We start from the raw sequence: 40531 nt of genomic DNA, 5'->3' as shown, positions 1-40531 counted from the left end.
CCTCCCCGCCCACCCGCGCGTACCCCCTGACGGCCCGAGCGCGGACCCGCGCGTCGCCGTCATCGAACGCCTCGCGGAGCCGGGGGGCGGCGCCCTCGTCGCCGACGGTCGACAGTCCGGTCGCCCCCAGCATCCGATACGCGGCCCGGTCGTGTCTCAGCCACCGCGAGAACGTCTCGGCAGCCCCGCTCGTCTTCCCGCTTCCGTCCTCGGCGCCGCCGCCTCGCCGGTCGGCGACCCGCCGCCCCAGTCGGTCGACGTGGTCGTCGCCGTGGAAGTACAGCGACTCGATCGCCGCCGCGCGGACGGTCTCGTCGGGGTCGTCGAGCGCCGCCTCGAACAACCCATCCACGATCCGGCTCGCGGCGGCGCTCATCGAACTGGACGGGCTGCCGAGCGCCTCCGCCGCCTCGCGTCGCGTCGACGCGTCGAACCGCCGATCGAGCCGCGCCAACGCCGGGGGATCGTCGTCGGTCGGCCGCCCGCCGCGCCCGGTGCCGCCGCTCTCCGCCGATCCATCGGCCCCGTCCGGTCGCGGCCTGTCGTCCATCTGTGAACACCTCACCGATCCGGTAGATTAAACGTATGGCCGCGGCTATCACCGATGAGAATCCGACGCGACCGGCGCGCGGTGCCGCGTTATTCGAGTCCGAACCCCCGGACGACACCGTACTCTGGCCCGGACGCGGTAAGCGCCGACTTCACCAGCCGAATCTCGTCGACCGAGAACGTCCCGACTTCCAGATCTCCCGCGTCGAGCGCGTCTCGGACCGCCTCTGCCCCGGCCGCGTTCTCCACGCGGGCCAGCGTCACGTGCGGCGTGAACGCGTCGGGTTTGGGGTCGACGCCGAGCGCGGTCGTCTCCGCTTCGAGCGCCTCGTAGAGCGCGGCGAGGTCGTCGCCGCCGCGGCCGACGCCCGCCCAGGCGACTGAGACGTACTCGCGGTTCGGAAAGACGCCGAGGCCGCGGATCTCGGCCTCGAAAGGGGAGACCGCGGCGCGGTCGACGGCGCGCTCGCCGGCGGCGGCCACGTCGTCGAGGGCGGGGTCGCCCTCGTCGTCCTCCGTGCTGATGTCGCCGAGGAACTTCAGCGTCACGTGCGCCTGTTCGGGGTCGACCGGGTTGACGCCCGACGCGTCCACGAATGGGGCCTGTGCCTCCGCGACGGCGGGCGCGAGCGAGTCCGGGAGGTCGACGGCGAAGAACGCTCGCATCTCGGTCGCCGGATCGGCCAAGCGACGGATACCGCTTGTGGTGGTCGAACCAGCGCCCTACATAAATACCACCGTATCAGTCCGGCACAATTTCCAGTAGTGACCCTCCCATACTCGCATGTGATGGCCACCACCGACTCCGCGCGACCGGACCCGCCCTCGGAGCGTCGGGCGCCGGCGCGCGAGATGTCGAGCGTCGCCCGCTCGGCCGACGGTCGCCGGATCGCCTACGCGACGTACGGGCCTCCCGACGGCGACCCGGTCGTCTTCTTCCACGGGACGCCCGGGTCCCGCCGGCTGGGCGCGCTCCTCGAACCGGCGGCGCGAGCGAACGACGTCCGCGTGATCGCGCCCGACAGACCCGGCTACGGACGCTCGCCCCCCCAGTCGGGTCGGACCGTCGGCGACGCCGCCGCGTCCGTGCGGCCCGTCCTGAACGACCTCGGAGTCGAGCGCGCGGCCCTCGTCGCGTTCTCCGGCGGCGCGCCCTACGCCCTCGCGACGGCCGCGTCGCTCGGCGACCGGGTCACCGGCGTCGACCTCGTCGCCGGCGCGACGCCGCCGTCGTTCGGCGACGACACGCCCGCGGTCCAGCGCCTCCTGTCCGGTCTCGCGGCCGCGACGCCGTCGGTCCTTGGGGCACTGCTCCGCGGTCAGGCGTGGGTCGCGTCGCGCGCGGACCCGTCGTTCGTGGTGGCCCAGTACGCCGAGGACGCCGACGCCGTCCCCGAGGACGCCGCGACCGTGGTGAAGGAGGACTTCCTCGCGGCGTTCGAGCGCCACCGGAACGGCGCGGTCACCGAGTTCCGCGACGCCGGCAGCGACTGGGGGATCGACCTCGACGCGGTCGACGCCCCGGTGCGCCTGTGGCACGGGACCGACGACGCGAACGTCCCCGTCGCCGGGGCGGAACGACTGGCCGAGGCGCTTCCGACCGCCGAACTCCGCGTCCTCGACGGCGCGGACCACCTCGGGACGCTCCTCCGGGCCGCCCCCGAGGCGCTGTCGCGTTCCCGCTGATCGCTGGCTCTCCCCCCGAGTTCGCCCCTGAAACGCCGCTGCGTCCCCGCTGATCAATCCGGCCCTGCCCGAGTCCGTCCCCGAGACGCCGTTGCGTCCCCGCTGACCGGTTCGGCCCTCCTCTCCGACCTCGTCCCGGGTCCCTCCCGCGGGCGGTCCCGAACCACGCGGATTGATGTACGGCACGCTCGAACGTCGAGCGACGGCGTCATGAAACGGATCAGGTTCTCGGCCGCCTACCCCGAGCGGCTCCGCCACCCCCTCCACGAGGCGATCGCCGGCGACTCGCCGATCCGTCGCGCGGAGCTGCTGATGTGGAGCCCGACGGCAGACGCGACGACGCTGCTCTGGTTCGACGGCGACCGCGACGCGACGGCGTCTGCCCTCGACGCGCTCGACTCGCTGGTCGCGAGCAGCCTCGTGAGCGACGCCGACGGGACCTACGCGTTCCTTCGGCAGGACGCCTACGAGTTCCCGGCGGCGCTCCTCGACACCGTCGCGGCGTCGCGGGTGATATTCCTCCCGCCGGTCGTCTTCCGCGAGTCGGGCGACGTCCGGTTCGAGGCAGTGGGCGCGACGGCGGCGCTCAGCGAGTTCCACGACGACCTCGCGACCCTCGCCGACCTCACTATCGAGTGGGTCCACGAGTTCGAGCGCCGACGGGAACCGTCGCGGCTGACCGACCGACAGCGCGCGGCGCTGGAGACGGCGGTCTCGACGGGGTACTACGAGGTTCCGCGCGAGGGGACCGTCGCGGACGTGGCGGCCGCGCTCGGCTGCGCGACGAGCACGGCCGGCGAACTGCTCCGGAAGGCCGAGGCGGCGGTCGTCGAGCGCGCCGTCGAATCGGCGTGACGGCCGCCGCCGTCCCGGACGCCGACCCGCCGTCGGTTCACAGCCGCTCGCGGAGCGTGTCGGCGGTCGCGTCGCCCACGCCGTCGACGTCGGTGAGGTCGTCCCGGGAGGCGTCGCGGACGTTCTCGACCGAGCCGAACCGCCGGAGGAGGCGGCGGCGCGTCTCGGGGCCGACCCCCGGCACGTCGTCGAGGACCGTCCTGACCTCGTCGCGGACGGTCTGGTGGTAGGAGACGGCGAACCGGTGCGCCTCGTCGCGCACGCGCTGGAGCAGGTGGAGCTCGGGGGCGTCGTCGTCCCAGCGCCGGGTCCCGGTCGGAGTGACGACCAGCTCCTCCGCCTTCGCGAGGGCGACGACGGGCACGTCCCACCCGGTCTCCGCGAGCGCGTCGCGGGCGGCCCCGAGCTGCCCCTCGCCGCCGTCGATGAGGAGGAGGTCGGGGTCCGGGCGGTCGTCCTCGCCGGCGAGCGCGCGCTCAGCGCGCCACCGGACCAGCTCGCGCATGTTCGCGTAGTCGTCGTTGCGTTCGGTGAGCTTCTTCCGGCGGTAATCGGCCGTCTCCGCGCTCCCGTCGACGAAGCACACGTCGGAGCCGACCACGGCGGTGCCCTGCGCGTGGCTCACGTCGAACCCCTCGACGCGCTCGGGGCGGGCGATCCCGAGCCGGTCGCCGAGCGCGCCCACGGGGTCGTCGCGGCCGCCGCGCTTCCGGGCGTTCTTCAGCGCGAGTTCGACGAGCTTCGCCTCGCGGCCGGCGCCCGGGACCCGGACCGCGACCCCCTCGCGCTCCAGCCAGTCGACAACGTCCCGGTCGGCGGGTCGTTCGGCGAGGAGGACCGCGTCCGGGAACTCCCGCTCGGCGTAGTACTGCGCGAGGAACGCGCTGAGCACGGCGGCGGGGGTGTTGGCGTCGGGGTCCGCCGGGGTCGCGTCGCCGCCGGAGGCCCCCGATTCGGCCGCGTCCGCCACCGCCGCCGCGTCCAGCTGGTGGCGGCTCCGGTCGACCAGTTGCCCGCGCTCGCTGTGGAGCCGGGCCACCCGAGCCGTGTCGCCCTCGACCGCGGCCGCCAGCACGTCGACGGTGCGGTCGTCGTTCCGGTCGCTGACGGCCTCGCCCCCCTCGCCGTGGAACGCCTCGACCGCTTCGAGGCGGTCGCGGAGATTCGCCGCGCGCTCGAACTCGTTCGCCTCGGCCGCGGCCTCCATGCGGCGTCGGAGGGGGTCGGCGAGGACGCCCGTCTCGCCCTCGAAGAAGCGCCGCGCGGCGGCCACGTCCTCGGTGTACGCCTCCGGCGATATCTCGCCGGTACACGGCGCCGAACAGATGCCCATCTCGTAGTCGAGGCAGGGGCGGTCGCGCCCCTCGTACTTGTGGTCCGAACAGCCGCGCAGCCGGTACTCGTCGCGGACCGCCTTCACCACGGTCTCGACGCGGCCCACGTCTGTGAACGGGCCGTACGCGACCGCGCCCGCCTCGGGGTCGCGGGTCACCTCGATCCGGGGCACCTCGTGGTCCGAGAAGGCGACCAACGGGTACGACTTGTCGTCCTTCAGCCGGACGTTGTACCGCGGGCGCAGCCGCTTGATGAGGTTCGCCTCGAGCAGCAGCGCCTGCGTCTCCGTGTCGGTGACCGCGAACGCGACCCGGTCGGCGCGCTCGACCATCCCTCGGATCCGGCCCGAGCGCGGGTCCGCGTACGACCGCACCCGGTCGCGGAGGTCGAGCGCCTTCCCGACGTACAGCGTCGTCTCCCCCGCCCGGAACTGGTAGACGCCCGGCTCCGTCGGGAGGTCTCGGGCCCGCTCGCGCACCGCGCCGGCGTCCATCGGTCTCGGATCGCCGTAGCCGCCCGACGCCATTGAACGCTGCGGGGACGAGCCGAAGCGAGGTCACGGTCCGTTCATGTCACTTCGCGAACTGGGTAGTTATCAAACCTGAGTCACGGGGAGAACCGTTTATGCCGATGCTTGGGGGAGAGGGAAACAGATATGACGGGAGTTCGAGGGCTGTTACGGCGCGTGCTCGGGCGAGGAGGTGACTCCCGGTCGGTCCCCGACGGGGGCGTCGTCGTCGGGGAGCCCGCGGGGACGGACGACGCGACGATCCCGGCCGGCGAGTCCGGTGGCCCGAGCGACGAGGAGTACAGCGTCACCGAGGCGGACGGCGTGGACCGGACCAAGACCTTAGGGGGTGCCGGCTTCGCCGAGGTGTTCAACGCCACGGGCGTCCCGACGTTCATCCTCGACACCGAGGGGAACGTCGCCGAGTGGAACGAGTCGCTCGCGGCGCTCACCGGCGTCGACCGCGCGGACGCCCTCGGCCACGACTACGCCTCGGAGCTATTCTACCCCGACGGTCGGCGCGCCGACACACTCGCGGACAAGGTGCTCGACGCGCCCGAGGACGCGGACGAGGTGTACGATGTCGAGCGGTCCGGCTCGGCACGGATCCGCTACCGCGACACGAGCACGATGGTCGACCGCCACGGCGAGGAGAAGCACATCGAGTTCACCGCGACCCCGATGTACGACGGCGACGAGTTGGTCGGCGTGACTGAGGTCGTCATCGACCGCACCGAGAACGTCAACGAGCGCGAGGCGACGGCGGAGCTGGTCGCCGAGATCCGCCAGACCGCCGAAGAGATCGGGGAGGGAAATCTAGAGGCCCGCGCCGTCTGCCGCGAGGAGTGCGAAATTCTCAACGAAGAGCTGTTGAGCGTCATCGGCGTCGTAAACCGGATGGCGGAGAACCTCCAGACCCTCTCCGAGAGCGTCCACGAGAAGGCGCGCGACCTCGACGGCACCGTCGAGGAGGCGAGCGCCGCGGCAGCCGACATCGCCGAGAACGTCGACGAGCAGAACGAGCTCTTAGAGGAGAGCGTCTCGGAGATGCAGTCGTTCTCCGCGGGGATGGAGGAGGTCGCGGCGACGGCTGACCAGGTCGACTCCGCCGCGGTCGCGGCCGCCGACGCCGCCGACGAGGGGTTAGACGCCAGCGAGGACGCCCGCGAGGCGACCGAGGACGTGGTGGAGATCGGCGACGAACTCGTCGAGAGCGTCGGCGCGCTCTCCGAGCGCATGGACGACATCGAGGAGGTCATCGAGGTCATCTCCGACGTGGCCGAGCAGACGAACCTGCTCGCCCTGAACGCCAACATCGAGGCCGCCCGCGCCGGCGAGGGCGGCGACGGCTTCGCGGTCGTCGCCGAGGAGGTGAAGAAGCTCGCCGACGAGACCCGCGGCTACACCGAGGAGATCACGGAGAGTCTCGACAAGCTCCAGGCGCAGTCCGCGGAGACCACGACCGCGGTCGAGCGCTCGCACGACCGGATCGAGGACGCGGGCACCGAGATCGAGACGGTCCTCGACTCGCTCGAAGAGATCGCTGACGCGGTCGACGAGGCGGCCGCGGGCGTCGCGGAGGTCGCGCGCACCACCGACGACCAGGCGGCGACCGTCGAGGAGCTCACCTCGTCGCTGGAGGCGGTCCGCGAGCGCTCCGACCGCACCGAGGAGGCGACCGAACGCATCGTCGACGCCACCGACGACCAAGAGGCGGCCGTCGACGAGCTGATCGCCCGCGTCGAACAGCTCGACGCCAGATAACTCCCCTACCGCCCCGAGTCCCGTCCGCTTTCGCCCCCCCGTTCTCTCGGCACCGCCGAACGTTTAACCCCGCTCAGCCCCCACAAAACGTATGTCCGTTACGCCGCCCGGGCCGCTCGGCGACCCCCTGTTCGGGAACGGTCGCCAGTTCGCTGACGACCCCTTCGGTTTCCTCCGCGCCTGCGCCGACAGCTACGGTGACGTGGTGCGGCTCGACCTCGGTCCCAGAGAGACGTACCTGCTCACGAACCCCGCCGACGTCGAGCGCGTGCTCGTCGCCGACGCCGAACGCTACCGGAAGCCCCAGTTCGGCGACGACGCGATGGACACGCTGCTCGGCGACGGTCTCCTCATGAGCGACGGCGACACGTGGCAGCGCCAGCGCACGCTCGCGAACCCCTCGTTCCACAACCGCCGGATCGGCGCGCTCGACGGGACGATGGTCGACCACACGGAGTCGCAGCTCGCGGACTGGGCCGACGGCGAGGTCGTCGACATCCAGCTCGAGGTCGCCCGCCTCACCGTGAAGATCATCGTCTCGGCGATGTTCGGCGCCGACATCACCGACGAGGAGGTGAAGACGGTCCAAGAGAACTTGGAGCCGCTCGGCGCGCGGTTCGAGCCCGACCCGCGGCGGTTCCTGATCCCGAACTGGGTGCCGACCCGCGAGAACCGCGAGTTCGACGCCGCGATCGACACCCTCGAATCCGTCATCGACGGGATCGTCGACCGCCGCCGGGGCACGGAGCGCGACCCGAGCGTCGACCCCGCCGGCGCGGAGGGCGTCGCGGTGCCCGGCCCGGCCGGGGACGGCGACGGCGACCTGCCGATGGACCTGCTCTCAGTCCTCCTGCGCGCCCGCGACCGCGGCGAGCAGACCGACGAGAACCTCCGCGACGAGCTGGTGACGATGCTGCTCGCCGGCCACGACACGACCGCGCTCGCGCTGACGTACACGTTCTACCTGCTCTCGAATCACCCTGAGGCCCGTCGCGAGGTCGAGCGCGAGGCCGAGACGGCGACCGCCGACGGCCCGCCGACCGCGGCCGACGTCCGCGACATGGCGTACACCGAGCGCGTGCTCAACGAGTCGATGCGCCTCTACCCGCCCGTCTACACCCTGTTTCGCGAGCCGAAGCTCGACGTGAAACTGGGGGGGTACCGGATCCCGGAGGGGTCCGCGCTGATGGTGTCGCAGTGGGTGACCCACCGGTCCGAGCGGTGGTACGACGCCCCCGAGACGTTCGACCCCGACCGCTGGACGCCCAAGCGCCGGAGCGAGCGCCCCCGGTTCGCCTTCTTCCCCTTCGGCGGGGGCCCGCGCCACTGTATCGGGAAGGCGTTCTCGCTGCTGGAGGCGAAGATCATCCTCGCGGAGATCTGCTCGCAGTTCGAACTCGGCTACGAGGGACCGGACCTCTCCTTGCGCGGCTCGCTCACCATGCACCCGAGCCATCCGGTGCCGATGCGGATCCGCGAGCGGTAGATGTCCGCCCCCGCCGACGCGTACTGCGCCCGGTGCGGCGATCCGCTCTCGAGCGGTCTCGTTGCGACCGACCGCCGCGCCTGCTGTCTCAACGCCACCCCGATCGCGGGCGTCTGCCCGACCCACGGGCCGGTGGGGCCGCACCACGCGGTCGAGGAACCGGACGCGGTCGACGACGCGTAACCTCCGGTTCGCCCTACAGATCGACCGTCGCCGCGACCTCCCGGTACTCCGGGTCCCACGCGTCGAGCGCATGGACGCGCCACCGGACCGGGTCGAACTCGGTCTCGACGAGGTCGGCGACCGCGCCCGGCTCCGGGTCGCCGCCCCGCGCCAGCGTCACGTGCGGGACGTACGCGTCGCCCTCGATTCCCTCCACCGTCCCGAACGCCGCACAGAGCCTGTGGTGAAGCCGAACGAGCCCGTCGCTCTCGACCGTCAGATACACGATCGGCCGCGACCCCGACCGCGGCGCGTCGAAGACGTCGATCCCGGTCACGGCGACCTCGAACGGGTCGGCGGGCGCGAGCGGTCGACGAAGGCGTTCGCGCAGCCGGTCGAGGGCCTCCTGACGAGGCGGGACGGGTTTGTCCCCTCCACGTTCCTCGCCCCCCTCGCCCTCTCCGCGTTCATCGCCTCCGTCGCGCTCTCCGCGTCGCACGTTCTCGACGCCGAAGCGCTTACAGACGAGGGTGTGACGCTCGCGGACGCGATCGAACCCCGTCAGTTTCGGGTGGAGATCGCCGGCGAGGCGGTCGATCGCGGACGGGAGCGGGACGTTGAGGCTGAACACGTCGGCGTCCGCCTCAGATCCGATCGGTGAGGTGTAAGGCGATCACAACGACGAGCGCGATCCCGATCAGCGTCGGGAGGGCGTCGAGCAGCCAGACGGCGACCTCGAGGACGGCCCCGACGATCTCCAGGAGAAGCCACACGACGACGAGCAGCAGCACGATCTTCAGGAGGTCGTCGGTGTCGATCTCGGCGCGGTTCATGGCCAGACGGGGGTGCGGCAGCGATAAAAAGACGGTGGTAAAAGCGGGCGCTCGCTACGCGATCTTCTCGTACTGCTCGGAGAGCTTCTCGGCGGCCTCGGCGAGCAGTTCGGCCTCGTACTCGTCGAGGTCCCACTCGACGACCTCCTCGACGCCGTTCGCGCCGAGCTTCGCGGGGACGCCGAGCGCGGTGTCGTCGTAGCCGTACTCGCCGTCGAGCACGACCGAGCAGGGGAGCACCTCGCCGGTGTCGTTGAGGATGGCCTCGACGGTGTGGGCGACGCCGGTGGCGGGTCCCCACTGCGTCGCGCCCTTCCGGCTGATCACGTCCATCGCGGACTCCTGGAGGTCCGCGAGGATCTGCTCTTTCTCGTCGGCGTCGAACGACGGGTCGCGGCCGTCGACGCGCACCTTCGAGAAGACGGGCGCCTGCGCGTCGCCGTGTTCGCCGAGGATCGTCGCCTCGACGTTCTGGACGGGCGCGTCGAAGCGCTCGGAGAGGACGTAGCGGAAGCGCGCGGAGTCGAGCCGGCCGCCGAAGCCGACCACCTTGTGGCGGTCGCGGTCGCCCGCCTCGTAGAGGTGGCGGTTGAGCAGATCGACCGGGTTCGAGGTGGTGACGGTGACGAAGTCGTCGTTGTGCTCGGCGATCGAGGACCCGATGTCCTCCATGATCGGCGCGTTGTCGCCGGCGAGGTCGATCCGGGTCTGCCCCTCCTTGCGCGGGATGCCCGCCGTGATGACGACCACGTCCGAGCCGGCGGTGTCCTCGTACTCGCCCTGCCGGACGGTCGTGTTCGAGTCGTACGCGACGCCGTGGTTCGCGTCGGCGGCCTGTCCGATCGTCGTCTCGCGCTGGTCCGGAATGTCCACGAAGACGAGCTCGTCGACCACGTCGCGTAACGCGAGGTTGTAGCCGGCCGCGGCTCCGACGGTCCCCGCCGCACCGATAACGCTGACCTTTGTCATACCGTGTAGATTCGCGACCGGCCGGTGAGTAAACGTTTCGGAACCCCGCTAACGTTCGTGACCGTCGTCGCGAAACCCCTAACTCCCGCGGCGTCGAAGCGTCGCCTCGTGCCGACGTTCCGCTACCCGTGCCCCGGCTGTCGGACGACGAACAGCCTTCACGACGCCGACTGTGAGTTCGAGGGCGTGAGCTGGCCGACCGTCGAGAAGGCGTACACCGACCTCCTGTCGGTGCTGTCCGCGGAGCCCGACGGCCTCCCGGAAGCGGCGCTGCGGGACGCGGTCCCGGCGGAGTGGGGCGGGCTCCACAAGGCCGCGCTCGGCGCGCTCCGCCGCGACCAGCGCGTCGTCGAGGACGGCGACCGGCTCCGCCTGCTCACCGCCGCGGAGTTCAAGGAACGCGTCTCGGAGCCGACTCGCGACCCGATGCGCACCGTCTACGAGCACGGCTCGGTCCCGGGCTGTCACGACAACGCGGTGTTCGCGATGGTGGCGTGGTACGAGATGGTCGGGCTCTCGTGGCCCGAGACCCGCGAGAACGTGATCGAGTGGCTCCGCGAGTCGGGCGCGTGGGACCGCGGCGGCTTCGAGGAGTCGACGCCCGGCGAGCTCGTCGACGCCAAGCGCCACGTGTACGACGAGGGGTACGGCTGGAAGGAGAAGGGACAGGCCGCGAAGCGCGTCATCGAGCGGCATCTGTAGCGCCGGTTCGTCCGGAGCGCGGACCGGACGGACCGCCGCCCCACGACAGCTTTACCCCCGCCGTCGCCGTCGTACCCGACGAATGGCCCTCGACCTCGCTCCCGCGTGGCCCGCCGTCGGCTCCCTCGCGGGCGGGGCGGGGGCGCTCGCGCTCGCGTGGGCGATCCGCGAACACCGCGGCCGCCCCGGCGTCGACTGGTTCCTCGGCGTGTTCGCCGCGCAGGCGACGTGGTGTCTCTCCTACGGCGTCGGCCTGCTGGTCTCCGAACCGGCGATCCGAGCCGCGCTGGAGGCGACGATGTGGCTGGGCGTGATCTGGACAGGGATCGCCTTCCTCGGGTTCGCACTGGAGTACACGGGCCGGAGCGACGTGGTCCGGAGCCGCCTGTTCGCGGCGGTCGTCGGGTTCGGCGCACTCTCGTCCGCGCTCGTCGTCACGAACTCGCTCCACGGTGTCTTCTGGACCGACTTCGCGCGCGACCCCGCCTTCGGCGTCGAGACCGTCTCGTACGCGTTCGGGCCGTGAGCGTACCTGACGGTCGCCGCGGAGACGGTCCTCGTCGCCAGCGCCGTGTTCCTCCTCGTCGACACGCTGCTCAGCTACGGGCCGCTGTACCGCCGCGAGAGCGCCGCGGTCGCGCTGAGCTCGCTGCCGCCCGGGTTCGCGCTGGTCGCGTGGGCGCTGGCGCCCGGCCCGGTGCCCCCACTCCAACTCGCGCCGGTGATGTTCGTCCCGCACCTGCTCCTCGACGCGTACGCGTTCGACCGCGCGGAGATGTTCGACCGGAACCCGACCACCAGCCGCGCCGCGGAGCGCACCGCGATCGACGACCTCCGCGACCCCATCGTGGCGCTGGCGCTCGACCGCCGCATCGTCCGGATCAACCCCGCGGCCGAAACGGTGCTCGGCGTCGACGCCCCGACCGCCCGCGACCGCCCGCCCGCCAATTTCCTCGATCCCCCGGTCCACATCGGCGACGCGGGCAAGGGCGAACCGGACGGCGGCGAGTCCGGCCCGGACGACGAAGCGGGCGGTTCCCGCGAGACGGTCGAGATCGACGCCGGCGACGGCGCCCGCAGCCGCACGTACGCGGTGTCGGTCTCCCGGCTCACCGACCCCAACGGCACCCACGTCGGGTACACTCTCGTCCTCTCGGACGTCACCGACCGCGAGCGCCGACGCCAGCAGCTGGAGGTGCTCAACCGCATCCTGCGTCACAACCTCCGCAACGACGCGGGCGTCGTCCGCGGGTACGGCGAGATCCTCCGCGATCGCGTCGACGACTCGGAACTCGTTCAGATGGCCGACGCGGTCGAGCGTCGCGCGGGCGCGCTGGCCGCGCTCGGCGAGAAGGCCGGGACCGTCGAGCGGCTGCTCGAAGATCGGGACCCCGAGCCGACGGACGTGCGCGACCTCGTGACATCGGCCGTCGCGGACGCCCGTGGCCGCGACGACGCGGCGATCGAACTCGCGGTCGACGGCGAGCCGACGACCGCCGACGGCGGGGCGGCGACTTCCGTCGGCGAGCGGACGACCGGAGACGCCGACGACGACGAGTGGGTCACGCGGGTCCGGCTCGACGCGCTCCGCGCGGTCGTCGAGAACACGGTGGAGAACGCGCTCGATCACCACGACGGTCAGGGAACAGAACGCGATGACGGCGGGGCGTGGGTGCGGGTCGCGCTCCGTCGAGAGGAGCGCGGAGGCGACGGCGGCCACGAGGGCGAGGGCGACGCGCGGTTCGTGCTCGCCGTCGCGGACGACGGGCCCGGGATCCCCGAGCACGAAGTCGAGGCGGTCGAGTCGGGGCGGGAGACCGCCCTCGAACACGGCTCCGGGCTGGGCCTGTGGGTCGTCGCGTGGGGCGCCGCCTCGGTCGGCGCCGACGTCGAGTACGCCGACCGGGAGCCGCGGGGGACGCGGGTGACGGTGTCGGTTCCGGTCGTAGACGGTTTATAAAGCGTGTGCCTCGCCGTACGCCTGTGCCTTCAGACGATCGTAGCGCTCTCGCGAGTCGAGCACCCACTTGTACTCGAATCCGGGCGGTGGGGTGCTTCAGTCGAGGAACGAGCGAGTCTCTTCGACCCCGAAGCGGATCGTTTCGCGGCCGTACGACGGTGAGAGGCCAATCTCCTCGAATAGATTAAAAAGAACCCCTGACGGTCGTCTCGGTGTCGTATCCGTATTGCTGCTCTCGGTTCGCCGTACTCCTGAACATCGAGACACCCGTCACAGACGTACCACATCTTGGCGATCCGTGGCGTCAGCGATAGACTCTCTGGGAACCGCTTCTCGCCGGACCGGTACCACCGACGAAGTGACCGCATGAACGGGTGGGATCGCGATATGACGGTATACATATCGTGATAGTTCTCAGCCCTCGCATTTGGACTGAACCCCGATTCACGGTTACTATGTGCCAGCTCCGCTGCCGTCTTTTTTTAATCGGACACCGGTCTCAACACCCCCATCTCGTGGTCGAACCACTCCAAGGATTGCTTGTAACCATCGGGAGACGGAAGAGGCCGTGAGCCCCGTTGTTCGTCTTTGGGACGGCCCCGTCACCCATGAAACAGCCGACGAGGATCTCGCGAAGGTACGTGGGTGTTTCGGGGTAGTAACAGCTTCCGCGTGCCCAGTGACTACCGACCCGCTTGAACGACTCTCCGCATCCTGGACACGCTTCCCTCGGTAATTTACTCGCTCTGAATCCTCGGTGCAAGCATATACGTTGCCTGTCCGAGCCCCTCGGCGAAGCCGTAGTGGAGCTTGACGGGGAACTCCTCGCCGAGCTCGACGGTGACCTCGGCGTCGGAGGGGATCGCCTTGTTCATGTCCTTGAGGTAGTCGAGGCTGAACAGCGAGTCAGCGGGGCCGGCGGTGAGCGCGATGAGGTCCTCGCGGTCGAGCTTGAGGTTCACGTCGTCGGTGTCGCCCTCGGCCTCGATGAAGAACGCCTCGTCGGTCTCGTCGACGCGGAGGCGGATGTGGTCGGAGACCATGTCGGCGGCCTTGATCCCGCGGTCGAGCTGGGCGCCCTCGACGACGATCTCGGAGGCGAGATCGAGGTCCGGGATGTCCGGCTCCTGGCGGATCGAGTCGGGGTCGATGAGCGCGAGGGTGTAGGATAGGCCGTCGATCTCGATGTGGAGCTTGCGGGTCTCCTCGTCGAGTTCGAGGTGGATCAGGTCGCCCGAGTTGGCCATGCCGGCGATGTCCTCCAGGCGGGCGAGGTTGACGCCGATGACGCCGCCGTCGGCGTCGTAGGACTCGAACGCGGCCGCCTCCAGCGTGAGGTCGACCATGCCGACGTTGGCGGGGTCGACGGCCCGGATGGAGAGCTCCTCCTCGTTCAGGCGGATCTTACACTCGTCGACCAACACGCTCACCGAATCGAGCGCGTCCTGAAACGTCGACGCGCCCACGATGGCCTTGAACATATACGTTCGGCTAGGGCGGTATCCCCTAAAAAGACACCCGATCGGGTCGGCACGGAAACGCTCAAACCGACCGGATGAGCCGGGCGACGACGACCCCGAGCGTCACCACGGCTCGCAGCGGGCGGAGCCGTTCGAGCCGGTATTCGAGGGTCTCCGCCTCGTCGGCGTCCCGGCCTCTCGCCTCCGCGTCCGCGCCGTCGTCCGCCGGCTCGCGCGTGAGGTCGCGGGGCTCCTCGCTACCGGGGCCGCGGGGCGCTCCGTCACCGGGGTCGGGCGGCGGCTCGGCGGCTCGGATCGGCCCGTCCGTCGGGGCGCCGTCGGCCGGCTCCGCGAGCGGTGTCGGGTTCACGTCGGTGCGCTCGGGCGCTGGCAGTGGCTCGTCGACCGTGTGTGGCCTGCGCCGCGCCAGGCGGTACACGACGGTACGAGGGTAATTCATGAGTAGACGAGCCGAACGCAAGACGGAACTGAAACTCGTCCGCGCGGGATCGGGCTCCCGGACCGATCGCGCCGGTCGTCGCGCGCGGCCCTCAGACGAGCGGCTCGACGAGGTCGCGCCCCTCGGCGAGCAGGTCGTCGACGGCCTCGTCGGAGTCGGCCTCGGCGTACACCCGGAGCTTCGGCTCGGTGCCCGAGGGGCGGACGAGCAGCCACGAGCCGCTCTCTAAGAGGAGCTTGAACCCGTCGAGCGTGACGACCTTCGCTACGGGGGACCCGCCGACTGCCTCCGGGATGTGGTCCTCCAGCTCGTCGAGGACCGCTTCCTTCCGGTCGTCCGGGCAGTCGAGCGACACTTTTCCGGCCGCGATGTGGCCGTGCTCGTCGAGCAGGCGGTCAACGCGCGCGTCGAACGGCTCGGCGGCGTGGGTCGCGGCCGCGAGCAGCCCCATCAGCACGCCGTCCTTCTCCCGGACGTGACCGCGGAGGGTGAACCCGCCGGACTCCTCGCCGCCGAACAGCGCGTCGTGCTCACCCATCGCCCCGGCGACCCACTTGAAGCCGACCGGGGTCTCGTACACCGCCTCGCCGTGCGCCTCGGCGATGCGGTCGACGAGGAACGTCGTCGAGACGGTGCGGACCGCGGGCCCGGAGTCGGTCTCCAAGAGCCGGTCGTAGCAGGCGGCGTAGAAGAGGTTCGCGTCGAGGACGCCGCGCTCGGGCGTGACGACCGCGATCCGGTCGGCGTCGCCGTCGTTGGCGATCCCCAGATCCACGTCGCTCTCGGGGTCGGTGACGCGCTCGGCCAGTTCTCCGAGGTGTTCGGCCGACGGCTCCGGGGAGTCGCCGCCGAAGGTCACGTCGCGCTCGCAGCGCAGGCGCTCCACCTCCGCGCCGGCCGACTCGAGAAGCGCGTCCGTGACGCCGCGCCCGCTCCCGTGCATCGCGTCGTACGCGACCGTGAGCCCGTCGAGGTCGACGCCGTCCCCGTCTCCGGCGACGCGGCCGACGACCTCGTGGGCCGCGTCGGCGTGTTCGCTCACGAGGTCGACCCGAGAGATGTCGCCGCGCTCGGCTTCGGGGAGCAGGTCGGGCTCGGCGAGCCGGTCGACGACATCCTCGGTCACGTCCGGCAGCGCCGGCGCGCCGTCGTGCGGGATGAACTTCACGCCGTTGTACTCGGGCGGGTTGTGCGAGGCGGTGATCATACACGCGCCGGCCAGTCCGCGGTCGACGATAGCGTGGGCGATCACCGGCGTCGGCGCGTCGCGCTCGGGGAGGATCACGTCGAAGCCGTTGCCCGCGAACACCTCCGCGAGGCTCTCGGCGAACCCCTCCGAGGTCTCGCGGGCGTCGTACCCCACCGCGACCGGTTCGTCGTGCCCCGCCGCGTCGAGGTGGTCGGCGATCGCCTGTCCCACGATCCGCACGCGCTCGTCGGTGAACGTGTCGAGTGTCGCGCGCCACCCGTCCGTGCCGAAGGCTATCTGGTCCATGTCGGCCACGTCGGCGGCGGGGACAATAATGCCCCATGTCGGCCGCGAAGGTTGCGCGAGCGGATCGCCCGCGGCTATTGATAAATAAACCGCGGCGGCGCGTGCCTCCGAATGCCCGCAGGGCGTGAGGAGCAGGCGCGAGGGAGTCGGACCGACGCAGTCGCGCCGGTCCGACGAGGCTGGGGAGGCGTGAGGTGCTGTGCTGGGCAGAGGGGGACTCACCGGGGCGCCGCGAGGCCGGGGCTTCGGAGGTGGCCGCCGCCGATCTGCTACCGGCTACTTACAATCGAGGGGCCGGAGTTATGACGGCGCGAATCGACCTTGCCAATTAGTTCCAAGGCACTAACGGTCGGAGTTTCGGGTCCGCTCCCCGTCGATCGCCTCCGTTTTTACTATCTGGTCTCGAACTCGAGGTATGACCCGAATCGTCGCCGTCTCCGGCAGCCGGAGCGCGGCCAGCACCACGCGGGCCGCCCTCCGCGTCGCGCTCGACGCCGCGGCCGACGCCGGCGCCGAGACGGACCTGATCGACCTGGCCGCGGTCGACCTCCCGCTGTACCACCCCGAAGAAGACGCCCAAGGCGACAGCGAGGCGCTGAAGCGCCGCGTCCGCGAGGCCGACGGCGTCCTCGCCGGCACGCCCGTCTACCGCGGATCCTACTCGTCGACGTTCAAGAACTTCCACGACTTCTGCGGCTCCGACGAGTACGCAGACACCGCCGTCGGCCTGCTCGCGACCGCCGGCGGCGGCTCCTACGGCGGGACGCTCGAACACCTCCGCTCGACGTTCCGGAACGTCCACGCGTGGACGGTCCCCCACGAGGTCGGGATCCGGGGCGCCTCCTCGAAGGTCGAGACAGGCGGACCGGGAGACGCGGACGCCCCGGACGACGGTCCGCGGATCACCGACGACGACCTCCGCCGGCGCACCGAGCGGCTCGGACGGGTCGTCGTCGAACACTCGGAGCGGCTGCGGGAGTGAGACCGGTCGCGGCCCCGCGGTCACCGCGCTCGACGCGCCGCAGCCGGCAGGGATTTGCCCCGCGAGACCGATCGTCCCCCGATGAGCCGTATCCGCCCGGACGAGCTGGACGAGCGCCTCGGCACGGACGACGAGCCGTTCCTGCTGGACATCCGCCCCGAGTCGGACTACGGGAGCGGCGCGATCGACGGGAGCCGGAACGTGCCCGTGTACGACGACCTCCGGAGCGGCGACGACGCCGCGCTCCGCCGCCGGCTCGACGAGATTCCCGACGACAGCGAGGTCGTCACCGTCTGTAAGATGGGGATCGTCGCCAAGCGCGCGACCCGCGTCCTCGACGAGGCGGGCTACGAGGCGTCGACGCTCTCCGGCGGGATGAGCGGCTGGAACGGGTACGAGCGGGACTCGCTCGGGTACAAGCTCCGGTCGCTGTGGTGGCGGCTGCGCGGGTGAAGTCGATCGCGTCTGCGAGTTCGTCACCGGCGTCTCGCGACCCCGCCGTCGACACCCTACGACCCCGCCGTCGACGCTCCGCGACCCGCCGGGCTTTTGCCCGGCTCGCGTCTACGTCGCCCATGACCGAACCGGGTGACGACGACCGTGTCCGCTAACCGGAAGGGGGACCGCCGCGAGCGCGAACTGGTGAACGCCTTGGACGAGGCGGGCTTCGCCGTGATGCGCGCGCCGGCCAGCGGCTCCGCGACCGAGCGCGAGCTCCCCGACGTGCTCGCGGGCGACGGCGAGACGTTCTACGCCATCGAGGCGAAGTCGAGCGCGGGCGACCCGATCTACCTCACCGGCGAGGAGGTAGAAGCGCTGTTGTTCTTCGCGCGGAACTTCGGTGCGAAGGCGCGGATCGCGGTGCGGTTCGACCGCGAGGACTGGTACTTCTTCCACCCCGGCGACCTCTGCACCACCGACGCCGGCTCGTACCGGGTGAAAAAGGAGAAAGCGCTGGCCGACGGCACCGACTTCCCCGAGTTCGTCGGCGAGACCGAGAAGGTGACGCTCGCGGAAGTCGGCGACGACGGCGACGACGGCGACGCGACCGACCCGGAGACCGAGGAGCGGCGGACGATCTTAGAGGCCGTCCGCGACGGGCACATGCCGGTCGCGGACGCGCTCGACGTGCTGTGACGGTCGGCGCGGCCGCCTTCCCGGGTCGCCTCGACGGCCCGCGGACCCCCTCGCTTATCCCTCGCCGCGTCGAACCCCGGGACGAATGAGCGAGGACTTCGGCCTGCTCGAACCGGCGGACCAGCCCGGCGACGAGTGGGAGAAACTCGACGTCTCCGACACCGAGGCCGACCGGATCGCCCGGCGGCAGGACCGCGAGTTCGACGAGTTCCGCAAGCGGATCAAAGACACCGAGCAGTTCAAGCTCCAGGAGTCGGTGTTCGACGACGCCACGCTGGCGGCGGTGTACAAGCTGGTCCAGGACGGCTACGTCGACGCCTTCGGCGGGCCGGTGTCGACGGGGAAGGAGGCGAGCGTCTTCGAGGCGCTCGGCGGGCAGGCGGGCGAGCGGCCGGAGCCGGGGTCGGAGGCGGCCGGCGGCGGCCCCGAGGGCGTCACGCCCGAGCGCGAGGTCGCGGTGAAGGTGTACCGGATCAACTCCTCGAACTTCCGGCAAATGCGCGACTACCTGGAGGGCGACCCGCGCTTCGAGGGCATCGCGAGCGACAAGAAGGCGGTCGTGCTGGCGTGGACGCGCAAGGAGTTCGCGAACCTCTCGCGCGCGCAGAAGGCCGGCGTCCGGGTCCCGGAACCGATCGCGGTCCAGCGGAACGTCCTCGTGATGGAGCTCGTCGGCCACGCCGCGGAGCGCGCAAGGCGGCTGAGCGAGGTCGACGTGGAGAACCCGGAGACCGCCTACGAGGTCGTCCGCGAGTACATGCGCCGGCTGTACGGTGCCGGCCTGATCCACGGCGACCTCTCGGAGTACAACATGATCATCCACGACGGCGAGCTGGTGATCATCGACCTAGGGCAGGCCGTGACGGTTCACCACCCCAACGCCGGGGAGTTCCTCGCCCGCGACTGCGAGAACGTGGCGACGTTTTTCACCCGGCAGGGGCTCGACGTCGACCCTGACGACCTCCGCGCGTACGTGACGGAGCCCGAGGCCGACCCGACCGGGGAGCCGGCGTCGGGCGGGAAGACGGAGTCGAACGCGGAGGCAGACGGGAAGTCGACCGGAGCCTCCGACGAAGCGTAATTCGGGGCGCTTCCGTCGCGGTGTCGAGGCTCAGACCTCGCGGGCGTAGATCGCGGTCGGATAGGTTTCCTCGGACAACCCCTGTACGCGGATCAGTCCCCCGGAGTCCGCGTCCGACGCCGCCGGTCTGATCTCCATACGCGTCGCTCGCGGAGTCGACAGAAAAACCTCATTCCGATGTGACACGCCTTCGGACGGACAACCGGCCGGAGACCACCGTCACGCGGCCACACGGCGCCCGCCGCGGAACACTCTTAAAAGGCTCCGCCGGGTACTCCGTGATATGCAACACGTGACGGTTCCGCAGGACCGGATCGGCGTCGTCATCGGCGCCGGCGGCGAGACGATGCGAGAGATCGAAGAGCGGGCGAACGTGCGGCTCGACATCGACTCCGAGTCCGGAAGCGTCGCCATCGAGGAGCGCGACGACCCCGTGGCGGCGATGGTGGCCCCGGACGTGATCAAGGCGATCGGCCGCGGCTTCAAGCCGGAGACCGCGCTGTCGATCCTCGACCACGACCTCCGGACGCTCGACCTGGTCGACCTCTCCGAACACACTCGCAACGACAACGACCTCCAGCGTAAGAAGGGCCGGATAATCGGCGAGAACGGCCGGACTCGGGAGCTCATCGAGGAGCTGTCGGGCGCGAACGTCGTCGTCTACGGGTCGACCGTGGGCGCGGTGGGGCAGCCCGAGGAGCTGGAGGTGGTGCGGCGCGCTGTCGGAATGCTGCTCGACGGGGCTCCGCACGGCGCGGTGTACTCGTACTTGGAGCGCATGTCGAACGAGCTCGACGACGACGTGAGCTTCAACGCGCCGCAATAACAGAGAATATCTTTTTCCCGTTGCGGCCGCGGTCGCCTTTCGACTAACGACGACCTCTACCGGGATACGCTGATCTCCGCCAAAGCCCCAGCCTCGTCGGCCTTCCTTCAGTCGGCCGACTCCGGCGAAGGACCTCCGGTCCATCTGGCAGCCGACGCGTTGCGTCGCCGACCTCGCGCGTGCTATCCGGCCGTAGAGCGGCCTCGCAGGCACGCGCCGCCGTAGTTTGGCGCCGCTCAACCTCGGCCTCAACGGTCGAGTTAGCGTACTATATAAAGGGTCGTGTGAACTCACCGCATACTGGCCGATACTCCCCCACCGTGTTGCGATTTCGCACGACCTGAACAAAGGGTTTATATAGAATCACAAACAATCAATGGTCGTAATGTCACAGCGCCAGCGGATGGGCAATCAGCCCATGATCGTACTTTCCGAGGAATCGCAGCGAACATCCGGAAAGGACGCGCAGAACATGAACATCACGGCCGGCAAGGCGGTCGCGGAGTCCGTCCGCACCACGCTCGGCCCGAAAGGGATGGACAAGATGCTCGTCGACTCCGGCGGGTCCGTCGTCGTCACGAACGACGGCGTCACCATCCTGAAAGAGATGGACATCGACCACCCGGCGGCCAACATGATCGTCGAGGTCTCCGAGACGCAGGAGGAGGAGGTCGGCGACGGCACCACCTCCGCGGTCGTGGTCGCCGGTGAGCTCCTCGATCAGGCCGAGGAGCTCCTCGACCAGGACATCCACGCGACGACCCTCGCGCAGGGGTACCGTCAGGCCGCCGAGAAGGCCAAGGAGATCCTCGACGAGGAGGCCATCGACGTCTCCGCGGACGACCGCGACACACTCGTCGAGATCGCCGAGACGGCGATGACGGGCAAGGGCGCGGAGAACTCCAAGGACCTCCTCGCCGAGCTCGTCGTCGACGCCGTCCTCGCGGTCCAGGACGACGACGGCATCGACACGGAGAACGTCTCCGTCGAGAAGGTCGTCGGCAGCTCCATCGACGAGTCTGAGCTCGTCGAGGGCGTCATCGTCGACAAGGAGCGCGTCGACGAGAACATGCCCTTCGCGGTCGAGGACGCCGACGTGGCGCTGTTCGACGGCGCCATCGAGGTGAAGGAGACGGAGATCGACGCCGAGGTCAACGTCACGGACCCCGACCAGCTCCAGCAGTTCCTCGACCAGGAAGAGGAGCAGCTCCGCGAGATGGTCGACCACCTCGTCGACATCGGCGCCGACGTCGTCTTCGTCGGCGACGGCATCGACGACATGGCCCAGCACTACCTCGCGCAGGAGGGTATCCTCGCCGTCCGCCGCGCGAAGTCCGACGACCTGAACCGCCTCGCCCGCGCGACCGGCGGCCGCGTCGTCTCCAACCTCGACGACATCGAGTCGGACGACCTCGGCTTCGCCGGCTCCGTCGCCCAGAAGGACATCGGCGGCGACGAGCGCATCTTCGTCGAGGACGTCGAAGAGGCGAAGTCCGTCACCCTCATCCTCCGCGGCGGCACCGAGCACGTCGTCGACGAAGTCGAGCGCGCCATCGATGACTCGCTCGGCGTCGTCCGCACGACGCTGCTCGACGGGCAGGTGCTGCCCGGCGGCGGCGCCCCCGAGGCCGAGCTCGCGCTGCAGCTCCGCGACTTCGCCGACTCTGTCGGCGGCCGCGAGCAGCTCGCCGTCGAGGCGTTCGCCGACGCGCTGGAAGTCGTCCCGCGCACCCTCGCCGAGAACGCGGGTCTCGACCCCATCGACTCGCTGGTCGACCTCCGCTCCCGCCACGACGGCGGCGAGTTCGGCGCCGGTCTCGACGCCTACACGGGCGACGTGATCGACATGGAGGCCGAGGGCGTCGTGGAGCCGCTCCGCGTCAAGACCCAGGCCATCGAGTCCGCCACCGAGGCGGCCGTCATGATCCTCCGCATCGACGACGTCATCGCGGCCGGCGACCTCAAGGGCGGCGGCACCGACGACGGCGGCGACGAGGGCGGCCCCGGCGGCGCGCCCGGCGGCATGGGCGGCGGCATGGGCGGCATGGGCGGCATGGGCGGCGCGATGTGAAGTTCGGCTAACGCCTTCACCCCCCACCCCGACCGCAGCTGTTCCGCTGGACCGCTTCACCGATCGACCGTCGCGCGCCCCTTCAGGCCACGACGACACGCGATTTTTATCGACGCCGACGCTCCAGCGACGCGACCGTCTCGCTTCCCGTCAGTTACGATCCGCGCTAGCGACACCCACATTCGATCCGCGCGACACGACGGTAACACCCGCGTAACCACCGGACGGCGGTGTCCGCGAGCGGTTAAGTGACTCCCGCCCGTTCGTTCTCCCGATGAGGTTCTCACGTTTACGATGCCACAGCAGAAAGCCGACTACGCCGACGACACCGAGATCAACGCCGAACTGGACGAGCTCCCAGACGACGAGACCGTCGAGGAGACGGTCGCGAACTTAGCGGAGCGCGGCTCCGACGTGCTCGTCGTCGACGACGCCGACGAGGCGCTGGAGACTGTTACCGCCCAGATACCAGACGAGGCCTCGGTGATGAACGGGCACTCGACGACGCTCGAAGAGATCGGGTTCGACGAGTTCCTGAGCGAGGGCGACCACGAGTGGGAGAGCCTCCCGGACCAGATCTGGAGCATCGACGACGACGCGGAGCGACAGGCCGCGCGGCGCGATTCGCAGACGGCCGACTACTTCCTCGGTGGGATCAACGCGGTCGCACAGACCGGCGAGCTCGTCGCCGCCGACCTCTCCGGCAGCCGGATCGGCGCGTACCCGTTCGCCGCTGGCAACGTCGTCATCGTCACCGGGATCAACAAGATCGTCCCGACGCTCTCGGACGCCTTCGATCGGCTGGAGTCGGTCGCGTACCCGCTGGAGAACGAGCGCGCGCAGGAGGCGTACGGCGCCGAGTCCGCGATCGCGAAACAGCTCGTCTACCGGCGCGAGACCGAGGAGGGCCGGACGACGGTCGTTCTCGTGCGCGAGCAGCTCGGCTACTGATCTCCCGCGGCCGCGCGATACACGCCGACAGAGCACACGATTTCTCCCTTTGGACGACCGCCAGCCCCCACCGTGCGACGCCGAGACGGTGAGACTGTAACCCGTCCCCGATCCTCCGAGGACCGCCGCGTCGGTTCCGCGGTAGCGCCACGCTCGGCGGTTTCGAACCTTTCCCTTCTCGACGGCCTCGCGGCTGGCGGAGTTGCTCGCCGCGAGGATACGGGCCGGGAGGGATTCGAACCCCCGACCGTCCGGTTAAAAGCCGGACGCTCTCCCTAACTGAGCTACCGGCCCAGACAAATCGCTGTAGGGGCAGCCGACGGATAAACGTTTAGAACCGCGGAAGGCGTCGGCGTCGCCACCCGAAACGGTTTCCGACCCCCAGCCGTCGCCGGGAGCATGCCATTCGACATGCGCGCGTTCGCCGCCGAGCTCTGTCGCCACCGGTCGACCGCCGGCGAGGAGGCGGCCGCGGCCGCGTTCGTCGCCGAGCGGCTCGCCGACCTCGGCTTCGAGACGTACGCCTGGGACGCCGACCCCGCCGTCCTCGCGGACCACCCTTCCTTCCCGGACGACCTCGACGCAGCGGCCGTCGACGGGCGGCGCAGCGTCGCCGGCGTGCTCGAACTGGGCGGCGCGGGCGACGACGGTGGCGCGAGCGACGGCGACGACGCGGCCCCCGAGTCCGCCGCCGCCGACCCGGTCCCCACGCTGGTCCTGAACGGCCACCTCGACGTCGTGCCCGCGGAGGCGGCGGAGTGGTCGAGCGACCCCTTCGAGCCGGTCTGGCGCGACACGTCGGAGCGAAACGCGGACCCGGCCGCCGCCGACGAGGGCGGCGACACCCTCACGGCCCGCGGCGCGGCCGACATGAAGTGCGGGCTCGCGGCCTGCGTCGGCGCCGCCGTCGATGTCCGCGACGGGGTCGCCGACGGCGCAGTCGACCTGCCGCCGTCCGGGCTCCGACTCGTCGTCGAGGCCGTCGCCGGCGAGGAGGACGGCGGGTACGGCGCCGCGACCGCCGCGCTCGCGAACCCGTACCCCTTCGAGCGCGACGCGGCGATCGTCGCCGAGCCGACCGAGCTACGTCCCGTCGTCGCCTGCGAGGGGTCGCTCATGGCCCGGATCGAGATCGACGGCCGGAGCGCCCACGCGGCCACCCGGTGGCGCGGCGAGGACGTGCTCCCGCGCTTCGAGGCCGTGCGGGAGGCGTTCGCGGACTTGGAGACCGAGCGCGGCGAGTCGGTCTCGCACCCGCTGTACGGGTCGTTCGCTGTTCCGTGGCCGGTCGTCTGCGGCCGGGTCGAGGCGGGCTCGTGGGCGTCGACGGTCCCGGCGACGCTCGAAGCGGAGTTCCGGATCGGCGTCGCGCCCGGGGAGACCGTCGCGGAGGTGGAGGCGGCGTTCCGCGAGCGCCTGGACGATGTCGTCGACGCCGACCCTTGGCTGCGCGATCACCCGCCGCGGTTCGAGCGGTTCTCCGTCCAGTTCGAGCCGGCCGAGGTCGCCGTCGACGAACCGGTCGTCGAGGCGGTCCGTGCCGGCCTCGTCGCGACGGGGCTCCCGGACGTCGAGCCGCGGGGCGCGACGTACGGCGCCGACTCGCGACACTTCGTCGCGGCCGGGATCCCCGCGGTGCTGTTCGGGCCCGGTACCATCGACGAGGCGCACTACCCCGACGAGACGATTGCGTGGGAGGAGGTCGTCCGGGCACGCGACGCGATCGCCGCCGCCGCAGGACGGTTCGCGCGCGACTACGCGGCGTAGTCGTCCGGTGACGGGCAGTTCCTACCGGTCGCCGTCGAGGTACTCGTCGACCGCGTCGGCGACGATCGACCCCGGATCGACGCTCTCCATCGACGCCCGTCGGCGCAGCTCGACGTACGTCTCCGCCGGGAGCCGGACCTGAAGCCGACCGAGTTCGACCCCGGCCTCGCTGACGGCGGCCTCGACCTCCGCGCCGTCGTTGACCGCGGACGCGATCGCGCGGACCTCCCGCACGGTGAGGTCGCCGTCGATCGTCGCCCACGCGAGCAGGTAGCGGTCCCGCCCGCCGAGCCGCGCGACGTGTTTCGCCGCGCTGGGGGCGATTCGCCCGTTGGCGACCTGCCGCCGGATCGCCTGCGGGAGGTCGTGGACCCGCGCCCACTTCCGGATAAACGCGACGCTCACGTCGTCTCCGGCACGTTCGGCGGCTTCCTTGTACGACCCGACACCGCGGACGAGCGCCGCGCAGGCGGCGGCGCCGCGCAGCATCAGGACGTTGTCGTCGTCGCCGACGTCGCCGGCCGCGAAGCGGCCCACGGTCCTCGCGGCCTCGGCGACGCTGTCGGGGTCGTTCGGGTCGACCCCCACCGCGTCCGCGGCCCGGTCGCCGGTCACCGACGGGTCCGACCGGACCACCGGTTCGCCGACGGGGGACCGTCGGTCAGCGCGTGACTCCTCGGTCATACACACACCTTCGGGGCCGCGAATATAAACGCCGGGCACCGGGGCGGAACTCGCTCGAACGCCGGACGCGCCGGATCGCCGGGGGTCGATGCGCTTCGCGGTCCGGACCGGTCGTCGGCGCTCGACGCTACTTCGGGGTCCGGGCCGCCCCGTCGTCACCCTCGTCCGTTCCCCTCGCGTACAGGAGGTACGAGTACGCCACGGTGACCGCGGCGGTCGCGAGCGCCGGGCCGACGAGGAAGTACACGGCGTACTCGCCGGCGAAGAGACCGACGGCGGCGATCGCGGCCGAGAGCTTGAACAGCCGAGCACCGAGCGCGTGGGTGCGGTCCCAGACGGCGTCGTCGCTGAGCGTCCACGGCGTCCGGATCCCGAGGAACCAGTTCGGCTCGACGTGCGGGAGCAGGGTCCCGAGGTAGTAGAACAGCGCGGCGCCGCCGGCGGCCGCGACCGTCGTCACGTCGACCGCGTAGCCGAGGTTGACGGCGAGCACGGCGAGGTGGAGGGCGACGAGGAACGCCGTGAGGACGACGACGAACCGGTCGTAGTGGACCCGGAACGCCGCGACGTTCTCCCACAGGGGATCGATCCGCGGGAGCACGGCGAACAGGCCGATCAGTCCGGCCGCGAGCCCCGGCACGAGCCACATCCCGGCCGTCCGCGAGAGCGTCTCGGTCGGCTCGCCGGCGGCGTTCCACCGCGTTACCATTCGCTGCGGGAGGTCCGGTGCGACTGCGAGGCTTGCGGCGGCGCCGACGGCGACGAGGAGGACCGCGACGCCGAACCGGAGCCGCGTGGAGAGCACGGATTCGGAGGGCATGCGGCCGGAGACACGCGCCGAACCGATAAAAGGTACCCACCCGTGCGACTCCGACCCGAAGACCCCGGCGCGACGCAACCCTTACCGGTCGTGACCGCCAACTCTGGCCATATGACCGACGAACGCGACGACGACGGCCACGAGTTCTCCTCGGGGCAGGGCGTCGACGCCGACTACGACACGTTCACGCTCGACCCGCCGGAGCTCGGCGAGGACCCGAGCCGCGTCGACCCGGTCGACTCCCGGGTGCTGACCGAGGAGCTGGACCGCCGGAACATCGGCAGCGAGGACGTCGACGTCGAGCAGCTGATCGACGTGGGCCTCTCGTACATGGGGATCAACCGGTTCGAAGAGGCGACGGAGACGTTCGAACGCGCCGCCAACTTCGCCGAGGAGGACTCGCTGGAAGCGCAGGAGGCGTGGGTGAACAAGGGCGCCGCCCACGCCCAGTTGGAGGAGTTCGACCAGGCGATCGGCGCGTATCAGGAGGCGCTCCGGATCGACGAGGAGTCCGAACACGCCGCGACCGCCGAGACGAACCTCGCGTACTCGCTCTGGGAGTCCGGCCGGAGCGAGCAGGCGCTCGAACACTCCGAGCGCGCAGTCGAGACCGACCCGCGCTTCGCGGAAGCGTGGTACAACCGCGGGTTCCTGCTGGTCGAGCGCGGGCTCGCCGAGGACGCGGTCAAGTGTTTCGACAACGCGATCCGCCTCGGCTACCGCGACGCGGGGGTCCTCGAAGAGAAGGCGCGCGCCCTCGAGGAGGCCGGCGAGCACGAGCAGGCCGAGGAGGTCGCCGACCGCGCCGAGGCGCTCCGTCGCGAGGCCGAAGAGCAGATGGTCGAAGAGCAGACTGGGCAGGCCCCCGGACCCGGCGGGCAGGGCCGTCAGGGCGGTCGCGGCGCTCCCGGCGGACAGGGCCGTCAGGGCGGGCAGGCCGGCGGCGGGCGGGGCGGCGACCCCGAGGGCCCGGAGCGAGAGCTTCAGGGCGAGGGGCCAGAGGGCTTCTGAATGCTCCTCCGCGAGCGCGAGACCGCCGAGGGACGGCTCGTCTCCGTCTGTGATCCGGACTGCCTCGGCGAGACGTACGACAACGGCCGCGCGACGATCACCGTGAGCGAGGAGTTCTACGGTGGCGACGACGCCGTCGAGGCGACCGCCGAGGAGGTCGTCGCGGGACTTCAGCGCGCACAGGTCGCGAACATCGTCGGCACCGAGGCGGTCGGCGTCGCCGTCGACGCGGGGCTCGTCGACGAGGAGACCGTCTTGGAGTTCGAGGAGACGCGGCACGCGCAGTTGCTCTGGCTGTAGCGGCGCACCGCCGCCCGCGTCTCGCCGGGATCCGAACCGGCTAAGGGCGCGGGCGACGAGGCGAATCCGATGAGACGACTCACGCGGAGCGAACTGGCGTCGCGGGTGGGGCCGCGGCCGCCGTCCGACGCCTTCTGGCGGCGCGCGATCGACCGCGGGGAGGCCGCGCTCGGCGTCGGCGCGGACGCCGTCGGCGGAGGCGCGGCCCCGGGCGACGAACCGGACGACGGACCGACGGAGCCGCTCGACACGGGGGACATCGTCGACGTGGGCGACCACGCCTTCGTCGTCGTCGACGCCGACCGCACCGAGAGCGGCGGGCGGATCTACCGGATCGAACTCGTCGCCGACCGCGAGGGAGACTGAGGATCGGGAGACGGATCGACTCGGAAGACGGGCCGGACCGGGTGGCGAAACCCGATCAGAGCCCGGCGACGTCCTCGATGGCGTCGGTGAGTTCCTTCACGCTCTCGACGGTGTGCTCGCCCATGTGGCCGATCCGGAACGTCTCCCCGCCGAGGTCGCCGTAGCCGTTCGAGAACGCCATGTCGTACTCCTCGCTCACTTCCTCGATCGTCGCGGCCACGTCGATCCCCTGCGTGTTCTCGATACAGGCGACCGTCTGCGACTCGTACCCCGCCTCGGGGAACATCGCGAAGTGTTCGTCGGCCCAGTCGTGGACGTACTCCGTCATCTCGCGGTGGCGCTCGTCGCGGGCGCGGTGGCCCTCCTCCAGCATGCGTTTCATCTGCTTGCGATACGCCAGCATGATCGGACTGGCGGGCGTCGAGTGGGTCTGTCCCTTCCGGTCGTAGTAGTCGATCGTCCGGCGGAAGCCGCCGTACCACGAGGAGTCGCCCTTCTCGACCTCGCGGTCGTAGGCGTCGTCGCTCACGACGCAGACCGCGAGCCCCGGCGGCATCGCGAACGCCTTCTGAGTGGACGCGAAGATCACGTCGATGCCGTGTTCGTCGATGTCGACGTAGTCGCCGCCGAGCGACGAGACGGCGTCGACCGCGAAGTACGTGTCCGGGTACTCGGCGATCACGTCGCCGATCTCCTCGACCGGGTTCCGCACGCCGGTGGACGACTCGTTCATCACGCCCGCGCCCATGTCGTACTTCGCGTCCGCGGACTCGATCGCCTCGCGCACGTCCGCGGGTTTGACCGCCTCGCCCCACTCGTACTCTAGCCGGTCGACGTCCTTGCCGAGCCGCTCGGCGACGTTGGCGTAGCGCTCGCTGAACGCGCCGCAAGTCGGGACGAGGACGTGCTCGTCGACGAGGTTGAGCGTCGTCGCCTCCCAGAACTCCGTGCCGGAGCCGGTGAGAATCACGACCTCGTGGTCGGTGCCGAGGAACTCCTTCGTGTCCTCGACGATAGTGGTGTACAGGTCGGTCATCCGGTCCATCCGGTGCCCGAACATCGGCTCGGCCATCGCCTCGATGACGTCGTCGCGGACCTCCGTCGGGCCGGGGATGTACAGCGTCTTCTCGTCGTAGTCGTCGCGGTATTCGCGTTTCTTCGTCACGGGATCCACCTGTTAGTTCGTACCGGGACGCGTGCGGGTATGTTCCTTGTGTTACGTTCAAAAACCGGGAACGCCGGCGCCGGGCGCGACCGGCGGCGGGCCGAGGCGGCACCGCGGTGGAGTTGCGCGGATCAACCGTCTTTATAGGCACAGAGCAGAGAATCATGGTATGATACACACACCGAGAGTCGCAACCGCCCGGGGTGGCCCGCCGTGAGCGGCGACGAGGAGCTCGCGAAGGACCTCGGGCTGGTCTCGGCCATGACGATCGGGATCGGCACGATGATCGGTGCGGGGATCTTCGTCCTCCCTGGACTCGCGGCCCGCGAGGCGGGCCCCATCGTCGTCGTCTCGTTCGTCGTCGGCGGGATCATCGCCATGGTGAACGCCTTCTCCGTCTCGGAGCTCGGGACCGCCATGCCGCGAGCCGGCGGCGGGTACTACTACGTCAACCGCGCGCTCGGACCGCTGTTCGGGTCGATAGCCGGGATGGGCGACTGGATGGGACTGGCGTTCGCCTCCGCGTTCTACAGCATCGGATTCGGACAGTACCTCGCGACGCTCGCGCCGATCCCGGGCGTCCTGTTCCTCACTGACATCCAGATCGGCGCGCTGATCGCGGGCAGCCTCTTCGTCCTCGTCAACTACGTCGGCGCGAAGGAGACCGGCGGCGTTCAGACCGTCATCGTCACCGGACTCCTGATCATCCTCGGCCTGTTCGCGATCCAGGGCTGGCTCTCCTTCGACTACGCGACCCTCTCCGGGACCGGCGGCCTCGCTCCGATGGGATACGGCGCGATCCTTCCGGGCACGGCGCTGGTGTTCGTCTCCTTCCTCGGGTACGCGAAGATAGCCACCGTCGCCGAGGAACTGAAGAATCCCGGCAAGAACCTCCCGCGGGCGGTCATCGGCAGCGTCGCCATCGTCACGGTGATCTACGCCATCCTCGTCAGCATCATGCTCGGCGTCGTCTCGTGGCCGGAGCTGAGCACGGACGCGCCGCTGACGCAGGCCACCGAAGTGGCGTTCTCGGGCGCGTACACCCCCGCGGTCACCGCGATCGCGGTGACGATCGTTACCGGCGGCGCGCTGCTCGCGACCGCGTCGAGCGCGAACGCGTCGATCCTCGCGTCGGCGCGGATCAACTTCGCGATGGGACGCGACAAGATCGTCACGAACTGGCTCAACCAGATCCACCCGCAGTTCGCGACGCCGTACCGGTCGATCCTCGTCACCGGGATCATGATCATCGTCTTCATCGCGGCGCTCGGCCAGGACGTCGAGATCCTCTCGAAGGCAGCGAGCGTGCTCCACTTGGTCGTGTACGCGCTGATGAACGTGGCGCTCATCGTCTTCCGCGAGGCCGATATCGCCGAGTACGACCCCGACTTCGAGGTCCCCTTCTATCCGCTCACGCCGATCGCGGGGATCGTCTTCTCGCTCGGCCTGCTCCCGTTCGTCGGCGCCGTCGAGGTCGCGCTCGCCGGGGCGTTCATCGTCGCCGCGGTGCTGTGGTACTTCCTGTACGCCCGCCGGAAGGTCGAACGCACCGGGCTCCTCGGTCGGTGGATCCTCGACCGCTCCGAGGACCTGCCCGAGCAGGCCGTCTCGGCGGCCACCTCCGTCCAGCCGAGCGGCGGCGACTACCGCGTGATGGTGCCGCTCGCGAACCCCAAGACCGAGGAGCACCTGATCACGCTAGCGTCGGCGATCGCCAAACAGCGCGACGGGACGGTCGTCGCGGTCAACATCGCCAACGTCCCCGACCAGACGCCGCTCGAGGCGGCGCGCGACCGCGGCGCCCACGAGGCGGCACACGGTCTCCTCGATCAGGCCCGCGAGGACGCCGAGACGTTCGACGTCGACGTGGAGACCCACGTCGTCTTGTCGCACCGCGTGTTCGAGGAGGTGTTCGACGCCGCCCGCACCTACGGCGCCGACATGACCGTGATGGGCTGGGGCGAGGACTCCCACGGGGCGCCGGGGCGCGCCGAGTCCGCGATCGACGAGCTGGCGTACTCGCTGCCCTCGGACTTCCTCGTGTTCCGCGACCGCGGGTTCGACGCCTCGCGCATCCTCGTGCCGACCGCGGGCGGTCCGGCCTCGGACCTCTCCGGCGCCGTCGCGAAGATGCTCCAGACCGAGTTCGGCGGCGAGGTCACGCTGCTCCACGTCGCCGAGGACGGCGAGGAGGAGGCGGGCCGCGCGTTCCTCACCGAGTGGGCCGACGCGCACGACCTCTCCGACGCCACGCTCCGGATCGAAAGCGGCGACGTCGAGAACAGCATCGAGCGCGCCGCCCGCGACGCGACGATGCTCATCATCGGCGCGACCCAGAAGGGACTGCTCTCGCGGCTGGTCAGCGGGTCGCTCGTGTTGGACGTGCTCAACGAGGTGGAGTGTTCCGTGCTGCTCGCTGAGCCCCGTAGCGAGCGCGGTTTCTTCGACCGGCTCTTCGGCGGGGGTGCGCGGGAAAACGACGTCACCAGTGCGGAGGTTTCCACCGGAGAAACCGGCGTCACGCCCGACCCGTCCACGCCGGAGGTCGACGACTCGACGAACGACGCCTGATCGCGGTCCGCGTGGACGCCGCCCGCGAACCGTCCCCGCCGGGCGCTCGCGCCTCTCCTACGCCGACCGGTCGAGCCGGCGGACGACCGACCCGATCAACACCGCCACCGGGATTATTTCGAGTCGTCCAACCCACATGTTTATTATCAGCATCGCCTTCGCCGTGCCGGGCATGGTCGCCCCGGTGACTCCCGAGTCGAGGCCGACGTTGCTCTGTGCGCTCATCACGTCGAATATCACGTACTCCAGCGGGTACGTCGGCGGAAGGACCCGAAGGAGGACCGCGACGCCGATCACGAGGAACGTGATCCACAGCAGGAACACGACCGTCGCCTCGGTGTACTCGCGCTGCGCCTGCGCCTCGCTGAGGCGTCGGTCGCCGATCTGGAGGTACCGGATCGCGGCCTGCGGCCGAAAGACGTCCTGTATCTGCCAGACCGTCCCCTTGACCAGCGTGACGACGCGAATGAGCTTGATCCCGCTCACCGTCGACCCGGCCGCCGCGCCGGTGAGCATCCCGAGGCACGCGAACAGCGTCGGGCCCGCGGTCCAGACGCGCTCGGTGCCGTTACCGACCGACGCGCTGCCGAACCCGGTGTTCGACGTCGCGGAGACGAACTGGAACAGGCTCACCCGAAACGTCTCTTCGAGCGTCGGGTACTGCCCGTTCGCGTAGAGGATCGCGGTCAAGACGAGCGACCCGGCGCCGAACCAGATGAACACCCACCGCGTCTGGAGGTCGGCGTAGAAGTTCCGCAGTTCACCCTTGAAGATCAGGTAGTGGATCGGGAACGCGATGCTCCCCGCGACCATGATCGGGACCGTGGCGTACTCGATCAGCGGGCTCCCGTAGTGGCCGATCGAGTCCGCGTGGACGGAGAACCCGCCCGTCGCGATCCCGGTCATCCCGTGGTTGATCGCGTCCCACAGGGGCATCCCGGCGAGGAGGAACAGGGCGATCGAGCCGAGCGTGAGACCGAGGAAGATCTTCCAGATCTCGCGGACGGTCGTCACGATGCTCGGGTGGATCTTCTCGGACCGCGCCTCGCTCTCGTAGAGCGTGTACGAGCCGCTGCTCCCGCCGGACCGGCGAAGGATCGCGACCGTCAAGACGATCACGCCGACGCCGCCGACCCACTCGATGAACGACCGCCACCAGTGGATCGCCCGCGGGAGCTCCTCCTCGACGGTCGCCATCGTGAGTCCGGTGCCGGTGAAGCCGCTCATGCTCTCGAACACCGCGTTGAGGGGATGACGGAAGGTCGCGGTGGTCGGGTCCATCGGCGGCGTGTTCGCCCACGCGGGGAACGGGTCGACGTGGATCGTCCACGCGATGAGGACGAACGGGAGGCCGCCTAAGATTCCGACGAGCGCCCACGCCGTGGCCGCGGTGACCATCGCCTCGCGCTTCTCCGGCGGGTCGGCACCGCGGTACCGGCGGACCAGCGCGGTGCCGATCCCCGCCATGATGACCGCGGAGACCACGAACGCCGGTACCGTATAGAACTCGCCGTTGACCGCGGCCACGACGAGCGAGATCAGCATCATCAGTGAGACCGCTTGGATGATCCGACCGACGTCGCGACCGACGGTGTCGTTTTTCACCTTCATGACTCCCTCGGCCCGGGGGGACTCCCCCGCGACAACGGTCGACCGGTCACAGGCTCACCCCGTTCGACCCGTTCTCTTGGTCCTCGTAGTGACCGAAGATGTCCGTCACGTCTGGCGTCGCACCGGTACCGGAGTAGACGGTCAGCAGGTCGCCCGTCTCGATGCGGGTCTGTCCGCGGGGCGTGATCGGCGCGTCCGCGTCCTCCCGCTCGATCGCGACGATGAGCGTCTCGTCGCCGACGAGCCCCTCGTCGTCGGCCTCGACGAGGGTTTTCCCGGCGATCGGTGCCTCCTCTGCGACCGTGATCTCGAACACCTCGGCGACCTCGCCGACCCGCATGTAGTCGACGATGGACGGCCGGTCGACCGACCGGAACAGCGACTCGGCGATGAGTCGCTGCGGGTTCTGCATGGTGTTCACGCCGATCTGGCGGAACAAGTTCATGTGTTCGGGGCTGTGGACGACGGAGACGACGTCGGGGATGCCGAGCTCCTGCGCGAGCAGCGAGACCATCACGTTGGTCGCGTCTTGGTCCGTCGTCGTGATGATCGCGTCCGCGCGGTCGCTGCCGGCGTCGACGAGGGTCTCCTTGACCGTCGCGTCGGCGTTGAGTACCATACAGTCGTACTTGCTCGCGATCTCGTCCGCCTTCTCCGGATCGTTCTCGATGACGACGACCTCGTATCCGGCGCCCGTTGCGATTCCGATGAGCGGCGTTCCGATGTCGCCGGCTCCGACGATGATGATGTACATGTCTGTTGTGTGTTCCCGTCAGCCGTCGTCCTAGGCGCTCTCCTCGGCGTCGCCGTGGAGGCGTCCGAGGTAGTGCCACCGATACTGCCCGTCTCCTTCCTCCCTCGCGGGATCCCAAGCGACCCTGTACGCGAAGGGGCCGCGCGCACTCCCCGTCTCGTCCGGCCGCTCCACGACCGCGAGCGTGTATGCGCCGTGGTCCTCCGTGCGGACGAGCTCTTCTCCGGGTCTCGACTCGATCGCGTCCGTCAGCGTCGGATGCTCTCGAAGGAGTCGCTGCGCGTAGTGAATGACCTCCCTGAGTTGCGTGTCGTCGTACCCTTCGAGCGCGTCGACCACGTCGTCAGAGACGCTTCCCGGCGGATCTGTGTGAGGTTCTGTCATGGTTTGTACGTGTTGCGACCGCGTCGATCCCGGGCGATGTGGGCCGGGTGTCCGACCGCTGCCCACGCCAGCGACGCTTTCGATGCGGGATCTATAACCCTCAAAATTTTCGCTGAGTCATAAATATTGGCTTTCTATTTTTTCCAAACCGGGTTACTGTCCTGTCTCGGTCCTTCTGAGCCAACCGTTCCGGCCTCCCGACGCGGGTACGAGAAATCATTTGTACGCGCTGGCCGTCATTCGAACATGGGACATCGCATCGACGAGATCGACAAGCGCATCCTCTACCACTTCGCCGCGGACGCGCGCAACACCGCCACGTCCGACGTCGCCGAGGAAATGGGAGTGACGCCGGCGACGATCCGAAACCGGATCGACCAGCTCGAAGAGCGCGGCATCCTCCGCGGCTACCCCGCGGACGTCGATTACAAAGCGATCGGCGGCTACATCACGTACCTGTTCAGGTGTACGGCGCCGATCCCGGAGCGAACGCCGCTCGCGCAGTCGGCGTTGGACGTCTCCGGGGTCGTCGGCGTCCAAGAGCTGATGTCGGGGTCGGCGAACCTCCTCGTCACCGCGGTCGGCGGGGACACCGACGACATCAACCACATCGCGGGGGAACTCTCCGACCTCGGACTGCGGATCGAAGACGAGAGCGTGATGCAAGGCGAGTACCACAGGCCGTACGACCCGTTCGGTCCCGAGACCGTCCCGAGGGGGCCGTCGCTCACCGACTTCATGAGCCTCGCGGGCGACGCCGAGGTCGCCGAGTTCACCGTCTCGGAGGGCGCCGAGATCGCGGGGAAGACCATCGAGGAGGCGGTCGCGGACGAACTGATATCGGGCGACTCTCACGTCGTCGGCGTCGAGCGAGACGGCGAGGTGCTCACGCCGAAGGGCGAAACGAGGTTCCAGGCCGGCGACGTCGTCTCGCTGCTCTCGCCCGCCCCCTTCGAGACGGGGTCGCTGGAGGCGTTCGGCTCGCAGCGGGAGTGAACGCGGCGCCGGTCCGTCGTCAGTCGTCCGGGAGCGGCGTTACCCCCAATGCCAGAAGTGGTTGTCGTCGTCCTCGACCGGGTCGGTGCGCTCCCGGAGGGCGGCGACGTCCTCGGCGGTCGGCTCGTGGTCGTCGGGGAGCCGCTCCATACAGTCGAAACAGAGGAAGAACTCCGAGCCGTCGGTGAGTTCGAGCGTCAGCCCCTGCGTCGACTCGAACGCGAAGTTCCACAGGTCGCCGATCCCGCCGGCGATCCGCACGGACCGCTCGCACACGTCGCACGCCTCGGAGGCCATACGCGTCTCTCACGGGGTCCGCGGGGTAAGGCGTGTCGCCTCGGTAATTATATATCGCCGCTGTTTGGAGAGACGCGATTGACAGCTCTGCGGTGAACACCGCTCAATCAGCAGCCACTCATTTATAAGCGACTATCAGCAGACCGGCGGCGAACACTCCCAAAGCCCCAGCCGGCGAGGCGGGCGCACGCTCGCTGCGCGCCTCACTCGGTCGCTGTCGCTCCCTCGTTCGGTGCTTACGTCGCCTGCGCCCGCCCCGCCGGCTGCCCCTTTGAGTCCCGCCCGACCGCAACCGCACGGCGCCTCACGCCTCCCCAGCCTCGCGGTTCGCGCTCTCCGAGCGCTCACCGCGTCCAGCGAGAATCGAAGATTCTCTGGCAGCCGGCGCGTAGCGCCGGCGACCTCGCGCGCTCCGTCGCGGCCGCCGAGGGCGGCCGCTCGCAGGCACGCGCCACCGTGAGGGATTCAGCGCTGCTCCGCGTCGATAACGTGTCCGTCGCTCGGGTCGAACCCGACCGCGACCGCGCCGTCGAGGGGGTCGACGGTCCGGACGAGCAGTTCGCGGTCGCCCCAGTCGAGCGTGACGCGCGTCGTCTCGCCGAGGAACTCCGCGCTGGCGACCGTCGCGCGCAGCGTGTTTTCGCCGACCGGAGCGGCGGTCTCGCCGCCCCCTGCTCCGCCCGCGCTCGCGACGCGCAGGTGTTCCGGACGGACGCAGAACGCGATCCGGTCGCCGACTTCGGGCGAGTTCGTCGCGGGCGCGCCCTCCCCCGCATCGCCGCCGCCCCCGGGTGCGACGCGGAGGGTCTCGTCGCCGTCGTCGACGTCGACCGCGAGTTCGCCTTCGCCGAGCGACTCCACGACGCGGCCCGCGAACACGTTATTGTCGCCGACGAACTCCGCGACGAACCGCGTCGCGGGCTCGCGGTACACCGTCCGCGGGGGTGCCACCTGCTCCGGCGTCCCGTCGTTCATCACCGCGACGCGGTCGGAGACGGCCAGCGCCTCCTCCTGGTCGTGCGTGACGTATATCGTGGTAATCGACAGTTCGGACTGGATCCGCTTCACCTGCGCGCGGAGCCGTTCGCGGAGCCGCGCGTCGAGCGCGCTCATCGGCTCGTCGAGGAGGAGCACGTCGGGGCCGGGCGCGAGCGCCCGCGCCATCGCGATCCGCTGCTGTTGCCCGCCCGAGAGGCTCTCCGGGTCGCGGTCGGCGGCGTCCGGCAGGTCGACCAGTTCGAGGAGTTCCGCGACGCGCTCGTCGCGCGTGACGCCGTCGGGCGGGTCGGCGAAGTTGAGCCCGTACGCGACGTTCTCTCCGACGGTCATGTGCGGGAACAGCGCGTAGCTCTGGAAGACGACGCCCACGTCGCGGTCCTCCGGGGGCACGCCGGCGACCGACTCGTCGCCGAACCGGACCGTCCCGCTCGTCGGCTCCTCGAACCCGGCGATCAGGCGGAGCGTCGTCGTCTGCCCGCAGCCGGAGGGACCGACGAGCGTGAAGAACTCGCCCTCCCGCACCCGGAGGCGCACGTCGTCGACCGCGGCCGTCTCGCCGTAGCGCTTCGTCACCCCGTCGAGTTCGACCGCGACCGGTGGGTCGGGCGCAGACTCCGACTTCGGTTCAGAGCCCACGGTGGTCACCCCCGAGCCGCTCGATGACGACGAAGCTGACCCCGGTGACGACGAGCAGGACGACGCCCATGGCGGTCGCCGGTCCGAGCCGCCGCCCGATGAACCGTTCGATCGCGACGGGCATCGTGTACGCGTCGGCGCCGGTCGCCAGCACGACGGTCGAGGTGAACTCGCCGATCGAGACGGCGAACGCGAACGCCGCGCCCGCGACGACCGCGGGCCAGACGAGGGGGATCTCCACGTCCCGGATCACCCGCGCCCGCGAGGCGCCGAGCGCCCGCGCGGACTCGACGAGCGAGCGGTCCAGCCCGGCGAGCCCGGGCGAGACGGTGCGCACGACGAACGGGTAGCCCGAGACCGCGTGCGCGACGACGATCGCGGCCGCGCCGCTCGCGGCGATCCGCCACCCCCCGATCTCGACGCCGAAGACGAGCCCCCGCAGGAGACCGAGCCCGACGATGATCCCCGACACCGCCAGCGGCGCCATCGCGGCCGCGTCGACCAGCGTCCGCCCGCGGTACCGCCGCGTGGTCAACACCGCGACGACGACGCCCATCGGGAGCGCGAGCAGCGTCGCGCCCGTCGCGAACGCGAGCGAGTTCCGGATCGCGGGCCACGGCCGCACCTGAAACGCCGCCCCCGTCTGCTGGCGCTCGACCAGAAATCGGTAGTGGTCGAGCGTGATCGCGCCGTCGCCGCCGGTCACCGACGCGAGGACCATCGACGCGATGGGCGCGAGGAAGACGACCCCGGCGACGACCCCGTAGGCGGCCAGCCCGGCCCGCGGCAACAGCTCGCGGAGCGTCGCGGCGGGCGGGGAGAGCGGGCGCCGGGGGAGCGGCCGAGCGCCGCGCGCGCCGGTCGACTGCCGGGCCTCGTACCGGAGGTACGCGAGCAGGACGCCGAGCGAGACCGCGAGTTCGATGATCGCAAGCACGGCGGCCTCGGCGTAGCTCAGGTCCCGCACCAACCGGTAGACGAGCACCTCGACGGTCACGAGCTCGAACCCCCCGAGCGCCAGGACGATGGGGAAGGTTCCGAAGGTGAACACGAACGTCAGCGCCGCGCCCGTGAGGACGGCGGGGTACACCTGCGGCGCGACCACGTCGACGAACGCCCGGACCGGCCCAGCGCCGAGGCTGCGGGCGGTCTCGACCGCGCTCGCGTCCACCGACTCCCACGCCGCGGTCGTCACGCGCGCCACCAGCGGCGCGTTGTAGAACGCGTGGGCGATCACCACCGCTTCGAGGGTGAACATGAGTTCGACCCGCGGGAGTCCGAGCGTCGTCAGGGCGGTGTTCAACGTGCCGTTCTCGCCGAACGTGGCGACGAACCCGACCGCCACCATGATCGACGGGAGGACGAACGGGACGATGGTGAGCGAGCGCAGGGTTCGCCGCCCGGGGAACTCGAAGCGCGCGAGCAGGTAGGCGGCCGGGAGGCCCAGGGCGACGCTCGCGACGGTCGAGAGGACCGCTTGGTACGCGGTGAAGCCGACGATCCCGAGTCGGCGGTCCGGCGAGAGGAGCGCCCGCGCGACCGCGACCGGGGACTCGCCCGACAGCAGCCGGGCGAGTTCGCCGAAGTAGAACGGGTCGGTGAGCACCTCGGCGAAGGCGCCGAGGGTGACGGCGCCGTCGACGACGACCGCCTCAATCAGGACGGTCGCCGTCGGGTAGTAGAAGGCGACGACGAGCGCGGCGCTGGTGAGGACCGCGAGCGCCGTCAGCGCGCGCGCCTCGGCCCACTCCCCGAGCCGAGACAGTCGCCCGTCGTGGTCGGTCACGCGCTCGGTCCCTCGTCGGACACGCGATCAGTTCCCGGCGTACTGCCGCTCCCAGGCCTCGACCCACGCGTCGACCGAGCCCTGGAGCTCGTCGTAGGTGAACGTCACCGGGTCGGCCGGCTCCTTCGCCAGCTCGGCGTAGTCGCTCGGCAGCTCCGCGCCGTCGGTCGACGGGAACGCGACGTTGCGCTGAGCGATTTCCCCCTGAACGTCCGGCTCCAGCATGAACGACATGAACTCGCGGGCGAGGTCGGGCTCGTCTGCGTCGGCGAAGAGGGCCATCCCCTCCGGGTTCGCGTACGCCTGGTCGTTCAAAAAGCGGATCTGGTGCTTCTGGAGGTCCGCGCCCTCCATGTCCGCGAACACCTGATCGGTGGAGTAGGAGACGACGATCGGCGCCTCCCCCTCGCTCCACGCCGCGTACGCGTCGTCCCAACTCCCCAGCACGCGCACGTCGTTCGCTTGGAGTTCCGCCCAGTAGTCGAGGTAGTCGTAGTCGGGGTCGCCGTCCCCGCCCGCGACGGCCTCGCCGTCGCCGTCGCTCGCGACCCCGCCGTCGCCGAAGCGGCTGATCGTGTGGAGGAGGAACGCCCGCCCGGTCGCGGAGCCGCCGGGGTTCTGCGCGATGAGCGCGCCCGCGTGCTCGTCGTCGAGCAGTCCGTCGAACGTCTCCGGCGCCTCTGTGGTCGTGCTGTCGTACACGAGGCTGACGTAGCCGGTGTCGAACGGGACCGCCCGCTCGAACGGGTCGAACCGGAGTCCCTCCTTGACCGCGTCGCGCCCGTCGACGTCGCCCGCCTCGGCGAAGAGGTCCTCGTCGAGCGCCCCGTCGACGCGGACGAGGTCCTCCGTCGTGAGCCCGACGTAGAGGTCGGCGTCGATGCCCGCGCCAGAGGCGGCGCGCTCGACGTAGTAGTTCACCTCGTTGTCGGGCGTCGCCCACTCCAGCGTGGCGTCGTACCGGCTCTCGAACTCCTCTTTGAGCCACTCGCCGGGGCTCACCGACGGCGCGTCGATGAAGTTCGTGTACGTGGCGACCGTCAGGGTCGGCGTCTCGTCGCCGCCGTCGCCGCTCTCCGATCCGCCGTCGTCGGTTCTGTTGCCGCCGCCCC

38 protein-coding genes, 1 tRNA gene and 1 pseudogene are annotated in these 40531 nt (G+C 70.4%); 20 read left to right on the top strand and 20 right to left on the bottom strand.

From position 1 onward, the window contains the following. Both B9H04_RS09285 and thpR read right to left on the bottom strand, forming a co-directional pair. Window positions 1-550 (bottom strand): HEAT repeat domain-containing protein (locus B9H04_RS09285; protein ID WP_139835074.1); only part of this gene is annotated, 550 nt, incomplete at its 3' end. Between the two features lie 89 nt (window positions 551-639). Then, on the bottom strand, window positions 640-1215 hold the full coding sequence (gene thpR / locus B9H04_RS09280) for an RNA 2',3'-cyclic phosphodiesterase (RefSeq protein WP_085682636.1): 576 nt from the start codon (window positions 1213-1215) through the stop codon (window positions 640-642). 123 nt (window positions 1216-1338) lie between these two features. On the opposite strand from thpR, the gene B9H04_RS09275 reads away from it, so the two are divergent. After that, complete coding sequence (locus B9H04_RS09275; RefSeq protein WP_049932016.1) at window positions 1339-2235, top strand: alpha/beta fold hydrolase; 897 nt, start codon at window positions 1339-1341, stop codon at window positions 2233-2235. Window positions 2236-2445: 210 nt separating this feature from the next. Continuing rightward, window positions 2446-3090, top strand: coding sequence for a helix-turn-helix domain-containing protein (locus B9H04_RS09270; RefSeq protein ID WP_049932017.1), 645 nt, complete (start codon window positions 2446-2448; stop codon window positions 3088-3090). A gap of 37 nt (window positions 3091-3127) precedes the next feature. Here the strand turns inward: B9H04_RS09270 and B9H04_RS09265 are convergent, their stop codons facing one another. Further along, window positions 3128-4918: an excinuclease ABC subunit C gene (locus B9H04_RS09265; RefSeq protein ID WP_085682634.1), complete on the bottom strand. Its 1791-nt coding sequence runs from the start codon at window positions 4916-4918 to the stop codon at window positions 3128-3130. A gap of 162 nt (window positions 4919-5080) precedes the next feature. On the opposite strand from B9H04_RS09265, the gene B9H04_RS09260 reads away from it, so the two are divergent. The 3 genes from B9H04_RS09260 (at window position 5081) to B9H04_RS09250 (ending at window position 8366) form a co-directional block, all read left to right on the top strand. Next, entirely contained in the window at window positions 5081-6697 is a 1617-nt protein-coding gene (locus B9H04_RS09260) for a methyl-accepting chemotaxis protein (RefSeq protein ID WP_049932019.1), read from the top strand. A 91-nt stretch (window positions 6698-6788) separates the two neighbouring features. Continuing rightward, the gene (locus B9H04_RS09255) at window positions 6789-8183 is read left to right on the top strand and encodes a cytochrome P450 (protein WP_049932021.1); all 1395 of its coding nucleotides are present in this window, start codon (window positions 6789-6791) and stop codon (window positions 8181-8183) included. Beyond that, window positions 8184-8366, top strand: a complete 183-nt coding sequence (locus tag B9H04_RS09250) for a hypothetical protein (RefSeq protein WP_049932022.1) — start codon at window positions 8184-8186, stop codon at window positions 8364-8366. A 13-nt stretch (window positions 8367-8379) separates the two neighbouring features. On the opposite strand, the gene B9H04_RS09245 is transcribed toward B9H04_RS09250, so the two are convergent. Genes B9H04_RS09245 through mdh form a run of 3 tightly spaced genes read right to left on the bottom strand, consistent with a single transcriptional unit; the run spans window position 8380 to window position 10147 of the window. Beyond that, complete coding sequence (locus B9H04_RS09245; protein ID WP_049932023.1) at window positions 8380-8976, bottom strand: 2'-5' RNA ligase family protein; 597 nt, start codon at window positions 8974-8976, stop codon at window positions 8380-8382. Window positions 8977-8989: 13 nt separating this feature from the next. Continuing rightward, on the bottom strand, window positions 8990-9178 hold the full coding sequence (locus B9H04_RS09240; protein ID WP_085682633.1) for a DUF7554 family protein: 189 nt from the start codon (window positions 9176-9178) through the stop codon (window positions 8990-8992). A 54-nt stretch (window positions 9179-9232) separates the two neighbouring features. Next, window positions 9233-10147, bottom strand: coding sequence for a malate dehydrogenase (mdh, locus tag B9H04_RS09235; protein WP_085682632.1), 915 nt, complete (start codon window positions 10145-10147; stop codon window positions 9233-9235). 108 nt (window positions 10148-10255) lie between these two features. Between mdh and B9H04_RS09230 the strand changes: the two genes are divergently transcribed. Together B9H04_RS09230 and B9H04_RS09225 are read left to right on the top strand one after the other, a co-directional pair. After that, entirely contained in the window at window positions 10256-10849 is a 594-nt protein-coding gene (locus B9H04_RS09230; protein WP_049932148.1) for a DUF7474 family protein, read from the top strand. Between the two features lie 82 nt (window positions 10850-10931). Beyond that, window positions 10932-12809, top strand: a pseudogene (locus B9H04_RS09225) (histidine kinase N-terminal 7TM domain-containing protein). 737 nt (window positions 12810-13546) lie between these two features. Here the strand turns inward: B9H04_RS09225 and B9H04_RS09220 are convergent. The 3 genes from B9H04_RS09220 to B9H04_RS09210 form a co-directional block, all read right to left on the bottom strand. After that, on the bottom strand, window positions 13547-14290 hold the full coding sequence (locus B9H04_RS09220) for a DNA polymerase sliding clamp (RefSeq protein ID WP_049932029.1): 744 nt from the start codon (window positions 14288-14290) through the stop codon (window positions 13547-13549). A gap of 61 nt (window positions 14291-14351) precedes the next feature. Beyond that, window positions 14352-14729 carry a hypothetical protein gene (locus B9H04_RS09215; RefSeq protein WP_080508592.1) on the bottom strand — a complete coding sequence of 126 codons (378 nt, stop codon included), beginning with the start codon at window positions 14727-14729 and terminating at the stop codon, window positions 14352-14354. 91 nt (window positions 14730-14820) lie between these two features. Beyond that, window positions 14821-16224: a phosphoglucomutase/phosphomannomutase family protein gene (locus B9H04_RS09210; protein ID WP_085682631.1), complete on the bottom strand. Its 1404-nt coding sequence runs from the start codon at window positions 16222-16224 to the stop codon at window positions 14821-14823. 415 nt (window positions 16225-16639) lie between these two features. Here B9H04_RS09210 and B9H04_RS09205 point away from each other — a divergent pair, with 415 nt between their 5' ends. The 7 genes from B9H04_RS09205 to B9H04_RS09175 all read left to right on the top strand — a co-directional run bounded on the left by B9H04_RS09205 (window position 16640) and on the right by B9H04_RS09175 (window position 23272). Next, the gene (locus B9H04_RS09205) at window positions 16640-17206 is read left to right on the top strand and encodes an NADPH-dependent FMN reductase (protein ID WP_049932033.1); all 567 of its coding nucleotides are present in this window, start codon (window positions 16640-16642) and stop codon (window positions 17204-17206) included. Window positions 17207-17287: 81 nt separating this feature from the next. Continuing rightward, the gene (locus B9H04_RS09200; RefSeq protein ID WP_049932035.1) at window positions 17288-17659 is read left to right on the top strand and encodes a rhodanese-like domain-containing protein; all 372 of its coding nucleotides are present in this window, start codon (window positions 17288-17290) and stop codon (window positions 17657-17659) included. A gap of 135 nt (window positions 17660-17794) precedes the next feature. After that, on the top strand, window positions 17795-18343 hold the full coding sequence (gene hjc, locus B9H04_RS09195) for a Holliday junction resolvase Hjc (protein ID WP_085682630.1): 549 nt from the start codon (window positions 17795-17797) through the stop codon (window positions 18341-18343). Window positions 18344-18428: 85 nt separating this feature from the next. After that, window positions 18429-19424 carry a serine/threonine-protein kinase Rio1 gene (rio1, locus tag B9H04_RS09190; protein WP_049932038.1) on the top strand — a complete coding sequence of 332 codons (996 nt, stop codon included), beginning with the start codon at window positions 18429-18431 and terminating at the stop codon, window positions 19422-19424. Between the two features lie 283 nt (window positions 19425-19707). Next, complete coding sequence (locus B9H04_RS09185) at window positions 19708-20250, top strand: KH domain-containing protein (RefSeq protein ID WP_006114650.1); 543 nt, start codon at window positions 19708-19710, stop codon at window positions 20248-20250. Window positions 20251-20668: 418 nt separating this feature from the next. After that, window positions 20669-22321 carry a thermosome subunit alpha gene (gene thsA / locus B9H04_RS09180; protein WP_080508593.1) on the top strand — a complete coding sequence of 551 codons (1653 nt, stop codon included), beginning with the start codon at window positions 20669-20671 and terminating at the stop codon, window positions 22319-22321. Between the two features lie 294 nt (window positions 22322-22615). Further along, entirely contained in the window at window positions 22616-23272 is a 657-nt protein-coding gene (locus tag B9H04_RS09175) for a lactate utilization protein (RefSeq protein ID WP_085682629.1), read from the top strand. A gap of 220 nt (window positions 23273-23492) precedes the next feature. Here the strand turns inward: B9H04_RS09175 and B9H04_RS09170 are convergent. Further along, window positions 23493-23566 (bottom strand) — tRNA-Lys (locus tag B9H04_RS09170). Window positions 23567-23671: 105 nt separating this feature from the next. On the opposite strand from B9H04_RS09170, the gene B9H04_RS09165 reads away from it, so the two are divergent. Beyond that, a complete protein-coding gene (locus B9H04_RS09165) occupies window positions 23672-25039 on the top strand; it encodes a M20/M25/M40 family metallo-hydrolase (protein ID WP_049932041.1) in 1368 nt (455 codons plus the stop codon). A 21-nt stretch (window positions 25040-25060) separates the two neighbouring features. Here the strand turns inward: B9H04_RS09165 and B9H04_RS09160 are convergent, their stop codons facing one another. After that, a complete protein-coding gene (locus tag B9H04_RS09160; RefSeq protein WP_085682628.1) occupies window positions 25061-25723 on the bottom strand; it encodes a DUF7119 family protein in 663 nt (220 codons plus the stop codon). 127 nt (window positions 25724-25850) lie between these two features. After that, complete coding sequence (locus B9H04_RS09155) at window positions 25851-26543, bottom strand: SdpI family protein (RefSeq protein WP_049932044.1); 693 nt, start codon at window positions 26541-26543, stop codon at window positions 25851-25853. Between the two features lie 111 nt (window positions 26544-26654). Here B9H04_RS09155 and B9H04_RS09150 point away from each other — a divergent pair, with 111 nt between their 5' ends. From B9H04_RS09150 to B9H04_RS09140, 3 genes are all read left to right on the top strand, one after another. Then, window positions 26655-27554: a tetratricopeptide repeat protein gene (locus B9H04_RS09150; protein WP_049932047.1), complete on the top strand. Its 900-nt coding sequence runs from the start codon at window positions 26655-26657 to the stop codon at window positions 27552-27554. After that, on the top strand, window positions 27555-27854 hold the full coding sequence (locus tag B9H04_RS09145) for a DUF424 domain-containing protein (RefSeq protein ID WP_049932049.1): 300 nt from the start codon (window positions 27555-27557) through the stop codon (window positions 27852-27854). Between the two features lie 69 nt (window positions 27855-27923). Beyond that, window positions 27924-28220 carry a hypothetical protein gene (locus B9H04_RS09140; RefSeq protein ID WP_049932051.1) on the top strand — a complete coding sequence of 99 codons (297 nt, stop codon included), beginning with the start codon at window positions 27924-27926 and terminating at the stop codon, window positions 28218-28220. 55 nt (window positions 28221-28275) lie between these two features. Here the strand turns inward: B9H04_RS09140 and B9H04_RS09135 are convergent, their stop codons facing one another. Then, window positions 28276-29385, bottom strand: coding sequence for a pyridoxal-phosphate-dependent aminotransferase family protein (locus B9H04_RS09135; RefSeq protein WP_085682635.1), 1110 nt, complete (start codon window positions 29383-29385; stop codon window positions 28276-28278). Between the two features lie 213 nt (window positions 29386-29598). Here B9H04_RS09135 and B9H04_RS09130 point away from each other — a divergent pair, with 213 nt between their 5' ends. Continuing rightward, complete coding sequence (locus tag B9H04_RS09130; RefSeq protein WP_049932052.1) at window positions 29599-31956, top strand: amino acid permease; 2358 nt, start codon at window positions 29599-29601, stop codon at window positions 31954-31956. 57 nt (window positions 31957-32013) lie between these two features. Here B9H04_RS09130 and B9H04_RS09125 read toward each other — a convergent pair whose 3' ends face one another. From B9H04_RS09125 to B9H04_RS09115, 3 genes are read right to left on the bottom strand one after another with little or no spacing between them, the layout of a single operon-like run. Then, window positions 32014-33567 carry a TrkH family potassium uptake protein gene (locus B9H04_RS09125; protein ID WP_049932053.1) on the bottom strand — a complete coding sequence of 518 codons (1554 nt, stop codon included), beginning with the start codon at window positions 33565-33567 and terminating at the stop codon, window positions 32014-32016. Between the two features lie 46 nt (window positions 33568-33613). Continuing rightward, window positions 33614-34321 carry a potassium channel family protein gene (locus tag B9H04_RS09120; protein WP_049932055.1) on the bottom strand — a complete coding sequence of 236 codons (708 nt, stop codon included), beginning with the start codon at window positions 34319-34321 and terminating at the stop codon, window positions 33614-33616. 30 nt (window positions 34322-34351) lie between these two features. Next, on the bottom strand, window positions 34352-34705 hold the full coding sequence (locus B9H04_RS09115) for a hypothetical protein (protein WP_049932056.1): 354 nt from the start codon (window positions 34703-34705) through the stop codon (window positions 34352-34354). Window positions 34706-34951: 246 nt separating this feature from the next. Between B9H04_RS09115 and B9H04_RS09110 the strand changes: the two genes are divergently transcribed. Next, entirely contained in the window at window positions 34952-35701 is a 750-nt protein-coding gene (locus tag B9H04_RS09110; protein ID WP_049932057.1) for a TrkA C-terminal domain-containing protein, read from the top strand. Between the two features lie 39 nt (window positions 35702-35740). On the opposite strand, the gene B9H04_RS09105 is transcribed toward B9H04_RS09110, so the two are convergent. The 4 genes from B9H04_RS09105 to B9H04_RS09090 form a co-directional block, all read right to left on the bottom strand. After that, on the bottom strand, window positions 35741-35998 hold the full coding sequence (locus tag B9H04_RS09105) for a DUF7561 family protein (RefSeq protein WP_049932058.1): 258 nt from the start codon (window positions 35996-35998) through the stop codon (window positions 35741-35743). Between the two features lie 465 nt (window positions 35999-36463). Continuing rightward, complete coding sequence (locus B9H04_RS09100) at window positions 36464-37633, bottom strand: ABC transporter ATP-binding protein (RefSeq protein ID WP_085682627.1); 1170 nt, start codon at window positions 37631-37633, stop codon at window positions 36464-36466. Beyond that, window positions 37623-39419, bottom strand: coding sequence for an ABC transporter permease (locus B9H04_RS09095; protein WP_049932061.1), 1797 nt, complete (start codon window positions 39417-39419; stop codon window positions 37623-37625). The genes B9H04_RS09100 and B9H04_RS09095 overlap by 11 nt, the downstream gene beginning before the upstream one ends. 27 nt (window positions 39420-39446) lie before the next feature. Next, window positions 39447-40531, bottom strand: a 1085-nt coding sequence (locus B9H04_RS09090) for a thiamine ABC transporter substrate-binding protein (protein WP_085682626.1), incomplete at its 5' end; no start/stop codon positions are given.

Origin of the sequence: Halorubrum ezzemoulense DSM 17463 (assembly GCF_002114285.1) — an archaeon.
GTDB lineage: Archaea > Halobacteriota > Halobacteria > Halobacteriales > Haloferacaceae > Halorubrum > Halorubrum ezzemoulense.
The sequence above is the reverse complement of the archived record's forward strand: the minus strand, read 5'-3'. Positions and strand labels throughout refer to the sequence as shown.

Coding starts and splice junctions, on each gene's coding strand:
- thpR (WP_085682636.1), bottom strand. CDS start 1,215: ATGCGAGCGTTCTTCGCCGTCGACCTCCCGGACTCGCTCGCGCCCGCC.
- B9H04_RS09275 (WP_049932016.1), top strand. CDS start 1,339: ATGGCCACCACCGACTCCGCGCGACCGGACCCGCCCTCGGAGCGTCGG.
- B9H04_RS09270 (WP_049932017.1), top strand. CDS start 2,446: ATGAAACGGATCAGGTTCTCGGCCGCCTACCCCGAGCGGCTCCGCCAC.
- B9H04_RS09265 (WP_085682634.1), bottom strand. CDS start 4,918: ATGGACGCCGGCGCGGTGCGCGAGCGGGCCCGAGACCTCCCGACGGAG.
- B9H04_RS09260 (WP_049932019.1), top strand. CDS start 5,081: ATGACGGGAGTTCGAGGGCTGTTACGGCGCGTGCTCGGGCGAGGAGGT.
- B9H04_RS09255 (WP_049932021.1), top strand. CDS start 6,789: ATGTCCGTTACGCCGCCCGGGCCGCTCGGCGACCCCCTGTTCGGGAAC.
- B9H04_RS09250 (WP_049932022.1), top strand. CDS start 8,184: ATGTCCGCCCCCGCCGACGCGTACTGCGCCCGGTGCGGCGATCCGCTC.
- B9H04_RS09240 (WP_085682633.1), bottom strand. CDS start 9,178: ATGAACCGCGCCGAGATCGACACCGACGACCTCCTGAAGATCGTGCTG.
- mdh (WP_085682632.1), bottom strand. CDS start 10,147: ATGACAAAGGTCAGCGTTATCGGTGCGGCGGGGACCGTCGGAGCCGCG.
- B9H04_RS09220 (WP_049932029.1), bottom strand. CDS start 14,290: ATGTTCAAGGCCATCGTGGGCGCGTCGACGTTTCAGGACGCGCTCGAT.
- B9H04_RS09215 (WP_080508592.1), bottom strand. CDS start 14,729: ATGAATTACCCTCGTACCGTCGTGTACCGCCTGGCGCGGCGCAGGCCA.
- B9H04_RS09210 (WP_085682631.1), bottom strand. CDS start 16,224: ATGGACCAGATAGCCTTCGGCACGGACGGGTGGCGCGCGACACTCGAC.
- B9H04_RS09205 (WP_049932033.1), top strand. CDS start 16,640: ATGACCCGAATCGTCGCCGTCTCCGGCAGCCGGAGCGCGGCCAGCACC.
- B9H04_RS09200 (WP_049932035.1), top strand. CDS start 17,288: ATGAGCCGTATCCGCCCGGACGAGCTGGACGAGCGCCTCGGCACGGAC.
- rio1 (WP_049932038.1), top strand. CDS start 18,429: ATGAGCGAGGACTTCGGCCTGCTCGAACCGGCGGACCAGCCCGGCGAC.
- B9H04_RS09185 (WP_006114650.1), top strand. CDS start 19,708: ATGCAACACGTGACGGTTCCGCAGGACCGGATCGGCGTCGTCATCGGC.
- thsA (WP_080508593.1), top strand. CDS start 20,669: ATGATCGTACTTTCCGAGGAATCGCAGCGAACATCCGGAAAGGACGCG.
- B9H04_RS09175 (WP_085682629.1), top strand. CDS start 22,616: ATGCCACAGCAGAAAGCCGACTACGCCGACGACACCGAGATCAACGCC.
- B9H04_RS09165 (WP_049932041.1), top strand. CDS start 23,672: ATGCCATTCGACATGCGCGCGTTCGCCGCCGAGCTCTGTCGCCACCGG.
- B9H04_RS09160 (WP_085682628.1), bottom strand. CDS start 25,723: ATGACCGAGGAGTCACGCGCTGACCGACGGTCCCCCGTCGGCGAACCG.
- B9H04_RS09155 (WP_049932044.1), bottom strand. CDS start 26,543: ATGCCCTCCGAATCCGTGCTCTCCACGCGGCTCCGGTTCGGCGTCGCG.
- B9H04_RS09150 (WP_049932047.1), top strand. CDS start 26,655: ATGACCGACGAACGCGACGACGACGGCCACGAGTTCTCCTCGGGGCAG.
- B9H04_RS09145 (WP_049932049.1), top strand. CDS start 27,555: ATGCTCCTCCGCGAGCGCGAGACCGCCGAGGGACGGCTCGTCTCCGTC.
- B9H04_RS09140 (WP_049932051.1), top strand. CDS start 27,924: ATGAGACGACTCACGCGGAGCGAACTGGCGTCGCGGGTGGGGCCGCGG.
- B9H04_RS09125 (WP_049932053.1), bottom strand. CDS start 33,567: ATGAAGGTGAAAAACGACACCGTCGGTCGCGACGTCGGTCGGATCATC.
- B9H04_RS09120 (WP_049932055.1), bottom strand. CDS start 34,321: ATGTACATCATCATCGTCGGAGCCGGCGACATCGGAACGCCGCTCATC.
- B9H04_RS09115 (WP_049932056.1), bottom strand. CDS start 34,705: ATGACAGAACCTCACACAGATCCGCCGGGAAGCGTCTCTGACGACGTG.
- B9H04_RS09110 (WP_049932057.1), top strand. CDS start 34,952: ATGGGACATCGCATCGACGAGATCGACAAGCGCATCCTCTACCACTTC.
- B9H04_RS09105 (WP_049932058.1), bottom strand. CDS start 35,998: ATGGCCTCCGAGGCGTGCGACGTGTGCGAGCGGTCCGTGCGGATCGCC.